This is a genomic window from Streptomyces sp. NPDC050658, from assembly GCF_044457025.1.
Lineage (GTDB): Bacteria > Actinomycetota > Actinomycetes > Streptomycetales > Streptomycetaceae > Streptomyces.
In genome coordinates this window covers 841,222-886,897 of sequence record NZ_JBITGM010000003.1, presented here as the reverse complement: position 1 = coordinate 886,897, position 45,676 = coordinate 841,222, and the positions used below count along the sequence as shown (strand labels likewise).

Sequence of the window (45,676 nt, the reverse complement as noted above, 5' to 3'; positions counted from 1 at the left end):
GCTGTCTTTGGAGGACGGGGCGCGGGTCGTTGCGCTCCGCAGCCGGGTGATCGGTGAGGAGTTGGCCGGTCTCGGTGGGATGGTGTCGGTGGCGGAGCCGCTGGAGCGGGTCCGGGAGCGGCTCGTCACCTGGGGTGAGCGGATTTCGGTGGCTGCGGTCAACGGGCCGTCCTCCGTGGTGGTTTCGGGTGAGCCTGGGGCGTTGGACGGGCTGGTGGCCGCCTGTGAGGCCGAGGAGGTGCGGGTCCGGCGTATCCCCGTGGACTACGCCTCGCACTCGGTGCAGGTGGAGCAGATAGCCGACCGTCTGGAGAGGGAACTCGACGGTCTCAGCCCTCGCGCCGGTCAAGTCCCGATGTTCTCGACGGTGGAGGCGGCCTGGCTGGAGGCGGGTCGGTTGGATGCCTCGTACTGGGTACGGAACCTGCGCCGGCAGGTGCGGTTCGACGAGGCCGTGCGCGGCCTGCTGGAGGACGGCTTCCGGTTCTTCGTCGAGTGCAGCGCCCACCCCGTCCTGACTGTCGGCGTCGAGGAGACTGCGACGGCCGTCGGCGCGGACGCGGTGGCCGGCGGAACGCTGCGCCGCGACGACGGAGGCCTGGAGCGGCTGTTCACCTCGGCCGCCGAGATGTTCGTACGCGGCCTGCCCGTCGACTGGAAGGGGGTCACGGGCACCACCCCGAACACCCCCGTGGACCTGCCCACTTACGCCTTCCAACGCCGACGCTACTGGTACGAACCGGAAGCGACGGGCGGTGTATCGGACCCGGCCGCCCTCGGCTTGAGCGACGTCGCCCACCCGCTGCTTGGCGCGGCGGTAGAGATGGCCGACGGTGATGGCGCGGTACTGACGGGGCGGTTGTCCGCCGCACGTCCCGGCTGGCTGGCGGAGCACCGGGTGGGCGGGACCGTGGTGGTGCCGGGGACGGCGCTGCTGGAGATGGCGGCTCGGGCGGGGGAGCAGGTGGGGTGTACGCGGGTCGAGGAGCTGGTCCTGCAGACCCCGTTGGTGATTCCCGCCGGCGAGGAGATCGACGTACAGATCCGGGTGGGCGCGCCGGACGAGAGCGGACGGCAGGAGCTGGACGTCTTCGCCCGCCGGGACGGTGTCGAGCAGCCCTGGACCCGGCACGCGGGTGCCACGGTGGTGCCCGAGCAGGCCGCCGCTCTGGAGCCCTCCACCACTTGGCCGCCGACCGGGGCCGTGCCGATCGCGCTGGATGGTCTGTACGAGCGGCTGGCTGACGGAGGCCTGGAGTACGGGCCGGCCTTCCGGGGACTTAAGGCCGTCTGGCGCGGGGAGCGGACCGACGAGATCTTCGCCGAGGTGCGGTTGCCGCAGCCGGTGGAAGGCCAGGCGGAGCGGTATCTGGTGCATCCGGCGCTGCTGGACACCGTGCTGCACTCGGTGGTCGTCGGGGATCTGTTGCCCGACGCGGAGACGTCCCGGCTGCCGTTCTCGTTCACCGGCGTGACCGTGCACGCCGTCGGTGCCTCCGTGCTGCGGGTGCGGCTGACGGCGGCCGGGCCCGACGGTGTGACGTTGGAAGCCCGCGACGTGGCCGGGAACCCGGTGCTGACCGCCGACGCGGTGGTGATGAGGCCGGTGTCGCAGAGCCGGCTGCGGGAAGCGGTGGCCACCCGGCCGGACTCCCTGCACCAGGTGATCTGGCAACCCGCCGCACCCCTCGCCGCCCTGCCGACGGCCTCCTCCGCCTGGCGCCTGCTGAGTACGCCGTACGAGGCGGCGTCCGACCTGTCCGAGGCATGCGCTGCCGCACTCCGGGACGCGGGTGTCTCCGTAAGACCGCTTGAATCGCTCGCGCTCGCCGCACCACTCATGGGTGCCGACCCGGACCCTGTGGTGCTGGCACCCTACGCAGCTGCTCCTGTCGACGACGACACCGACCTTCCCGAGCGTGTGCGTACGCACGTGGGCGCGATGCTCACGGACATCCAGGCCTGGCTCGCACTCGAACGAGGGCCGGGCGCGCGGCTGGTGGTCGTGACCAGGAACGCCGTGGCCACGGGCGCGGGCGAGGCCGGGGCAGATCCCGCGCAGGCAGCCCTCTGGGGGCTCGTGCGCTCCGCCCAGACCGAGCACCCGGACGCGCTCCAGCTGATCGACCTCGACACCGACCCTTCCTCGGCGGCGGCCCTGCCCGCGGCCGTGGCGTCGGGCCATCCGCAACTGGCCGTACGGGGAGGCGAGCCGCTCGTGCCCCGCCTGGTGCGGGCGGCGACCGCCGCCGAGAACCATGCCGCGGCGCCGCTGCCCGCCCCGGAGGACGCGGACTGGCGTCTGGAGAGCGTGGCCAAGGGCACCCTGGACGGACTCGCGCTCGTCCCCTGCACAGCCGACGTGAACCGGCCGCTCGCACCGCACGAGGTGCGCGTGGCGGTACGCGCGGCCGGGCTCAACTTCCGTGACGTCCTAATCGCCCTGGACATGTATCCGCTCGACGCGACGCTGGGCAGCGAGGCCGCGGGCGTGATCACCGAGGTGGGCGCCGAGGTACGCGAACTCGCCCCCGGCGAACGCGTGATGGGCATCATGCTCGACTCCTTCGGGCCGACCGCCGTCGCCGACAGCCGGCTCCTCACGCGCATCCCCGAGCCGTGGTCGTTCACCGACGCGGCGGCCTTCTCCATCGTGTTCCTCACCGCGCAGTACGCCCTCACCGACCTCGCGGCGCTGCAGCCCGGCGAGTCCGTGCTCGTGCACGCGGGAGCCGGTGGCGTCGGCATGGCCGCGGTGCAGTTGGCGCGGCTCGCGGGTGCGGAGGTGTTCGCCTCCGCCAGCCCCGGCAAGTGGGACACGCTGCGGTCACTCGGCCTGGACGACGCGCACATCGTGTCGTCGCGGGACCTCGGGTTCGAAGAGGCGGTACGGAAGACCACCGGGGGCCGGGGTCTGGACGTCGTACTGAACTCCCTCTCCGGGGAGTTCGTGGACGCCTCGCTCCGGCTGCTCGCTCCGGAGGGCCGGCTGATCGAGCTGGGCAAGACGGACGTACGCACTCAGGAGGAGATCACCGCCGGTCATCCCGGCGTGCGCTACCGGGCCTTCGAACTTCTTGAGGCCGGGCCCGAACGCATACGGACGATGTTCGCCGAACTGCTCGCCCACGTCGCGGCGGGGGAGCTGCGCACCCTGCCCACCACCGCCTGGGACGTACGCCGTGCCCCGGAAGCCTTCCGGTTCCTCAGCCAGGCACGCCATGTCGGCAAGCTGGTGCTGACGGTGCCGCGCCCCGTCGACCCCGAAGGCACCGTGCTGATCACCGGCGGCACCGGCACACTGGGCAGGGCACTCGCCCGGCATCTGGCCGCCGTGCACGGTGTACGCCATCTGCTGCTCACCGGGCGGCAGGGGCCGGCGGCGGCCGGCGTGGACGAACTGCGGGCCTCCTTGGCCGAGCACGGGGCGACGCTGACCGTCGCGGCCTGCGATGTGACCGACCGGGCGGCCTTGGCGGACATCGTCGCGGGCATCCCCTCTCGGCACCCGCTGCGGGCGGTCGTGCACGCGGCGGGCGTGCTCGACGACGCGGTGGTGACCTCGCTCGACGCGGGGCACCTGGACCGGGTGTTCGCGCCCAAGGTGGACGGCACGGTCCATCTCCACGCGCTCACCCGGCATCTCGACCTCGACGCCTTCGTGCTCTTCTCGTCCTTCGCGGGCACGGTCGGCAGCCCCGGGCAGGGCAACTACGCGGCGGCGAGTGCGTTCCTGGACGCCTTCGCGAGCCGCAGCGCCGCCGAGGGCGTCCGTGCCGTCTCGCTGGCCTGGGGATTCTGGGCGGACAGCAGCGGAATGACCGGCCACCTGGCGGACACGGACCTCGCCCGGATCTCCCGGGGCGGGCTCGCGCCGCTCACCGAGGAGGAGGGGCTCGCGCTCTTCGACGCGGCCATGGCCTCCGCCGAAGTCCAGCTGGCGCCGGTGCGGTTCGACACCGCGCGACTGTCGGCCGAGATCGCGGCCGGAACCGCGCCGCCCCTCCTGGAACGCCTTGCCCGCACACCCCGCCGACGCGGAGCGGTACCTGCGGCCGCCCGTTCCGAGCAGGGCGGTGAGCAGGGTACGGACACGCTGCGGGACCGCCTGGTCAGGACGGACCGCGCCGAGCGCGAGCGCATGGTTCTCGAACTGGTGCAGACCCAGGCCGCCCTGGTGCTCGGGCACTCCGGTGGCCGTCATCAACTCATCGACGTGGACCGGGCGTTCAAGGACCTCGGCTTCGACTCCCTCACGGGCGTGGAATTCCGCAACCGCCTCAACGCGGCGACGGGGCTGCGGCTGCCGGCGACGCTGGTCTTCGATCACCCGAGTCCACGCGTACTCACCGTCCATTTGTGCGGGGAACTCGGTGCCTTGCTGGGCCCCGACGAAATCGAGACCACTGATATCGGGACGGAGACCGAGGCCGTCGACATCGGGACGGAGACCGAGGCCGATATCGACCTCATCGACACGCTCGACGCCGAGAGCCTGATCAAGATGGCGTACGGCGATTCCGCGTCCTGACGATTGCCTGAGCGAGGGCCCGATGCATACAGACACGCCTGCCGACAGCAAACTCATCGACGCACTGCGGAACTCTCTGAAAGAGACCCGGCAGTTGAAGGAGGAGAACCGAAGGCTCGCCGAGAAGGCCCGTGAACCCATTGCGGTCGTGGGGATGGCCTGTCGCCTTCCGGGCGGTGTGGACTCCCCGGAAGGGCTGTGGCGGCTGGTCGCCGACGGCGTGGACGCGATAGGCGGGCTGCCTTCGGACCGGGGCTGGGACCTGGACGGACTGTTCGACGAGGATCCGGATCGACCGGGGACCAGCTACGCCCGGTCGGGCGGCTTCCTGGACGACGCGTCGGGATTCGATGCCGGGTTCTTCGGCATTTCGCCGCGTGAGGCGCTGGCGATGGACCCGCAGCAGCGGCTGCTCCTGGAGACCTCGTGGGAGGCGCTGGAGCGTTCGGGCATCGACCCCCGCTCGCTGAGGGGCACTCGGGCCGGCGTCTTCACGGGCGTGATGCATCAGTCGTACGTACCGGAGGCCGGCCCGTCTCTGGCCGATCTCGAAGGCTATCTCGGCAGTGGCAGCGCGGGGAGCGTGGCGTCGGGCCGGGTGGCGTACACGCTCGGCCTCGAAGGTCCTGCGGTTTCCGTCGACACGGCGTGCTCGTCGTCGCTGGTGGCCTTGCATCTGGCGGTACGTGCGTTGCGCGGCGGGGAGTGTTCGCTGGCTCTGGCGGGTGGCGTGACGGTCATGGCGACCCCTGCGACTTTCGTGGAGTTCAGCCGTCAGCGGGGGTTGGCGGCGGATGGCCGGTGCAAGGCGTTCGGGGCGGGTGCGGATGGCTTTGGTCCGGCCGAGGGCGTTGGTGTGCTGGTGGTGGAGCGGCTGTCGGATGCACGTCGCCATGGACATCGGGTGCTTGCGGTGGTGCGGGGTTCGGCGGTCAATCAGGACGGGGCCTCGAATGGGCTGACGGCACCGAACGGACCCGCCCAGCAGCGGGTGATCCAGCAGGCGTTGGCCGACGCGGGTGTGGCGGCAGCCGAGGTGGACGTGGTGGAGGCCCATGGGACGGGCACCGCGTTGGGCGATCCCATCGAGGCGCAGGCACTGCTGGCGACGTATGGGAAACGACGGTCGTCGGACCAACAGCCGTTGTGGCTCGGCTCGTTGAAGTCGAACATCGGTCACACCCAGGCGGCCGCGGGTGCGGCGGGTGTCATCAAGATGGTGATGGCGCTGCGAGAACGTGTTCTGCCGCGCACGCTGCACGTCGATGAGCCGTCACCTCACGTTGAGTGGTCCTCGGGTGGGGTGGAGTTGCTGGCCGAGGCCCGGAGCTGGCCGGAAGCGGGCCGACCCCGACGGGCGGCCGTGTCCTCCTTCGGGATCAGTGGCACCAATGCGCATGTCGTGCTGGAGCAGGCCCCGGATGACGCCCCGGACGACGAGGAGCGCCCCGCAGCGGCCGGTGCCGTTCCGTGGGTGATCAGCGGTCACACTCCTGAGGCTTTGAAGGCGCAGGCAGGACGGCTGTCGGCGAGGCTGAGGGAGGACGGGGGCAAGGGCAAGGGCAAGGACGAGGACGCGGACGCTGATGTCGGTGGCGTCGCCCGCGCGTTGGTGTCCTCGCGGTCGGTCTTCGAGCACCGCGCGGTGGTGCTGGGGGAGGACCGGGCGGCCCTGCTCGCCGGCCTGGACGCGGTCGAAAGGGGCACGCCGAACCCCGGCGTGATCTCAAGCCCGGCCTCCGCGGCCGAAAGGCCGACGGGCAGGGTGGCGTTCGTGTTTCCGGGACAGGGGACGCAATCGCCCGGAATGGGAAGGGAGTTGTACGCGGCGTACCCGGCCTTCACGCAGGCACTGGACGACGTGTGCGCGGCCATGGACGGCCTCCTCGACCGCCCGCTGCTGGACGTGATGTTCGCCGAGAAGGGCTCCGAGGCGGGGGATCTGCTGGCCCGCACGGATTTCGCCCAGCCCGCGCTCTTCGCCTTCGAAGTGGCGCTGTGGCGGCTGTGGCAGTCCTGGGGTGTGGCTCCTTCCTTTGTGGCCGGTCATTCGGTGGGGGAGTTCGCTGCCGGATACGTTGCCGGGCTGTGGGGGCTTCAGGATGCGGCGCGCCTCGTGGCCGCCCGCGGACGCTTGATGCAGCGGCTGCCGCAGGGCGGCTCAATGGCCGCGATAAGGGTGCCCGCGGGCGAGGACGCGGTGTCCTGGCTCGCCGAATTCGAGCTGTCCCCGGCCACTGGAGTGGAGATCGCAGCCGTCAACGGGCCGTCCTCTGCGGTGGTTTCGGGCGGTGTGGCAAGCATCGAGCGACTGGCGGAAGTGTGGCGGGAGCGGCATTGCAAGGTCACGCCGTTGGCGGTGACGCAGGCGTTTCACTCGGCGCTGATGGAGCCGATGCCGGATGAATTCCGGCGGGTTCTCGCGACGGTGGAGTTCCGGTCTCCCGCTGTCGGCTGGGCATCCACGGTCACCGGGAGTCTCGTGGAGCCGCACGAGGTATGCGACCCGGAGTACTGGGTTCGTCAGATACGTCAGCCGGTGCGCTTCGCCGAAGCGGTGCGGGCGTTGGCGGACGCCGGAGCCGACGTCTGCGTCGAGGCCGGCGGTGACGCTTCCCTGAGTTCCCTGGGGCCCGAGTGCGTGGCCGATCCGGGGGCCGTGCACTGGGTGCCTTCGCTGCGTCGGCGGTCGGCGGAACAGGGGGCGCTGATCCGTGCAGCAGCCGAGATGTTCGTACGCGGAGTGGATGTCGACTGGGTGACGGTGCAGGGCGCCGTGGGCTCACGGGCGCGCCATGTCGACCTCCCTACCTACGCCTTCCGGCGGAAGCGCTACTGGCTACGGGATCGAGTCGTCGCGACAGCCGGTGCCGCAGCCCCCGTGACCGTGACCGCTCCGCAGGAGGCGGCCCGGCCACTTCCCCCTGTCGAGGAGCGAACGCCCCACTGGCAGGATCCCCAACAGCCCGAAGAGCAACGGCGGCAGGCCCTGCTGGACTTCGTGCTTGCCGAGGCCGCCGCTGTCCTTGGTCACACCACCACCCAGGAGTTGACCCCGGAGGGACCCTTCCGGGACGCCGGGTTCGACTCGCTGAGCGCGGTGGCGATGCGGAATCGGCTCCATACGGCGACGGGACTCGACCTCTCCGCGGCCACGGTGTTCGAGCACCCGACGCCGCGCGACCTGGTGGAGCACCTTCTGTCCGTACTGCCGCTCCGATCGGCCGAGGAGATGGGACAAGCCACGCCCCAGCCGCCCGCCCCCGCAGCGCACCGGGCCGAGACCGGCGACCCTTTCGGCCGACTCTTCCAGCAGGCCCGCACGGACGGCAGGGGGACGGAGGCGAACGAGCTCGTCGCGGCCGCCCTGCGACTGCGTACCGATACGGATGACCCGACGGAGCTGCTGAAGGGGCTGACGCCGGTACCGCTGGCCTCGGGAGCTGACGGGCCCGCCCTGCTGTGTCTGCCCCCGCTCGTCCCCGTACCCGTCGGCCTGCAGTTCGGCGGCTTCGCCTCCGCGTACCAGGGGGCGCGGGAGGTCACCGCACTGCCCTTGCCCGGTTTCGCCGGCGGTGGTGAACTGCTGCCGCGCGACGTCGAGACGATGGTCGCGGTGCAGGCGGCGGCGGTGCGCGGGCACATGGGCGGCGAGCCCTGCGTGCTCGTCGGCTACTCGTCCGGCGGCATGATGGCTCACGCGGTGGCATCTCTCCTGGAGGCCGAGGGCAATCCGCCGGCCGCCCTGGTGCTGCTCGACGCCTACGTCCTGGGGGACATGCCGGAACGCCTGGTGCGCGCCATGAACTACGAGGTCCTCGACCGCCGGTCGCATTTCGCGGCCCTGGACGTCATGGGCCTCACCGCGATGCGCCGCTACATGGACGAGTTCACGCACTGGACGCCCGGTCCCGTGCACACTCCCACCCTGTTCGTACGCCCGAGCCAGTGCGTGCCCGGAGTACCCGGCGAGGTGCTGACGGAGGAGGAGTGGCGCTCCACGTGGAAGGGCGCCGACGCCTGTGTGGAGGTGTCCGGCGACCACTGCTCGATGATGACGGACGACATCGCGGGCACGGCTCGTGCGGTGCGGGACTGGCTGCGGGCGTAAAGCGCCCGGAATGCGCCGAAGAGGCGCGGAACAGCTCACCACCCTGTTCCGCGCCCCTCCCCGGCAGCCGCAGGCCCCTCAGCCCGGCGGCAGTGACCCGAGCCCCTCAGCCCCGGTCGTAGGTGTGGAACCCCCGGCCGCTCTTCCGGCCGAGCAGTCCCGCCTCCACCATCCGCTGGAGCAGCGGCGGCGGAGCGTACAACGGCTCCTTGAACTCTGCGTAGAGGGATTCCGCGATGGACGCGACGGTGTCCAGGCCGATCAGGTCGGCCAGTTTCAGCGGCCCCATCGGATGGGCGCAGCCCAGCTCCATGCCCGCGTCCACGTCGGCGGCGCTCGCGAAGCCGGACTCCGTCATCCGGATCGCCGAGAGGAGATAGGGCACGAGCAGGGCGTTGACGACGAAGCCCGCGCGGTCCTGGGAGCGTACGACCGTCTTGCCGAGGGTGTGCTCGGCGAAGTCCCGCACGGTGGCGACGGTCCGCGCCGCCGTGTGCAGCGAGGAGACGACCTCGACCAGTGGCAGCACGGGGACGGGGTTGAAGAAGTGCAGCCCGACGACGTGATCGGCACGCCGGGTGGCCATCCCGAGCCGCATGACGGGAAGGGACGAGGTGTTGGTGGCGAGGATCGCCTCGGGGTCCTCGACGACCTTGTCCAGCGTGGCGAACACCTCCGTCTTCGCCACCGTGTCCTCGACGACCGCCTCGATGACGAGCTGCCGGTCGGCCAGATCGTCGAGGCTGCCGGTGAACACCATGCGGGCCAGCGCGTCCTCGGCGGAGATGCGGTCCAACTTGCCGCGCTGCACGGCTCGTTCGAGGGAGACGGCGACCCGTTCGCGGGCCGCACGGGCAGCCGCGCCGTCCGCCTCGCAGACCACGGTGTCGAGGCCCGCGCGGGCGCACACCTCGGCGATCCCGGCGCCCATCTGGCCGCCGCCCACGATGCCGACCCGGCGGATGGCTGTGCTCCTCATGACTGTCCCTCCGAGCTCTTCATGACGCTCCCGCCGTGCCGCGCACGAGGTGGCGGGCGTAGGCGTCGGTGGTGAAGAAGGCGGGCAACTCCCGTGCCAGGGCGGTACGTTCGAAGAGCGCGCGGACCTCGTCGACGGCGGCCCAGGGATACTCCGCGCCCAGGGCGGCGATCTCCTCGTCCAGGACTTCCCGGACGGTCGCGTGGTCGACGGCCTGGTGCCGCAGCCACTGCCAGATCTGCACGCGGGCGATCTCGGCCGTCGCGGCGTCCTCCATCAGGCCGTCGAGGGCGACGGCGCCCCGGCCGCGCAGCCATGCGGCGAAGTAGCGCAGCGCGACGGCGATGTTGGTGCGGATGCCTTCGGGGGTGGGCGGTGCGCTGACGCGGCGGACGGACAGGAGTTGGGCCGCCGTCACCTCGACGTCGTCGCGCTTCCGGTCGAGCTGGTGCGGTCGGGCGCCGAGCACCCCGTCGAACACCTCGCGGCAGACGGGGACGAGCGCGGGATGGGCGACCCAGGAGCCGTCGAAGCCGTCCTCCGCCTCGCGTTCCTTGTCCAGCCGCACCTTCGCGAGCGCGGCCTGCCGGGCCTCCGGGTCCCTGACCGGCACCTGGGCCGCCATGCCGCCGATGGCGTGGGCGCCGCGCCGGTGGCAGGTGCGGACGAGGAGATCGGTGTACGCGCGCATGAACGGGGCCGTCATGGTGACCATCGCACGGTCGGGCAGCAGGAAGTCGGTGCGGTGCCCGAACGTCTTGATGACACTGAAGAGATAGTCCCAGCGCCCGGCGTTGAGCCCCGAGCTGTGCTCGCGCAGCTCGTAGAGGATCTCCTCCATGGCGAACGCCGCCGTGATCGTCTCGATCAGGACCGTGGCCCGGATCGTGCCGCGGGGGATGCCGATGAGTTCCTGGGCGAGGACGAAGACGTCGTTCCAGAGCCGTGCCTCGTCACGGTTCTCGAGCTTCGGCAGGTAGAAGTACGGGCCGTGTCCCGCGTCGATCTGCCGCCGGGCGCAGTGGAAGAAGTAGAGGCCGAAGTCGACGAGCGACGCGGGCGCCGGACAGCCGTCGAACTCCAGGTGTTCCTCCGTCAGATGCCAGCCGCGCGGCCGGACGACGATGGTCGCGAGCCGCTCGCCGAGCCGGTACCGCTTGCCCTCCGGAGTGGTGAAGTCGATCCTGCGCTCGATCGCGTCGAGCAGGCTGAGCTGACCGCCGACGATGTTCTCCCAGGTGGGGGAGGTGGCGTCCTCGAAGTCCGCCATCCACACCTGGGCGCCCGAGTTGAGTGCGTTGACCGCCATGGCGCGCTCCGGCGGTCCGGTGATCTCCACGCGGCGGTCGGTCAGACCGGGGGCCGGGGGCGCCACCCGCCAGTCGGCGTCGGCGCGGATGCGGGAAGTGGCGACGGAGAAGTCCAGCGGGGAGCCGGACGCGAGCCGGGCGCTCACCCGCGCCCGCTCCTTGAGGAGGTCGAGCCGGCGGTCCGCGAAGGCGTCGACGAGCCGGCCGATGAACTCCAGGGCTTCGGGGGTGAGTATCTCGTCGTGCCGGGCGGCCGGCGGGCCGAGCACCCGGACTCGGCTGCCGGCCGGTGCGGAGAGGGACATGCGGGTCTCCTGGGCGGGAGCGGGCCCCGTGGCCGGGGCCCGGCGGCGGATGGGCGGGGTCGGCGGACTAGTGGAACTGCTCCTCTTCGGTGGACCCGGCAAGCGCCGTCGTGGAGGAAGCGGGGTTGACGGCGGTCGAGACCAGGTCGAAGTAGCCGGTGCCGACCTCCCGCTGATGCCGCACCGCGGTGAATCCGTGCTCCTGCGCGGCGAACTCCCGCTCCTGGAGGTCCACATAGGCCGTCATCCCGTGCTCCGCGTAGCCGCGCGCCAGGTCGAACATGCCGTGGTTGAGGGAGTGGAACCCGGCCAGGGTGATGAACTGGAAGCGGTAGCCCATCGCACCCAGCTCCCGCTGGAACTTGGCGATCTGGTCGTCGTCGAGGGCGGCACGCCAGTTGAACGACGGCGAGCAGTTGTAGGCGAGCATCTGGTCGGGGTGCTCGGCGTGGATCGCCTCGGCGAACTCGCGGGCCTGCGCGAGGTCCGGGGTGCCGGTCTCGACCCAGATGAGATCCGCGTACGGGGCGTAGGCAAGGCCGCGGGCGATGACGGGCGCCATGCCGTTGTGCACCCGGTAGAAGCCCTCCGCCGTGCGCTCGCCGGTGACGAACCGGGCGTCGCGCTCGTCGACGTCGCTGGTCAGCAGGTTCGCGGCGAGCGCGTCCGTGCGGGCCACGATCAGCGTCGGTACGTCGGCGATGTCGGCGGCGAGCCGGGCCGCGTTGAGGGTACGGATGTGCTGGGCGGTCGGCACCAGGACCTTGCCGCCGAGGTGGCCGCACTTCTTCTCCGAGGCGAGCTGGTCCTCGTAGTGGATGCCCGCCGCGCCGGCGGCGATCATCGCCTTCGTCAGCTCGAAGGCGTTCAGCGGTCCGCCGAAGCCGGCTTCCGCGTCGGCGACGACGGGCGCGAGCCAGTCCACGGACGTGTCGCCCTCGCTCGTGGCGATCTGGTCCGCCCGCAGCAGCGCGTTGTTGATGCGGCGGACCACCTGGGGCACCGAGTTGGCCGGGTAGAGGGACTGGTCGGGGTAGGTGTGCCCGGCCTGGTTGGCGTCGGCGGCGACCTGCCAGCCGGAGAGGTAGATCGCCTGCAGGCCGGCCTTCACCTGCTGCACCGCCTGGCCGCCGGTGAGCGCGCCGAGCGCGTGGATGTAGTCCTGCTCGTGCAGTTGCCGCCACAGCCGCTCGGCGCCGCGCCGGGCCAGGGTGTGCTCCTCACGGACACTGCCGGAGAGCCGGACCACGTCCTCGGCGGAGTAGGTGCGCTCGATGCCGTGCCACCGGGCGTCGGTGGCCCACCGCCGGGCCAGTTCCTCGGCCGTCGCTGTTGCCGTTGCCGTAGTCGTCCCTGCCTGTGCCATGACTGTCGTCTCCCGGGGAGTCGTGAAGTATGCGAATGCCTGGCACGGAGTGCCGGACAGATCGTGAGGTGCGGCCCGCCGGCGCCTGAAGGGATCAGACTGAGCAATGTTGCCGGGCCGCGGTACGACTCTGACATCGGCACTCAGTGCCAACAAGCAGGCCAAGATGCCAACTTCTGCGAATCTTTCTCCGCCGTATTGCCAACTCTGTTAACCCCGGAGAGGGCGCAGAAGTCGCTACGATCGCCTCAGTGCCGAAGATCGTCACGGGAGGGGAGTCCGCGATGAGCAAGACGTACGCGGGAGCACGCCTGCGCCGGCTGCGGGAGGAACGGCGCATGAGCCAGGCGGACCTGGCGCGCACCCTCGCCATCTCGCCGAGCTATCTGAACCAGATGGAGCACGACTCCCGCCCGCTGACCGTGCCGGTCCTGCTGCGCCTGACCGAGGCGTTCGGCGTCGACCCCGGCTTCTTCTCCGAGCGCGACACCGGCAGGCTGGTCGCCGATCTGCGGGACGCGCTGACCGGAGAGGTCTCCGCAGGCCGGGTGTCGGCCTCCGACCTCTCGGACCTGGCCTCCCGCATGCCGGCCGTGGCGACACTCCTGGTGGACCTCGGCCGCCGCAACCAGCATCTGACCGAGCAGCTCTCGGAAGCGGCGGAGGGACGCGGTCCGGGCACGGCGGCACAGCCCCGCTCTGCGCACGAGGAGATCCGCGAGTTCTTCTACCGGCGCCAGAACTACCTGCACGACATCGACCTCGCCGCAGAGGAGTTCGCACGCGAGATCGGCGTACGCCCCGGTGAAGTCGTCCGCGCCCTGTCCGCCCGCCTGGCCGAGCGGCACGGCGTACGCATCACGACGGACTCCGACCGGCATCTGCACCACTACGACCCGACGGCGAGGGTGCTCCACCTGTCCGGCCGGCTCCGCCCCGGCCAGCAGGCGTTCCGGATGGCCACCCAGCTGGCACTCCTCGAATACGCCGACGACGTCTCCGCCCTGGCCTCGGAGGACTTCGACGAGGACTCGGCGGCCTGGCCGCTGGCCCGCATCGGCATCGCCAACTACTTCGCCGCCGCGCTGATCCTGCCCTACCGCCGCTTCCACGCGGCCGCCGAGGAGTTCCGGTACGACATCGAGCGCCTCACCGACCACTTCGGCCTCGGCTACGAGACGATCTGCCACCGACTCAGCACACTGCAGCGCCCCCGGCTGCGGGGCGTGCCCTTCTCGTTCGTCCGCGTCGACAGGGCGGGCAACATGTCCAAACGCCAGTCCGCGACGGCGTTCCACTTCTCCCGGGCGGGCGGCACCTGCCCACTGTGGAACGTGTACGAGGCGTTCGCCGCGCCCGGCCGCATCCACGTCCAGGTCGCCGCGATGCCGGACGGCCGACGCTACCTGTGGACCGCCCGCGCCGTCTCCCGGCACCGGGGCGGCTGGGGCGAACCCGGCAAGACCTTCGCGATCGGCCTCGGCTGCGAGATCCGCCACGCGGCCCGCCTCGTCTACTCCGACGGCCTGGACCTAGACAGCGAGTCGTCCGCCGTCCCCATCGGCATGGGCTGCCGCCTCTGCGAACGCACGGACTGCCCGCAACGGGCGGTACCCCCGTTGGACCGCCGCCTGGCGATCGACGAGAACACCAGCACGTTCGTGCCGTATCCCGTGGCGGGGAGGCAGCCGGGGCCCGACTGATGACGCGAGGCGCGGCCGGGGCCTGCCGGGGCGCGCCTCAGCGCGCGTCCAGGTCGACCTCCAGGTCGTCCGTCTCCGTCCAGAACCCGTCGTCCGCGTCCTGGAGGCGGGACGCCGCGTGCTTCAGGTGGCGGCGTACCGCGGCGCGGGCCGCTCCGGCGTCGCCGGATTCGATGGCTGCCAGGATCGCGTGGTGCTCAACCCGGACCGCCTCGATGAAGTCGTCGCGGCGGGCCTCGTTGGCACGGGTGACGCGGATGCCGCCGCGGAGGACCTCGCCCAGGTAGCGGACGGTGGAGACCATCACCGCGTTGCCGGTCGACTCCGCGATGGACTGGTGGAATGCCAGGTCCTCGTCCACGCCGTCGCCGCCGGACTCGACCGCCTCGTCGATCGCGGCCAGGGACTGCCGCATCCGTGAGACGTCCTGCGCAGTGGCGCGCGTCGCCGCCAGGGAGGCCGCCTCGCCCTCCATGGCGCGGCGGACCTCCACGATCTGCAGCACCTTGGCCTTCGTGTCGGCCTTGGTGCCCGCCGCCTCCGCCTCGAGGTCGAGCGGGCGGGTGCGCCGGGGCATGACGAACACGCCCCGGCCCTGCCGCGGTTCGACGAGGCCCGCGTTGCGCAGCCGCGACACGGCCTCGCGGATCACCGTGCGGCTGACGCCCAGTTGCTTCACCAACTCGACCTCGGTCGGCAGCTTGTCGCCCTCGGCGATGCGGCCGGACTCGATCTCCTCCGCGAGGATCGCGGCGACCCGGTCCGCGAGCCGTACGGGGCCACTCACCTTGGAGAACATGCTCGTCAGTCTATCCGTCAGGCCCCGCCCGCCCCGGCCGCGGGCAGCGCACCGGCGGCCACGGCCTCGGGGTGGTCCTCGGCGTACGCCCGTACGACCGACTCGAAGCTGTCGTCGGGCCGCAGGCCGAGCGCCGTGGCCCGCGTGTTGTCGAACGCGGCGGGCCACGAACCGACGATCGCCTCCACGGCGGGGTCGGGGTCGACCGTCACCAGATCGGCGACGGCGTCGCCGGCCACCCGGCGCAGCGTCTCCAGCATCTCGGCGACCGTGACCGTCAGCGCCGGCAGGTTCACCGGAAGCCCCCCGTCGAGCGCTCCGGGACCGCTGCCGCGCTCGGCCTCGGCGATGCGCAGGATGCCCTCGACGGTCCGCCGCGGCGATGCCAGGGCGACCCTCAGGTCGGGGCTGACCGGGCAGACCGCCGGAAGGCCCGCGAGCGGCTCGCGGATGATGCCGGACAGGAACCCGGACGCGGCCGCGTTCGGCTTGCCTGGCCGCACCGACACCGTCATCAGACGCGCCACGCGCCCGTCGATGAACCCGCGCCGGGTGTACTCGGCGACGAGCATCTCGCACACCCGCTTCTGCGTCCCGTAGCTCGACTGCGGCGTCGGCAGCGTCGACTCGCTGACCACGGGCGGCAGTTGCAGCGCGGCGTCGGAGCCGTAGACCGCGACGCTGCTGGAGAACACCACCCGGGGCAGCGGCCCGCCCGCCGCCGACTGCGCGCGGGCCGCGTCGAGCAGCGCGCGCGTGGTGTCCAGGTTGGCGCCCATACCGAGGTCGAAGTCGGCCTCGCACTCCGCCGAGACCGCGGACGCCAGATGGATCAGGACGTCCACCGGCCGCGCGAAGATCTCGTCCAGGTGCTCGCCCAGATCGCCTTGTACGACGTCGACCAACGGGTCGGCGGCCAGGGGCGACCCGTCCGGGACGAACCGGTCGGCGAGGACCAGACGGTCGATGGGCGCGCCGCACAGGGCCCGCCGTTCGAGCAGGGTTTCGGCGACCTGCCGCCCCAGGAAGCCGAAGCCACCCGTGATGACGATCCTCATGCGCTGTCTCCTCGATGGTTCAAGGGCTCTTGGTGGTTCATGCGTTCTCGGTGGTTCATGCGGTCTCGGCTCGGCCGGTCATGAGTTCTCGGTACTCCTTCAGCCAGCCGAGCCCCTCGCTCGTACCGGCGCGCGGCCGGTACTCGCAGCCGATCCACCCGTCGAAGCCCAGCTCGTCGATGACGTCGAACAGGTACTGGACGGCCAGTTCGCCCCGGTCGGGCTCGTGGCGGTCGGGCACGCCCGCGATCTGCAGATGTCCCACGCGGCGGGTGGGCAGGTCCCGGCGCAGGGTCGTGGTGAGGTCGCCCTCCACGATCTGGCAGTGGTACAGGTCCAGCTGCACCTTGAGATTGGGGGCGCCGACCTCCCGCAGGATCGCGTGCGCCTCGTCCTGCCGGTGCAGGAAGTAGCCCGGCATGTCACGGCCGTTGATCGGCTCGATCAGCAGGTCGACGCCCGTGGTGGCGGCCCGCGGCGCGGCCCAGGCGAGATTGGCCAGGTAGGTGTCGCGGTGGGAGGCCGTCGCGTCCTGCGGGACGAGACCGGCCATCACATGGACGCGGGGGCAGTCGAGCGCCGCCGCGTACTCCAGTGCCCGGTCGACGCCCGAGCGGAACTCGGCCTCGCGGCCCGGCAGCGAGGCGATGCCGCGCTCTCCGGCGTCCCAGTCGCCGGGCGGCGCGTTGAACAGCACCTGCCGCAGGCCGTGGTCGTCGAGCAGGCGCCGCAGCGCGGCGGGCTCATGGTCGTACGGGAAGAGGTATTCGACGGCCTCGAAGCCGTCCGCCGACGCCGCGGCGAAGCGGTCGGGGAAGTCGTGCTCGGTGTACATCATGGACAGGTTCGCGGCGAACCTCGGCATGCTTGCTCCTGTGGTGGGGCCGGGGCCGGGGTGGCCAGGTCCAGTCCCGGTCATCGGTTGACGACCTGCTTCTTCGTGGTGAGCACGGCGGCCGCGCCGACCACCAGGCTGAGGGCGAGGACGTACATCGGGATGGAGGTCGAGCCGGTGGAGTCCTTCAGCGCGCCGATCATGTACGGGCTGACGAAACCGGCCAGGTTGCCCACCGAGTTGATCACGGCGAGACCCGCCGCGGCGGCCGTGCCGCCGAGGAACGCCGTCGGCAGCGACCAGAACAGCGGGGCACAGGTCAGCACGCCGGCCGCGGCGAACGAGAGCGCGACCAGGGAGAGCACCGTGGAGCCGCTCCAGGCGGCGGCCAGAGAGAAGCCGAGCGCGCCCATCAGGCTCGGGATCACCAGGTGCCAGCGGCGCTCACGGCGCTTGTCCGCGGACCGGCCGAAGAGGTTCATCGCGATCAGCGCGGCCACGAACGGCACGGCGCTGAGCACACCGATGGTGAGGGTGTCGTCGATGCCGGTCGACTCGACGAAGGTGGGCATCCAGAACGTCAGCGCGTACTGGCCCATCACGAAGCAGAAGTAGATGAGGCACATCAGCCACACCTTGGGGTCCCGGAAGCCGTCCCAGACCTTGCCGTGCTTCTGGTGCGCGGTGTCCTTGGCGATCGCCGCCTCGACGACGTCCTTCTCCTCGTCGGTCAGCCACTTGGCGCTGCGCACGCCGTTGTCCAGGTAGAACAGCGTGGCGACACCGATGAGCAGCGCCGGGATCGCCTCGAGCAGGAACATCCACTGCCAGCCGTGCCAGCCGTTCGTCCCGTCGAAGGTGTCCATGATCCAGCCGGAGAGCGGGTTGCCGAAGATGCCGGCCACGGGGATCGCCGACATGAACATCGCGATGACGCGGGCCCGCCGGTGCGAGGGGAACCAGTACGTGCAGTAGAGGATCACGCCCGGATAGAACCCGGCCTCCGCGGCGCCGAGCAGGAAGCGCAGCACGTAGAACGTGGCCTCGTTGGTGACGAACATGAACGCCCCGGAGACCAGACCCCAGGTGATCATGATCCGGGCGATCCAGGTGCGGGCCCCGATGCGCTGCAGCATCAGGTTCGACGGCACCTCGAAGAGGAAGTAGCCGATGAAGAACAGACCGGCGCCGAGTCCGTAGGCCGCCTCACTCAGGCCCAGGTCGTCGGACATCTGCAGCTTGGCGAAGCCGACGTTGACGCGGTCCAGGTAGGAGAAGACGTAACAGAGGACCAAGAAGGGGACGATACGGAGGACGACCTTGCGGAACACGGCGTTCTCGCGGGCGAGGTCGGGGGCCTCGGCCGTCGTCGTGGACGTGGACATGCGGAATCCTTACTGCGGCTCAGGGGATTCTCCGACGGGCGGTGCGCGGTCACCAAGCGGCGCCGAACACGGCCTTCAGTTCGTCGAGAGCGGGGGAGGGGAGCGGCTCGGGGCGACGGTCGGTCAGGAGCCAGAGGCGCGCCGTTTCCTCGAGTTCTTCGAGGACGGCCAGAGCGGATGCGGCGTCGGGGCCCCAGACCACGGGACCGAGCCGGTCGAGCAGGACGGCCCTGATCGGGGTGCGGTGTGCCGCGCGATCAGCGATGTGGCCGGTCACCAGGTCGGCGACGCGCGGGTCGCCGGGCCGGTGGTAGGGGATGAGCGGGACGTGCCCGACCTTCATGACGTAGTACGGCGTGAGGGGCGGGAGCACGTCGTCCTGCTGCCACACGCCGGCCAGGGTGAGCGCGACCAGATGCGTGGAGTGGGTGTGCACGACGAACCGTGCCGTGGGGTCGGCGGCGTAGATGCGGCGGTGCAGCGTCAGGGTCTTGCTGGCGCGGTCCCCCGCGAGCTGCTCGCCGCCGGCGTCCACCAGGGCGAGGCGCGCGGGATCGAGGAAGCCGAGGGCCGCGTCGGTGGGCGTGATCAGGTGGGAGTCGGCGACCCGCGCGCTGATGTTGCCGGCGCTGGCATGGACGTACCCACGGGCGAACAGACTGGTCCCCACGCGGACGATCTCGGCGCGGGCCGCGTCCACGGCGGCGCTCGACGGCCCGGTCATGCGCGGTCTCCGTCGAGGTGGGCGAAGGCGGCGGTGAAGAACTCGGGCCCGCCGAAGTTGCCGGACTTCAGCGTGATGTGCAGCGTGTCCCCGCCGGGGAGCGGCGCCGCGCACCACGGCACTCCGGGGTCGATCTGCGGCCCGATGCGCAGCCCGGTGAGGCCGAGTGCCTGGACGACCGCGCCGGAGGTCTCGCCGCCGGCCACGACGAGCTGCCGCACCCCGAGGTCCACGAGCCCCTGCGCGACGCGGGCCAGGGTCCGCTCGACGAGCTCACCGGCCTCGGCGGCACCGAGCCTGCCCTGTACGTCGCGCACGGCGTCCGGTGCCTCGGTGGAGTAGACGAGGACCGGACCGTCGGCCAGCCGCGAGGCGGCGAAGGCCAGCGCCTGCCCCGCCACGTCCTCACCGGCCGCGATCCGCAGCGGATCCACGCTGAACGCGGGGCGCCCGGAACGCAGGAACTCCAGGACCTGACCGTTGGTGGCACTGGACACCGACCCGGACACGATGGCCCGGTGCCCGCCGGGCGCGGGCAGTCGGGCCGCCGCGGGCGACGGCTCGAACCCCCAGTTCGCGGGCAGGCCGATCGCCAGACCCGAACCTGCGGTCACCAGCGGCAGCCCCTTGACCGCCGCACCGAGCCGCACGAGATCGTTGTTGGACACCGCGTCCACGATCGCCGCGCCGACCCCCTCTTTGCGCAGCACCTCGACGCGCTCCCGGATCGCCTCCCGACCGGCGGCGACCACCGTGTGGTCGATGAGGCCGACGGGGCGCGTGCTCTGCGCGCCGAGTACGGACACCAGGTTGGAGTCGGTCATCGGAGTCAGCGGGTGATGCCGCATGCCGCTCTCGCCGAGCAGGACGTCGCCGACGAAGAGATGTCCCTTGAAGACGGTGCGCCCGTTGTCCGGGAACGCGGGCGTCGCCACGGTGAAGTCGGTGCCGAGCGCGTCCATCAGGGCCTCGGTGACGGGCCCGATGTTTCCTGCGGGCGTCGAGTCGAAGGTCGAGCAGTACTTGAAGTAGATCTGCTCCGCGCCCGCCGCCCGCAGCCAGTCGAGCGCGCGCAGCGACGCCGCGACGGCGTCGGCCGCCGGGGTGGTGCGCGACTTGAGCGCGATGACGACGGCGTCCGTGTCGAGGGGCCCTTCGGGATCGCCCGGTGGTACGTCGATGAGCTGGACCACGCGCATGCCCGCACGTACGAGGTTGTTGGCCAGGTCCGTGGCCCCGGTGAAGTCGTCGGCGATGCAGCCGAGCCGGATTCCCATCGGTCAGACCTCCTTCTGCTCGGGCTCGGGCAGGTCGATCCCCGGGAAGATCTTGATCACCGCGCTGTCGTCCTCGGCCCCCAGACCGGAGGCCGACGCCTGGAGGAACATCTGATGGGCGGTGGCCGCCAGCGGCAGCGGGAACCTCTGCGGACGGGCCGCGTCGAGCACGAGCCCCAGGTCCTTGACGAAGATGTCGACCGCGGACAGCGGCGTGTAGTCCCCGGCGAGTACGTGCGCCATACGGTTCTCGAACATCCACGAGTTCCCGGCGCTGTGCGTGATGACCTCGTACAGCGCGTCGGCGGGCACACCGGCCTTGATGCCCAGGGCCATCGCCTCGGCGGCTGCCGCGATGTGCACGCCCGCGAGCAGCTGATTGACGATCTTGACCTGGGAGCCGGTCCCGGCCGCGTCGCCCAGGCGGTACACCGTGCTGCTCATCGCCTCGAGCACCGGATCCGCGATCGCGTACGCCGCCGGGGCGCCCGAGGTCATCATGGTCAGCTCGCCCTTGGCGGCTCGCGCGGAGCCGCCGGAGATGGGCGCGTCCAGGTAGTGCACCCCGCGCTCCGCGAGCCGCTGCTCAAGACCGGCGGACCAGTCGGGGTCGGCGGTGGAGCACATGACGTAGACGGAGCCTTGCCGCAGCCGCTCGGCCGCGCCGTCGGCGCCGAACAGGACCGACTCGACCTGCGCCGCGTTGACCACGACACCGACCAGCACGTCGACCGAGGCGGCGAGTTCACCGGCCGAGGCGTAGGCCGTGCCGCCCTCCGCGGCGAAGTCGGCGGCCACCTCGGGGCGCAGATCGTGCACGCCCACGTCGAAGCCCGCGCTCCGCAGGCTGCGCGCCATGCCGAGCCCCATGGCCCCGAGCCCCACCACGCCGACGCGTGGCCGCGCCGGCCTGTCCTGGTCGTTCATGCCCGTCCTCGTCTCGCTGTGCTCCGTCTCGCCGGGACTCGGCGATCGGGTCATATGATGACCTGAGGATGTGAGCCGTCGCACTGTGATGTCAGTCACATGTGCCGGGGCGGGGTGAGGTGCACGACGTACGGAAGGCGCCTGGCCGGAGGTGGGTCTCGGTCGGCGCCTTGAGGCGGGGCTGTGGGCTCAAGTCCTGTGAGATGAGGACGTCATGACGCTACGTCAGGGAGTCTGCCGCCCGCGCGGGGAACGTCTCACGGCAGTCCTCCTCCACCGTCTCCGCGAAGGCCCTGGCCAGCGGCGACAGCGCGTCCCAGCGGCGTACCGCCCAGCCGGTCCACAACGTGGGGAGTTCGGGTATCGGGATCAGCCGCAGACCGGCGTGGGCGGGGCCGTGCCAGCCCGGCAGGTCCGGTACGACGGCGTGGCCGAGGCCGAGTTCCGCCAGCAGGATGGCCGTGTCCCAGTCGGCGACGCTCGTGTCGGACGTCGTACGGATGCCGCGCTGGGCCAGCCAGGTGTCAAGGCGGGAGCGCGAAGTGGCGTTCTCCGGAAGGCCGATGAGCCGGGCGCCCGCCAGATCGGCCACGCCGATACGGGACTTGGCGGCCAGCGGATCGTCGGCGGCGACGGCAAGCACCCAGGGCAGTTCGATGACGGGCCGCTGCTCGATGCCGCGCACCGGCTCGCCGAGGGTGATCCAGGCGAGGTCGAGACCGCCGGTGAGCAGGGCGTCGAAGCAGTCGCGGCTGGAGTGCGTGGTCCGGAACTCCAGGCTGACGTCGGGGAATCGGCGCCGGAACGCGACGACTGCGCCCGACATGAAGTGCCGCACGGTGGTGGCACCGGTGGTGACACGCACCGAACCCGACTCGCCGTGCACCAGCTCCCGCAGCCGGAGCAGGGCGTGGTCGATGTCGCCGAGACCGCCTGCCACCGCGGTGTGCAGGAGCTGACCGGCCGCGGTGGGCACGACACCGCGAGGGCGCCGTTCGAGGAGGGCGATGCCGGTCTCCCGCTCGAGCCGCTTGATGTGCTGGCTCACCGCCGACTGCGTACAGGCGAGTTCGCGGGCCACCGCGCTGAGGCTGCCGGTCCGGCAGACGGCGGCGAAGACGCGGAGGTCGTCGAGGGTCATGGAGGGTGAAGCTACAGCTTGGGTCAGCCCAAGGAAACCCGAGGATTGACTTGGTCATGGCCCGAGCGGGAAGATCTTTTCCGGGCCCAGGGCGGCAACTCGGGTGGCCCCGGGCGCAGTTCGCGACTGCGCCCGGGATCCGCCCGAGTGCCGACCCGTCCCTCAGCTCCTGAGGACCACGAGCCGCTGCGTCGCCCGCGTCATCGCGACGTACCGGTCGACCGCCCCTTCGATCCCTTCGCCGAACTCCTCCGGATCGACGAGGACGACCAGGTCGAACTCGAGCCCCTTCGACAGCGAAGGCGTCAGCGCACGGACGCGGGACGTCTCCGGAAGAGACATCTCGCGCAGTGCGGCATCTCCGCTGCCGCCGATCACGCAGGCGACACCCTCGGCGTGCGTGGCGAGCCATGTGCCGAGGACCGAGTCCAGCTCCGCGACGGAGCCGTGTACGACGGGGACGCCGCTGCTGCGGATCGAGGTCGGCACATTGGCGTCGGGGAGCGCGGCCCGGATGACCGGCTCGGCCTCCGCCATGACCTCTTCCGGCGTACGGTAGTTGACGCTCAGCGAAGCCATCGTGATGCGGTCGAGCCCGGCACGCGCGAGCCGCTCCTCCCACGACTCCGTGAACCCGTGCCGCGCCTGCGCGCGGTCCCCGACGACGGTGAAGCTCCGGGACGGGCAGCGCAGCAGCAGCATCTGCCACTCCGCGTCGGTCAGCTCCTGGGCCTCGTCCACGACGATGTGCGCGAACGGTCCCGCCAGACGGTCCGGGTCGGCGACGGCCAGCGCGTCCTCGTCGACGAGGGCGTCCCTGAAGTCCTCGCCGCGCAGCATCGTCACCAGTCCGGACCCGTACTCGTCGTCGGCGACCTCGATCAGGTCGTCGACGACGCGGGCCATGCGCTCGCGCTCGGCGGCGACGGCGGCCGCGTGCCGCCGCTGACGGCGTGCCGCCTCCGGGTCGCCGAGCCGCTGCCGGGCCGCGTCGAGCAGCGGCAGGTCGGACTCCGTCCAGGCCTGCGGAGCGTCCTTGCGCTGCAGCTTGCGTACGTCGTCGGGGCCGAGCCAGGGGGCGCACATCCGCAGGTAGGCGGAGACCGTCCACAGGTCGGAGACGAGATCGGCGGCCTCGATCATCGGCCACGCCCGGTTGAGGGCCGTGACCAGCTCCTTGTTCTGCCGAAGGGACCGCCGGAACAGTTCGGGCGAGACCTCGCCGTCCTCGTCGCCCGCGCCGGCCTTGTCCAGGAGGATCGTGCACAGCTCCGCCCAGATCTGTTCGCGCGCCTCGTTGTGCGCGGTGCCGGGCTCGACCGCGTCGAAGGCCTCGGCCCAGTCGGCGGCACTGAGCCAGACGTCGTCCCAGTGGGTCGAGACCGTCATACCTTCCGCGGGCGGCTCCTCGTAGAACCTGACCGCCTTCTCGATGGCCTTCACCAGGTCCGCGGAGGACTTCAGGCGGGCCACCTCGGGGTCGCTCTCGACCGTGGCCGTCGCTCCTTCGGCGACCAGGTCCCGCAGTACGCAGGTCTGTACGCCCTCCTCGCCGAGGCTCGGCAGGACGTCGGCCACGTAGTTCAGGTACGGCCGGTGCGGGCCGACGAACAGGACGCCGCCGCGCCGGTGGCCGAGGCGGGGGTCGGCGTAGAGCAGGTGGGCGGAGCGGTGCAGGGCGACGACGGTCTTTCCGGTGCCGGGACCGCCGTCGACGACGAGGGCGCCACGGGAACCCGCGCGGATGATGGCGTCCTGGTCGGCCTGGATGGTGCCGAGCACGTCACGCATCCGGGCGGAGCGGTTGGCGCCGAGGCTGGCGACGAACGCGGACTGGTCGTCGAGCGCGGCGTGCCCTTCGAGTCCTTCCGCGGTGAAGACCTCGTCCCAGTAGTCGCTGATCCGGCCGTCGGTCCAGCGGTACCTGCGGCGGCTCGCGAGGCCCATCGGGTTTGCATGGGTCGCGGCGAAGAACGGCTCCGCCGCGGGGGAGCGCCAGTCGATGAGCAGCCGCCGGCCCGTGTCGTCGGTCAGCCCGAGCCGTCCGACGTAGACGGGTTCGGAGTCGTCGTCCGCGCCGACGACGCGGCCGAGGCAGAGGTCGAGGCCGAAGCGGCGCAGGGTGCGAAGGCGGGCGCTCTGCCGGTGGATCTCCGCGTCCCGGTCCATCGCCTCCTGGCCGATGCCGCCGGGTGCCTTGCGCAATTCGGCGATACGGCCGGAGAGTTCGGCGATCGACTGCTCCAGGGTCTGTGCGATGGCCGCGAAGTGCTTTTCGTCGGCGGCGATCAATGCCGGGTCGGCCTTGGCGTCGAGAGCGGCAGGCAGGTCGAACGCGCTGGTGGGCGACATAAGAAAGGGCACTCCGTGAATCTCCCGATTCCTCAGGTTCTGGTTCAGGCGAGTGATTCTGCGGTATGACCGGGGCCTTGCCGCAAGCCCCCCACTGCGCTATAAATTAAGAGTGGCAAGGAGCGAGTATTCGCCCTTGCCCGTTTTGTTTGCGGGGGAACGCTGAAGGGGTGACGTCATTGGCCTCCTCAAGTACGCCGGACAAAGCGTCGCCGCCCACAGCGGAAAGCACCGCCGGCGCATCCGGCAGCGACCTGCCCGCCGGTATCGGCAAGCCGGCCACCCGCGCCCTGCACGGCGCGGGGATCACGACGCTCGACCAGGTGGCGCGGCGCACCCGGCGTGAACTGCTCGCCCTGCACGGAGTCGGCCCGAAGGCCGTGCGCCTGCTCGCCGAGGCGTTGGAGCGGCAAGGCAAGTCCCTGGCCTGACAACAGGATTGCGGCGCCGTGGCCCGCCCCCGTCACACGAACGGCGGCCCCCGTGTGGCGCAGCCGCGGACCGGACCGGAGGCTCGAAGCTCAGCCGGTGCTCCGACGGGGCACGTGAGCGAAGGCCGGTCGACGTCGCGCGAGGGGTGGTTGTCACATGAGCCAGGAACGGCGACGGCGGGTCTGGATCCGGCCGGTGGCAGGTCTGCTGGCCGTGGCGGCGCTCGCCACCGCGTGCGGTGACGACAGCAAGCCGGACCCGATGCGCGATCAGCAGTGGGCACTGGACGCGCTGAAGCTGCCGGGCGCGTGGGACGAGAGCAAGGGCGACGACACCGTCATCGCGGTCGTCGACACCGGCGCCGATCTGGACCACCCCGACCTGAAGGGCCGCCTGGTCGACGGCTACGACTTCGTCGACGGCGACGACGAGCCGCTCGACAAGAACGGTCACGGCACCCATGTCTCCGGGATCGCGGCGGCCCACACGGACAACGGTATCGGCGTCGCGGGCGGCGCCCCGGGGGCCAAGATCATGCCGGTCCGCGTGCTGGGCGCCAACGGCAGCGGCAGCAACGCCAACATCACCAAGGGCATCCTCTGGGCCGCCGACCACGGCGCCGACGTCATCAACCTGTCCCTGGGCGAAGGCCCGCTGATGTCGAACCTGCTCCAGGGCGGCATCCTGAACGCGGCCTTCAAGCACGCGCACGACAAGGGCGCCGTGGTGGTCGCCGCAGCGGGCAACGACGGGAAGGACACCCAGCCGTACAAGGTCAGCACCCCGGTCGTGGTGGTCGGCGCCAGCGACCAGGACGGCAGGCCCGCCGATTTCTCCAACTTCGGTGCGCAGAACGCCGTTTCGGCGCCGGGCGTCGGCATCCTGTCCACGCTGCCGACGTACAAGGTCAAGGAGACCCTGAAGAACGACTCGGGGTACGGCGAACTGGACGGCACCTCGATGGCCTCTCCGTACGTCGCCGCGGTCGCGGCGCTGCTGCACGCGCAGGACCGCGACCCCGACCAGATCATGTCCGCGCTGCGCTCCACCGCGAAGAACCCGGACGACGACACCAAGCTCGGCCTGGGCATCGTCGACGCCGAGGCGGCCGTGAAGTCGAAAAAGGACTGAGTCGCGCGAGGCTTCGGGCGCAGGCGGCCGGTCTTGCGCGTGAGGCCGTCGAGACCACGACCTTCTTGCGTCATGGGCAAGAATGTATGTGCCGTGGGCAAGATGTCGTACGGTCGGCCGCATGGCACAGAACGCACATCCCGCACCCCACGCACACGCCTCAGACCACCGGCAGGCGGACTCCGCACCGCACGCACACGCCTCAGACCACCGGCACGCGGACTCCGCACCGCACGACGCCGCACACCAGCACCGTCTCGCCGAGGTGCTCGACCTCGACGCCCGGCTCTTCGCCTCCTACCTGACCACCGTCACCGGACGGCTCGCCTGCCTCGCCGGGGGCGAGGTCAAGGACATCGTCGACATCGGCGCGGGTACCGGCGCCGGGACATTCGCACTCCTGGAGCAGTTCCCCACGGCCCGCGTGACCGCCGTCGACAGCTCGGCCGCGATGCTGGCCGGGCTCGCCGAGGCCGCGGCGGAAAGGGGCCTCGGCGATCGCGTCCGCACCCTGGAGGCGGACGCCGCCCACGGCCTGCCCGGCATCACGGACGCGGACCTCGTCTGGGCATCGGCCTCCCTGCACCACGTGGACGACCCCGCCGCGGCCCTCGCCGGCATCCACGCCGCCCTGCGCCCCGGCGGCCTCCTCGCCGTCGCCGAACTGGACGGGATGCCGCGCTTCCTGCCCGACGACGCCGTACCGGACCGCCCCGCACTGGAGGCCCGCTGCCGCGAGGCCCTGGACGCACTGCAGGCCGAACACGTACCGCATCTGGGCGCGGACTGGGGCGGGCGGCTCACAGCGGCCGGCTTCACGGTCGAGCAGGAGCGCACCGAGCGCCTGGAGCTGCGCGCACCGCTGCCCGACGGCGTCGGCCGTTACGCCTACCTCACGCTCAGCGGCATCCGCGGCAGGCTCGACGGGCTGGTCGAACCGGCGGACCTGGCCGCGCTGGACGCCCTGCTCGACGGCGGCCCGGCGGACGTACGCCGCCGGGACGACCTCGTGGTGCGCTCCACGCGTCAGCTCTGGGTGGCACGCCGCCCGGAGGCGGACAGCCGCTGACCCCGGGCGTCGCCGGTCAGTGCGCGATGGAGTCGATCAGTTCGCGCGCGCCCTGCCGCAGCAGCGTCACCGCCACCGACGTGCCGAGCGTCGCCGGGTCGAGCCTGCCCGCCCACTCGTGCGCGTTCAGGACCGTCTTGCCGTCCGGCGTGAACACACAGGCGCGCAGCGAGAGATCGCCGCTCGGCTCGCAGCGGGCGTACCCGGCGATGGGGGAGTTGCAGTGCCCCTGCAGGACGTGCAGGAACATCCGCTCGGCGGTCGCCTCGCGCCAGGCGTCGGGGTCGCCGAGGCCGGAGACGGCGTCGATGGTCGCCGTGTCGTCCTCGCGGCACTGCAGCGCCAGGATGCCCGCGCCGATCGGCGGGCACATCGTCTCCACCGACAGGACCTCCGTCGCCACGTCCATCCGGTCGATGCGCTCGAGCCCCGACACGGCGAGCAGCAGCGCGTCCGCGTCGCCCGCCGCGAGCTTCTCCATCCGGCGGCCGGCGTTCCCGCGCATCGGCACGCACTCCAAGTGCGGGTGGGAAGCGGCGAGTTGGGCGATGCGGCGGACCGAGGACGTGCCGATGCGGGTCCCCGCGGGCAGCCGGTCCAGGGTGAGTCCGCCGGGGTGGATGAGCGCGTCGCGGATGTCGTCCCGCTTGAGGAACGCGGCGAACGTCGTGCCCGCCGGCAGCGGCCGGTCCGCCGGTACGTCCTTGACGCAGTGCACCGCGAGATCCGCCTCGCCCGCGAGCAGCGCCGCGTCGACCTCCTTGGTGAACGCGCCCTTGCCGCCGAGCTTCGCGAGGTCGCCCATCCACTTGTCGCCGGACGTCGTGACGGGCACGACCTCGGTGCGCACGCCGGGGTGCAGCGCGGCCAGTTCGGAGCGGACGCGCTCCACTTGGGCGAGCGCCATGGGCGAGGAACGGGAGACGATGCGGATCAGCTCAGGAGCGGACATGCGCACCACGATAAGCGGTGCCCCCACACGCCGGGACGAGGGTCGGTCAACTCGGCGCCGGTTCGCGCCGGGCCGCTTCGCCTCCTAGCGTGAGACGTAGTCGGCGCCAGCCCCTGGGAGGTCCCATGTCAGCCCCCGCCGGTCACCAGCGCTCCCCGATCGTCCTGGAGCCCATGGCGCCCACCCATCTGGCCGACGTCCTCACCCTCGGCCGGGAGCTGTACGACACCTCGGTGAAGCCCTATACGTCCTGGTCGCTGTCGGCGATCGCCGGGCACATGGACGCCGAAGCGCCCGCCTGCTGGGTGGCCCTGGACGGTGACCGGATCGCCGGGTTCGTGCTCGGCTCCATGGGCTTCGACCAGCGTACGGACTGGGGCAATCTGGAGTGGATCGCCAGCGCCCCGGACTATCAGGGGCAGGGCGTCGCCAGCCATCTGGTGCAGGCCTGTTGTGCGACGCTGACCGCCGCCGGTGCGACCGCCGTCGTGACGGACGTCGAATCCCGCAACACCGCGTCCGCCGCGCTGATGCGCCGCAACGGTTTCACGGAGGGCGTGACGGTCACGCTGTTCGTCCGTGAGGTCGAAGCGGTCCTCTGACGGAGACGGTCATCTGGCGGAGGCGTTCCGCTGACGGACATGCTCTCTTCTGACCGACCGTCACACCGCTGATCGACCGTCACCCCGCGCAGTCCTTCCCCGGCTCCAACGGCGGTGCGCCGACGCCGAGATGGGACTTGCACCGCGGCTTGTTCCCCGGATCCTCGTGCCAGGCGTCGGGGCTTGGCCGGATGAACGCCGCCGCTGCCGCCGCCGCGAGGACGAACAGGCCCGCGCAGCCCACGACCGCCTTGCCGAACGCCGTGTCCAGCGCGTCCGGATCCGCGTACGCCGTGCCGGACAGGCCGACCGCGAGCGGCAGCGCGGCGACCACCAGCATCTGGGCGACGCGCGCTGCGGTGTTGTTGACGCCGCTGGCGAGCCCCGCGTGCCCGGCGTCCACCGAGGCGAGGACGGTCGCGGTGAGCGGCGCCACGAACACGCTCATCCCGAGGCCGAGGACGACGACCGCGGGCAGCACCGACGTCACGTACGACGCCCCCGGCGAGATCCGCAGCATCAGGAGCGCCCCGGCCGCCGCGATGAGCGGCCCCGCGACCAGCGGCAGCGTGGGTCCGACCCGGCGGGACAGATCACCGGCGGCGGCCGAGAGCAGCAGCATCAGTACGGTGATCGGCAGCGTCGCCGTGCCCGCCTGCAACGCGTCGTACCCGAGCGTCGTCTGCAACTGCACCGGCAGCATGAACAGGAGCCCGCCGATCGCCGCGTACAGGCAGAGCGTCATGATGTTGGCCGCGCTGAACAGCCGGGAGCGGAACAGGGAGAGCGGCAGCATCGGGTCCGCGCGGCGCCGCTCGACCAGGACGAAGACGACGCCCGCCGCGAGGCCGAGCAGCCCCGGCAGGACGGCCGCGGCCGAGGAGTCGCCCGACGCCCCGATCAGGGAGAAGCTGATGCCCGCGAGGAACAGCGCGGCCAGACACGCCCCCGTCACGTCGAACGGCTTGTCCGCGGCGCCCTCCAGCCGGCTCTCCGGCACATGGCGTGCCGCGAGGAGCACCAGCGCGGCCAGCGGCACGTTGATGAGGAAGATCCACCGCCAGCCGGGACCGTCGATCAGCCAGCCGCCGAGGAACGGCCCGATCGCACCGGCGACCCCGCCGAGCCCCGACCAGGCGCCCACCGCCCGCGCCTGGTCCTGCGGCCGGAACGACGTACGCACCAAGGCCAGCGAACCGGGCGTGAGGAGCGCGCCGCCGATGCCCTGCAGCGCGCGGGCCGCGATGAGCATCCCCGCGTTCTGCGCGAGGCCGCACAGCGCGGAGGCGAGGGCGAACCACACGATGCCGATGACCAGCGTGCGCCGCCGCCCGATGCGGTCGCCGAGCGCGCCGCCCAGGAGCAGCAGCGCGGAGAGCGTGAGCATATAGGCGTTGATCACCCACTGCAGCGAGCCGATCGAGGCGTCCAGATCCCGGCCGAGGGTCGGCAGCGCGACATTGACCACCGTGCCGTCCAGCATCGCCATGCCTGACGCGAGCACGGCGCAGGCGAGCACCCAGCGGCCCCGCGCCGACGCGAGCGCGACGCCGCCGTCGGCGCTGTCCGTGGCCGCGGCCTCGGTGGATGCCATCGCCCCGCCTTCCTACATGTGCACTGCTTCCTACATGTGCACCGCGCCGCCACCCGCGTCCGAGTGGACGGGCGCCCCGCGCCGATACAGGACGACCGTAACGACGAGCCCGACGGCGAAGAAGAGCGCCGACCACCAGTACGCGGTCGAGTAACTCTCCATCGCCGACTGGGCCCGCACCTGCGGAGTGGGTTCCTTGCCCACCAGGTAGTTGGCCGCGGCGCTCGTCGCCAGGGAGTTGAGCAGGGCCGTGCCGATCGAACCGCCCACCTGCTGGCTGGTGTTGACCATCGCGGACGCGACGCCCGCGTCGTGCGCGGCGACGCCCGCGGTCGCCATGCTCATCGCCGGGGCGAAGACCAGACCGAGGCCGAGACCGGCGACGAGCAGCGGCGGCAGGACGTGCGCCGCGTAGCCGCTGTTCACGCCGAGGGAGGTGAACCAGGCCATGGAGGCCGCCGCGAGTCCCATGCCGAGCGGCACGATCGGCTTCGCGCCGAAGCGCGGCACGAGCCAGTTGGTCGTGACGACCGAGACCACCACCATCACCGCGACCATCGGCAGGAAGGCGAGGCCGGTCTTGACGGGGGTGTAGCCGAGGATCTGCTGGAGGTAGTACGTCAGGAACAGGAAGACGCCGAACATCCCGGCGCCCGAGATGAACATCGCCAGGAACGACGCCGCGCGGTCCCGGTCGAGCACCACCCGCAGCGGCAGCAGCGGATGCTCGGCCCGCGTCTGCCACCAGGCGAACGCGGCCACGAGGACGGCGCCGACGACCAGGAACCCCCAGGTGTCGACGTCGCTCCAGGCGTGCGTCTCGGCGTTCGAGAAGCCGTAGACGACGCAGAACAGGCCCGCGGAGACCAGCAGTGTGCCCGGCACGTCCAGCTTCGGCCGGTCGTCGGGCCTGCCGCCGTGCAGCAGCCGGGCGCCGCCCAGCATCGCGAACACCGCGAAGATCAGGTTCACGTAGAGGCACCAGCGCCAGTCCAGATACTCGGTCAGTACGCCGCCGAGCAGCAGGCCGACCGCGCCGCCGGCGCCCGCGATGGCGCCGTAGATGCCGAACGCCTTCGCGCGCTCCCTGGGGTCCGTGAACGTCGTCGTGAGCAGGGACAGCGCGGCGGGCGCCAGGAGCGCGCCGAACACGCCCTGGAGGGCGCGGGCCACCACCAGCATGGAGAAGCTCGTCGCCGCGCCGCCGAGGGCCGAGGCGAGCGCGAACCCGCCGAGACCGGCGAGGAAGACGGCCTTGCGGCCCACCAGGTCGGCGATGCGCCCGCCCAGGAGCAGCAGACTCCCGAAGGCGAGCGCGTACGCCGTGACGATCCACTGGCGGTTGCCGTCGCTGAATCCCAGGTCCTGCTGGGCCGAGGGCAGCGCGATGTTCACGATCGTCGCGTCCAGGACCACCATGAGCTGGGCGATCCCGACGACCCCGAGGATCAGCCAGCGGTGCTCGTGCCGTCCACCGCTCAGCTGTGGGGCGGAGGGCGGCGGCGAACCCGCCGACTGCGCGGTCTCGAAGGGTTCCGGCATGGGTGAGCGATCCATCGGTGGCCTCCAGACGCCCCCGTCACACAGCACACCCCCGTCACACCGTAGGCGTGCTGCTCAGCGGCCGCGACCCGGGAGGATTCTCAGCCCTGCGGCTCGCTGATGTTCACCATCCAGGGGATGCCGAAGCGGTCCGTGCACATGCCGAAGACGTCGCCCCACATCTGCTTCTCCAGCGGGACCGACACCGTGCCGCCGGCGGAGAGCTTCTCCCAGTAGCCGCGCAGCTCGGCGTCGTCGTCGCCGCTCAGACTCACCGAGAAGTTGCTGCCCTGGGTGGTCTCCATGCCGGGCGGGGTGTCGGCGCCCATCAGGGTGAAGCCGGAGCGGGTCTCCAGCATGCCGTGCATGATCTTGTCGGCCTCCGGCGAGTCCTGCTGCCCGAAATCGCCGTAGGAGTTGAGCGTCAGCGTGCCGCCGAAGACCTGCTCGTAGAACTCCATCGCCTGTCGGGCGTCGCCGCCGAAGCTGATGTACGGATTGAGTCGCGATGCCATGGAAACCTCCCAGATCGGGGTAAAACGGTCGGTTGCGCGGAGAGTAGCGCGGCCCACTGGCAACGGCCCGTCGAGCGGTCCTGCCGCCGGGCCCGCCAGTGCCGCCCCGATGCCCGTCCCACTGTCGAACGGCGGTTCTGGTGAAGGTGATTCGGGAGGGTGACGCCCGCGTCGCGCCCGCGCGGCCAGCGGGGTGAGCCCTGCCGGCATCCGGCGCGTCGTGCCGTCGACGGACGAAAAGGCCGCTCATCCTCTGAGCGCACGAATGGCGAACTCTGAGACGGAGGCGGTGCTGGTGAGGAAGAACGCGCGGCGAATGGTGGCGGGGGCGGTCCCCGCCCTGATCGTGTGGGGCTGTTGGACGACGGCGGCAGCGGCCTCCAGCGACACGACGCGGGAACCGGCTCACGCGGCCGAGGGGGTGGACGCCGGGTACGGGAACGGGGACGACACCGGCTACGGGCAGGACGAGCCTTCGGGCGCGGCGTCATCGGGGAGCGGTGCCATGCGGCCGTCCGGGAGCGGTGACACGCGGCCGTCCGGAAGTGGTGACGCGCAGTCGTCCGGTGACGGTCACTCGCGACCGTCCGGGTACGGAGACGAGGACTCGCCGCCCGCCGCCACGCCCAGCGCGAGCTGGTCCGTGGGCGCACCGGTGCCCAACACGCCGCCGCCGTCCCCGACTTCACCCGCGCCCTCGACGTCCACGTCGGCGCTTCCCGCCGCCCCGGCGCCGAGCGACCGCGCGGAAGTGCCGCCCTCGCCCGCCGAGTCGGCTGCCTCGCCCCCCGCGACTCCCGCGACCCCCGTGACTCCCGCACGCCCCCGATCCCCCCAACTCGCCGAGACGGGCGACGAGCGAAGCCTCTACTACCTCGGCGGAGTCGCGGTGGCCGCGGTCGCGGCAGGCGTGGCCTGCGTCCGACTGGCGGCCCGCAGCCGCAGGACCTGACGGCGGGCGGCGCCCGTCCCGCCGGCCGGGTCGCGAGGGCGACCGGAAGTGGCTGCTCAGCGGGGCGGGCGCGCCTTGCGTTCCGTTTGTCGCGCTCGGTTATTCAATCTTCATCAAATCCAGCCAGGCATCCGTACCGACCTCTTGTGTGCGGACTGTATGCGAAATACGTTCTGCGGTATTCCTTGATCGTCCGCGATCAGCCCGGAACCACCCTGGCGGAGGTATCCACCCGTGCGCCGAAAAGCGGTTGCCCCAGCGGCAGTTGCCCTGGTGATGTCCCTGACGGCGGGCTGCGGCTCCCTGCAGTCCTCGGCCACCGAGGTCGGCGGTGAGCGCATGACCGACGACCGTCCCGTACGTGACGGGGGCACGCTCACCGTCGCCCTCAACGCCGATCCGGACAAGCTCGATCCGACCCTCGCGCAGACGCTCGTGGGCCGCACCGTCTTCGCCGGAATGTGCGAGAAGCTCTACGACATCGACGAGCGCGGGACCGTGATCCCGCAGCTCGCCACCGCCCTGCCCAAGACCTCGAAGGACGGCCGCACCGTCACCTTCGGCCTGCGCAAGGGCCTGAGGTTCAGCGACGGCACCAGGCTCGACGCGGCCGCCGCCGTCACCTCCCTGCTCCGGCACCGCGACCTCCCGGGATCGGCGCGCGCCACCGAACTCGCCCCGCTCGCAGGGGCGGAGGCGACAGGTACGTACACGGTGAGGCTGAAGCTCAAGCAGCCCTACGTCCCGCTCACCGCCGTCCTCGCGGACCGTTCGGGCATGGTGATGTCGCCGACCGCCCTCAAGAAGTACGGCAAGAACTTCACCAACCACCCTTCCTGCGTCGGCCCCTTCAAGTACGTCGAACGCGTCGGCGGCGACCGCATCGTGCTCGCCAAGGACCCGCACTACTACGCGGCCGACCGCGTCCACCTCGACAAGGTGGTCTACCGGCCGATACCCGACGGCAACGTCCGCCTCGCCAATCTGCGCTCCGGAGACGTCCAGGTCGGCGACCAGATGACGCCCGTCGACGTGCGCAGCGCGCTGACCGAGCCCGGCCTCCAGCTCTTCAACTCGCCCTCGCTCGGCTACCAGGGCATCGGCCTCAATGTCGGCAACGTCAAGGGGCTCGGGGAGAAGCCGGGGCGCATCGACACGCCGCTCGCGCGCGACGCGCGGGTCCGTGAGGCGTTCGAGCTCGCCATCGACCGCGAACTCATCAACAAGGTCGTCTTCCAGGGCATGTTCGAGCCCGCCTGCGGCCCCGTCTCGCCCGAATCCGCCATCGCGCCCGGCGTCAAGGCATCCGAATGTCCCAGGCGCGACGTGGCGAAGGCCAAACGGCTGCTGGAGGAGGCCGGAGTGAAGACTCCGGTCCGTATCGAGCTGAAGGTGTCCACCACGCCCGAGCACAGCCGCCTCGGACAGGTCATCCAGGCCATGACCAAGGAAGCCGGGTTCGCCGTCACGCTGCGCCCCACCGAGTACGCCACCATGCTCGAAGAGACCGACTCCGGGCAGTACGACGCCTTCACCAGCGGCTGGTCGGGGCGGCTCGACCCGGACGGCAACATCGCCAGCTTCCTGCAGACGCGCGGCGCGATGAACGCCTACGGACTCTCCGACCCGGCGATCGACCGCCTCGTCGAACGCGGCCGTGCCGAGGCCGATCCGGACGAACGCGCCGAGATCTACGAGGAGTTGACCCGCCGCGCCACCGAGCGGCGCGGGCTCATCTACCTCTACCGGCAGAAGAACTACGTCGTGGCGGGCAAGGACGTCGCGGGAGTCCGTGTCTACGGAGACGGCCTGGTCCGCGTCACGACTGCGGGGTACACGCGATGAGCCTGACCTCCTCGCGGCTGCCCTCCGCCGCGCGCCGGGTCTCCTGGCGCCCGAGCCCCATGACGTCGTATCTGCTCACCCGGCTGAGGCAGTCGCTCATCACGCTCGTCCTGGTCAGCATGGTCGTCTTCGCGGGCATCCGCGCGCTGCCCGGCGACCCGGCGCTCGCCCTCGCCGGCGAGGAACGCAGCCCTGAGGCGCTCGCCGCGATCCGCGAGAGCTATGGCCTGGACGACAACATCCTCGTCCAGTACGGGCGGTTCATCGGGCACGCCGTCACCGGCGACCTCGGTACGTCATCGCGGACGGGCCTGCCCGTCGCCGACGCGATCACCGAAGCGCTGCCCATCACCCTCGAACTGGCCGCGCTCTCCCTCCTGTTCGCGGTCGTGCTCGGCATCGGCGCGGGCATCGTCGCCGCCGTTCGGCGCGGAAAGCCCGAGGAGTGGCTCGCCAACGCCCTTGCCCTGCTCGGGCTTTCGATCCCGACCTTCTGGCTGGGCATCGTCCTCGTCCTCGGGCTCGCCATCGCCGTGCCGGTCTTCTCGGCCTCCGGATACGTCCCGTTCGGCACCGACCCGCTCGACAACCTGCGCCGCATGGTCCTCCCCGCGATCGTCCTCGGCTCCGGTCTCGCGGCCGTCGTGATGCGCCAGACGCGGGCGGCGATGCTCGACTCGCTCTCCGCCGACTACGTACGCACCGCACGCGCCAAGGGCCTGTCCCGGCGCGAGGTCATCGGCGGGCACGCGCTGCGGAACTCCCTGGTCACGGTCGTCACCGTGCTCGGACTCCAGCTCGGCCACCTCATCTCGGGCGCCGTCGTCACCGAGCAGATCTTCGTCCTGCCCGGCTTCGGCAAACTCACCATCGACGCCGTCTTCACCCGTGACTACGCAACCCTGCAAGGCGTCGTGCTCTGCACGTCCGCCGCGTACATCCTCATCAATCTGCTGGTCGACGTGGCGTACTCGGTCATCGACCCGCGCATCCGGCTCGGAGGTGCCCGGTGACGACAGCGGTGTTCACGACAGCGCTCGGGCGGATACGTTCCGCGGGCGCGGGAAGCGGCAAGCTCCGTGCCCTGCGCAAGAACCGGCTCGCCATGACCGGCGGCATCATCGCCGCCGTGTTCGTCCTCGCGGCGCTCTTCGCGCCCCTGGTCGCGCCCTACGACCCCGCGCGGCCTGATTTCGCCAATGCCCTTGCCGCGCCCGGCTGGTCGCACTGGCTCGGCACCGACGACCTCGGCCGCGACCAGCTCTCCCGCGTCGTGTACGGGGCACGGGCGTCCATGCAGGTCGGCGTGTTGGCGGTGGCCCTCGCCTTTGTGATCGGCGTACCGCTCGGGCTGCTCGCCGGCTATTACGGCAGGTTCGCCGACAGCGTCGTCTCCCGGCTCACCGACACGATGCTCGCCTTCCCCTTCCTGGTGCTCGCCGTGGGACTCGCGGCCGTGCTCGGTCCCTCGCTCACCAACGCCACGATCGCGATCGGGATCTCGCAGATCCCGGCCGTCATCCGCATCACCCGCGCCGAGACCCTGCGGCTGCGGCACGTCGACTATGTGGCCGCCGCCGTCGCCAACGGAGGCGGCGACGCGACCGTCCTCTTCCGGCACATCCTGCCCAACGCCACCTCCGCGCTGACCGTCCAGGCGACCGTCGGCATCCCCGCCGCGATCATCGGCGAGGCGCTGCTCAGCTTCCTGGGCCTCGGCGTACAGCCGCCGGACGCCTCGCTCGGCGTGATGCTCTCCGGCGCCCAGTCCTTCCTCGCGCCCGCGCCGTGGATGGCCGTCTTCCCCGGACTCGCCGTCGTCGCGGCCACCCTGGCGTTCAACCTGCTCGGCGACGGCCTGCGGGACGTCCTCGACCCCCGAGGAGCCACCCGATGACCCGGCCCGTACTGAGCGTCCGCGATCTGTCCGTCTCCTTCCGCTCGGACACCCGCACCGTGCACGCCGTCGACCGTCTCTCGTACGATGTCGCGGCGGGCGAAGTGCTCGCGGTGGTCGGCGAGTCGGGGTGCGGCAAGTCCGTCACGGCGATGGCCGTGATGGGACTCCTGCCGCCCACCGCGCACATCGACGGGTCGGTCAGGCTCGGCGGGCGCGAGATCGCCGGGGCGAGCGAGAAGGAACTCGGGAAGGTCCGCGGCAAGGACATCGCGATGATCTTCCAGGAGCCGATGACCTCGCTGAACCCGGTCCTGACGATCGGCCGCCAGATAGGCGAGGTGCTCCGGCGCCACCAGGGCCTGTCGAAGAAGGAGGCACGCGCGCATGCCGTCGAACTCCTCGACCTGGTCGGCATCCCGGCCCCCGCACAGCGCGTCGACGAGTACCCGCACCAGCTCTCCGGAGGCATGCGGCAACGCGTCATGATCGCCATCGCGGTCGCCTGCGACCCGTCCGTGCTGATCGCCGACGAGCCGACCACCGCCCTCGACGTCACCGTGCAGGCCGGCATCCTCGAAGTCCTGCAGTCCTTGCGGGAACGGCTCGGCACCGCGATCGTCCTGATCACCCACGACCTGGGCGTGGTGGCCGACACCGCCGACCGTGTCCTGGTCATGTACGCGGGCCGCCCCGTCGAACAGGCCCCGGTGGACGAGCTGTTCGCCGAACCACGCCACCCGTACACCCGTGGCCTCCTGAGCGCCGTGCTCCGCCCCGGCGGCGAGGGCAAGCGGCGCCTCCCCGAGATCCCCGGCCTGGTGCCGAGCCTCGACGTCCAGCCGGACGCGTGCACCTTCGCCCCGCGCTGCGCGTACGCCGACGACCAGTGCACGGGCGGGCGGCCCGGCTTCAAGGCGGTCTCCCCGAACGCGGGGGCCGACGCCACGCACCGCGCCGCCTGCTGGCACCCGCAGGACGCCCCCGCGCTCGCGCCCACCATCCAGGAGGCCGGACAGTGACCACGACCCAGCAGCCCGTGCTCGAACTGACCGGCCTGGAAAGGCACTTCGCCGGATCGGGCGGCACCGTACGCGCCGCCGACGGCGTCACTCTCACCGTCGGCAAGGGCGAAGTCGTGGGCCTCGTGGGGGAGTCGGGGAGCGGCAAGTCGACGGTGGGGCGGTGTGCCGTGCGGCTCGACGAACCCACCGGCGGCAGCGTCCGCATCAACGGCAGGGACGTGACCCGCCTTTCGCGGCGCGCCCTGCGCCCCCTGCGCAAGGACTTCCACCTCGTCTTCCAGGACCCCTCCTCCTCGCTCGACCCGCGCATGACCGTCGGGCAGATCATCGCCGAGCCGCTGCGGCTGCACGGCATGGCCAAGGGGGATGCGGCACGGGCCCGCGTCGCGGAACTCCTCGGCCAGGTCGGGCTGCGCCCCGAGCACGCGGAGCGGCATCCGCACGAACTCTCCGGCGGGCAGCGGCAACGTATCTCCATGGCCCGCGCGCTCTCCGTCGACCCGGATCTGCTCGTGGCCGACGAACCGACGTCGGCCCTCGACGTGTCCGTGCAGGCCTCCGTCCTCAATCTGCTCGCCGACCTCCAGCGCGACCGCGGCTTCGGCTGTCTGTTCATCACGCACGACCTGGCCGCCGTGGAGTTCCTCGCCGACCGCATCGCGGTCATGTATCTCGGCCAGATCGTCGAACAGGCCCCGACCGCCGAGCTGTTCGCCGACCCCAAGCACCCGTACACCCAGGCGCTGCTGTCGGCGGCGCCCGTTCCCGACCCGGCCCTGCAGCGCACCCGGCGGCGCATCGTCCTCAGCGGCGAACTGCCCAGCCCGCTCGCCCCGCCACCGGGCTGCCGCTTCCACACCCGCTGCCCGCTGGCCGTCGACCGCTGCCGCACCGAGGTCCCCGGGCTGCGCGAGCTGCCCGGAGACGGCCCACGGCGCGAGGTCTCCTGCCACCTCGTCGGCGACGACGGCACCGCACCGGACGCCGCCGCCCCGGCCCTTCGTACGATCCCCGGTACCCGCACCGCACGCTAGGAGCAGTCCACTTGTTCACCACCCGGCCGACCCTCCAAGGCACCTTCGGCATGGTGTCCTCCACCCATTGGCTCGCCTCGCAGTCCGCGATGGCCGTCCTGGAGGACGGCGGCAACGCCTACGACGCCGCCGTCGCCGCGGGCTTCGTCCTGCACGTCGTCGAGCCGCACCTGAACGGCCCGGCGGGCGAGGTGCCGATCATCCTCGCGCCCGCCGGGGGAGAGGTGCGCGTCCTGTGCGGACAGGGCGTCGCGCCCGCCGGCGCGACCGTCGCCCACTACCGTTCCCTCGGCCTCGAACTCGTCCCCGGTACCGGCCCGCTCGCCGCCGCCGTACCGGGAGCCTTCGACGCGTGGATGCTGCTCCTGCGGGACCACGGCACCAAGTCCCTCGCCGACGTCCTCAAATACGCCATCGGGTATGCCGAGGACGGCCACGCACCCGTGGAGCGCGTCGGCGAGACCGTCGAGACGGTCCGCGAACTCTTCGAGACCGAATGGCCCTCGTCCGCCGAGATCTATCTGCCCGACGGCCAGTCCCCGCAGCCCGGCGAACTGCTGCGGAACCCGGCGCTCGCCGCGACCTGGCGCCGACTGATCGAGGAGGCGGGCGACGGCTCCCGCGTCGAGCAGATCGACGCCGCGCGGAAGATCTGGAGCGAGGGCTTCATCGCCGAGGCCCTGATCCGCCAGGCCGCCCGCCCCACGATGGACACCAGCGGAACCCGGCACACCGGGATGCTGACCGCCGCCGACCTCGCCGGCTGGGAGGCAAGCTACGAGGCGCCCGCGACGTACGACTGGAACGGCTGGACGCTGTGCAAGGCGGGCGCCTGGAGCCAGGGGCCCGCCTTCCTCCAGCAGCTGGCGCTGCTGCCCTCCGAGCGCGCGGAGCTGCCCGCGTACGGCTGTGCCGAGTACGTCCATCTCCTGATCGAGGGCTGCAAGCTCGCCATGGCGGACCGCGAGGCCTGGTACGGCGACGCCGCAGGACCCGGCACGGCACCCGTCGCCGATCTCCTCTCCGAGGCGTACAACACGGAACGCCGGGCGCTCATCGGCGACAAGGCCTCGTACGAGCTGCGCCCCGGAAGCCCCGGCGGACGCACCGCCCGGCTGAGCGCCCACGCCCGCGCCGTCGCGGCCGGCGAACCCGGCTTCGACGCGCTCGGCCTGTCCGGAGCGGGCGCCGGTGAGCCGACCGTCGCCAAGGGCGGCACCAGCGCGGGCAGCTCACCCGTGCCCGGCGAACCGGATGTCTCGGCGGACGGCGCCACCCGTGGCGACACCTGCCACCTGGACATCGTCGACCGCTGGGGCAACATGGTCGCGGCCACGCCGAGCGGTGGCTGGCTGCAGTCCAACCCGGTCGTCCCGGAGCTGGGCTTCCCGCTCGGCACCCGGCTCCAGATGGCCTGGCTGGAGGAGGACCTGCCCAACTCCCTGACACCGGGCCGCCGTCCGCGCACCACCCTGACCCCGTCCCTCGCCCTCAAGGACGGCGTACCGGTGCTGGCGTTCGGCACACCGGGCGGCGACCAGCAGGACCAGTGGCAGGTGCACTTCTTCCTGGCGGTGGCCCTGCGAGAATCCGTGCGCGGCGGCCTCGACCTCCAGGGCGCCGTCGACGCCCCCAACTGGCACAACGACAGCTTCCCCGGCTCCTTCTACCCGCGCGGCATGCGCCCCGGCAGCGTCACGGTCGAGTCCCGCATGGACGCGGACGTCATCGAGGAGCTGCGGCGGCGCGGCCACGACGTGACGGTCGGCGAGCCCTGGTCGGAGGGGCGGCTCTGCGCGGTGGCACGCGATCCGCGCACCGGAGTGCTCTCGGCGGCGGCCAATCCGCGCGGGATGCAGGGGTATGCCGTGGGGCGGTGACCACCCCGGGACACGCGCAGGCTCCGGCCGAGTCCGGCCGGAGCCCGCACGCGTCGCCTGTTGCGCCGTCAGGCCGCCGCGCGTGTGGGGCGGCGCACCAGCTCTCCGCCGCAGTTCGGGCAGACATGGAGCATGCTCTCGGCGCAGGGCTCGCAGAACGTGCACTCGTAGGAGCAGATACGCGCCTGCGCGTCGAGCGGCAGGGCCGCCTTCTCGCAGCGCTCGCAACGGTCCCGCATCTCCAACGCCATCGCTTCTCCTTGATTCGAGTCGGCTCGACCGCTCCGGCCGACCGGCGCTCCATCTTCGGTCAGGAACGGCCGCCCGTGCCCTGCCCGTCGAGCGAATCCCGAGTGGTCGGCTCCGGCTCCGGCTCCCGAGGAGAGGGCAGGGCCACCGAGGCCGCGGCCGTGGCTTCACGGCGGCGCGCCAGGACGCCGCCCACCCGCGCGGCCACCGGCTCCGCGAACCGTGCGGTCAGCGGGCCGACGATCACGAGGATCAGGACGTACGCCGTGGCAAGCGGGCCCAGGGACGGCTCGATGCCCGCCGTGACCGCGAGCCCCGCGATGACGATGGAGAACTCGCCGCGCGCCACGAGCGCACCGCCCGCCCGCCAGCGGCCCTTGACGGAGATCTTGGCGCGCCGGGCCGCCCAGTACCCGGTGGCGATCTTCGTGCACGCCGTGACGACCGCGAGGGCGAGCGCCGGAAGCAGCACCGGCGGGATGCTCGCCGGATCGGTGTGCAGACCGAAGAAGACGAAGAACACGGCGGCGAACAGGTCCCGGAGCGGCGCCAGCAGACTGTGCGCGCCCTCGGCCACCTCGCCCGACAGCGCGATGCCCACGAGGAACGCGCCCACGGCCGCCGAGACCTGGAGCTGCTGGGCGATCCCGGCGACCAGGATGGTCAGACCGAGGACGACGAGCAGCAGCTTCTCCGGGTCGTCGCTCGAAACGAAGCGCGAGATGAGCCGGCCGTAGCGCACCGCGAGGAACAGCACCAGGCCCGCAGCGCCGAGCGCGATGCCCAGGGTGAGGCTGCCCGCAGCCCAGCCGACACCGGCCAACAGGGCGGTGATGATGGGCAGATAGATCGCCATGGCCAGGTCTTCGAGGACCAGGATGCTGAGGATGACCGGCGTCTCGCGGTTGCCGAGGCGGCCCAGGTCGCCGAGGACCTTCGCGATGACGCCGGACGAGGAGATCCAGGTGACGCCCGCGAGGACGACGGCGGCCACCGGACCCCAGCCCATGAGGAGCGCGGCCAGAGCGCCCGGCACGGCATTGAGCCCCATGTCGACCAGACCGGCCGGGTACTGGGTCTTCAGATTGCTGACCAGATCGCTCGCCGTGTACTCGAGCCCCAGCATCAGCAGGAGCAGGATGACGCCGATCTCGGCGCCGATCGCGACGAACTCCTCACTGGCGCCGAGCGGAAGCAGCCCGCCCTCGCCGAACGCCAGCCCGGCCAGGAGGTAGAGCGGAATGGGGGAGAAGCGGAACCGCCCGGCGAATCTGCCGAGCAGTCCCAACGCGAGGATGATCGCGCCGAATTCGATCAGGAAGACAGCCGAATGCATCGAATCACTCCCGCCCGAGTATCGCGGCGGCGCTCTCCACACCCTCACGGGTGCCGATCACGATGAGGGTGTCGCCGCCCGCGAGACGGAAGTCGGGCGCGGGGGACGGGATGGCATCGGCCCGGCGCAGCACCGCCACGATGGACGCGCCGGTCTCGGTCCGCATCTGGGTCTCGCCCAGCAGCCGCCCGTTCCAGTGCGAGGTGGCCGCCACCTCGATCCGCTCGGCGACCAGGCCCAGATCGGTGGTGTGCAGCAGGTTCGGGCTGTGGTGCGAGGGCATCAACGCGTCGATCAGGGCGGCCGCTTCGCCGGAACTCAGCCGCAGCGACAGCGCGCACGCGTCGGGGTCGTCCGCGCGGTAGGCGCTGAGCGTGCGGGCACCGTCCCGGTGCGCGACCACCGAGATCTGCCGCTGTTCTCGGGTGGTCAGGTCGTACCGGATGCCGATGCCAGGAAGTGGCGTCTGGCTCAGGCGTGAAGCGGGCACAGCTCTCCCCAATTCATGCTGATCGTGTGGATGGGCGTCAACAAAGCGTTAAGGTCACCCTATCGGTCTGATCTTTGCCAGAACTTGGTGGTAGGGGAACCGGTCCGGGGCTAGGCCGCCGAAGCGGGTCGGCCCGCAGCCAGATCTCGTGGTCGATAGTGTGCGGACATGACAAGAAGCGAGCGGCTCGCGGAGCAGTTGGACTGGTACTGGCGCAAGAACCTGCGGCCGCGGCTGGACGGTCTCGCCGACGAGGAGTACTTCTGGGAGCCGGTGCGCGGCTGCTGGAGCATCCGCCCGCGTGGCACCTCGGCCGCACCGATGCCGGTGGGTTCGGGGGAGTGGACGATGGACTTCGCGTCCCCTGACCCGGTGCCGGCGCCGGTCACCACGATTGCCTGGCGGCTGTCGCACATCATCGTCTCGTGCCTGGGCTATCGGGTCGGCTGGCACTTCGGCGGCCAGGACGTCGACTCCGAGACCTTCGCCTACGCGGGGACCGCCGACGAGGCGCTGCAACAGCTCGACGAGATGTACGGGCGATGGAACGCGGGGGTCCGCGAACTCTCGGACGCCGAGCTGGAGAATCCGCCCGCGGTGGGTCCCGAGCGGCTTCCCATGGAGGTCATCGTCCAGCACGTCAACAAGGAGCTGATCCATCACGGCGCCGAGATCTCCCTGCTGCGCGACCTCTACCGCTGGCAGGACCCAACGGACTCCCCCTAGGGCTCGGGCCGCTGCTCGGCCAGCACCGTTTCGACGGAATCGGCCTCGGCTGCCGTCTTGTCCTCGCGGTAGCGCACGACCCGCGCGAAGCGCAGCGTGACGCCCGCCGGATAGCGCGTGGACTTCTGCAGCCCGTCGTAGACGATCTCGACGACCAGCTCCGGACGCACCGTCACCAGGAAACCGTCGTCGCTGACGGCCAGTTCGCGCAGCCGCCCGGTCTGCCAGGCCAGCATCGCGTCCGTCATGCCCTTGAAGGTCTTGCCGAGCATGGCGTACGTCCCGTCCGCCTGCCGCGCGCCGAGATGCAGGTTGGAGAGCTTGCCGGTGCGCCGCCCGTGCCCCCACTCGGCGGCGAGCACCACGAGGTCCAGCGTGTGCACGGGCTTCACCTTCACCCAGGACGCGCCGCGCCGCCCCGCACTGTAGGGCGCGTCGAGCGCCTTCAGTACGACGCCTTCGTGGCCGCGCCGCAAGGTGTCCGCGAAGAAGCCCTCGGCGGACCGGCGTTGGGCCTCGTCCGCCGGATCGTCCACGAGCGTGCGGCGCACCCGCATCGGCTCCGGCACGAGCCGGGACAGCTGAGCGTGCCGCTCGGCGAACGGCAGATCGAGCAGATCCCGACCATCGGCGTACAGGGCGTCGAAGAAGACGGGGGACAGGGGCAGTTCGGCCGCCGCCTTGGCCACGTCGACGCGCGAGCCGACCCGCCCGGCGATCTCCTGGAAGGGCCGGGGCCTGCCGTCGGAGCCCAGAGCGATCAACTCGCCGTCCAGGATGAAGGACGTACTGCCCGCCAAACCCCTCGCTGCGTCGACGAGTTCGGGAAGTCGATCGGTGATGTCGTCGAGCGTACGGGTGTAGACGTGTACGTCGGCTCCGCTGCGATGCACCTGGACGCGGATGCCGTCCAGTTTCTCCTCGACCGCGCACGGCCCCAGCTTGTCGAGGCCTTCACCCACGGAGGCGGCGCCCTGCGCGAGCATCGGCAGGACGGGCCGCCCGAGACTGAGCCGGAACTCGTCCAGTGCCTCGGGGCCATGGGCGAGCAGCGCCTCGGCGACGGGACTCACCGCTCCGGCGAGCATCACGGCACGGCGCACCGCCGTGGCCGGCACCGCCGTGGCCGGCACCTCCGTGGCCCGCGCGAGCCCCTCCACGGCGATCGCGTCGAGCGCGCCCTGCCTGACCTCACCGGTCAGCAGCCCGAACAGGAACTTCTGCTCCTCGCCGGTGGCCGCACCCAGCAACTCCCGCACGAGACGACTGCGTTCGGCCTGGGACCCGGAACCGGTGACGGCGCCGATGGCGGTGAGCGCGGCATCCGTGCCATGTACCGTCAGGGTGGGTTCGGCGGCGGGCTCGACGGGGTCCTTCAAGAGATTCCAGCCGATGCCCATGCGGCCCTGGGGGAGCCGTCCGGACAGATACGGGATAACGATCGGTACGTCGTCCGGACGCGCCGCCCGGAACAGGTCGGCCAGTAGCCCGATCTTCCCGGAGCGGGCGGAAGTGGCGGCGACGGCGTGGGAGACGTGGGCGAGCCGGGCAAGGAGCATGCGGGTTTCCTTCCCTGGACCCGTCGATTCCTGACAGGCGTTG

General features: G+C 71.5%; 35 protein-coding genes. 15 read left to right on the top strand and 20 right to left on the bottom strand.

What is annotated here, in order from left to right; translation table 11 throughout:
* The first annotated feature begins 7 nt into the window (after window positions 1–7).
* Both ACIBKX_RS15555 and ACIBKX_RS15550 read left to right on the top strand, forming a co-directional pair.
* Entirely contained in the window at window positions 8–4,531 is a 4,524-nt protein-coding gene (locus ACIBKX_RS15555) for an SDR family NAD(P)-dependent oxidoreductase (RefSeq protein ID WP_399375790.1), read from the top strand.
* A gap of 22 nt (window positions 4,532–4,553) precedes the next feature.
* Window positions 4,554–8,642: a beta-ketoacyl synthase N-terminal-like domain-containing protein gene (locus ACIBKX_RS15550; RefSeq protein ID WP_363276180.1), complete on the top strand. Its 4,089-nt coding sequence runs from the start codon at window positions 4,554–4,556 to the stop codon at window positions 8,640–8,642.
* 106 nt (window positions 8,643–8,748) lie between these two features.
* Here ACIBKX_RS15550 and ACIBKX_RS15545 read toward each other — a convergent pair whose 3' ends face one another.
* The 3 genes from ACIBKX_RS15545 to aceA all read right to left on the bottom strand — a co-directional run bounded on the left by ACIBKX_RS15545 (window position 8,749) and on the right by aceA (window position 12,602).
* Window positions 8,749–9,621: a 3-hydroxybutyryl-CoA dehydrogenase gene (locus ACIBKX_RS15545; protein WP_363276179.1), complete on the bottom strand. Its 873-nt coding sequence runs from the start codon at window positions 9,619–9,621 to the stop codon at window positions 8,749–8,751.
* A 19-nt stretch (window positions 9,622–9,640) separates the two neighbouring features.
* The gene (gene aceB, locus ACIBKX_RS15540) at window positions 9,641–11,236 is read right to left on the bottom strand and encodes a malate synthase A (protein ID WP_363276178.1); all 1,596 of its coding nucleotides are present in this window, start codon (window positions 11,234–11,236) and stop codon (window positions 9,641–9,643) included.
* Between the two features lie 67 nt (window positions 11,237–11,303).
* Entirely contained in the window at window positions 11,304–12,602 is a 1,299-nt protein-coding gene (gene aceA / locus ACIBKX_RS15535) for an isocitrate lyase (protein ID WP_363276177.1), read from the bottom strand.
* A 284-nt stretch (window positions 12,603–12,886) separates the two neighbouring features.
* Between aceA and ACIBKX_RS15530 the strand changes: the two genes are divergently transcribed.
* The gene (locus ACIBKX_RS15530; RefSeq protein WP_363276189.1) at window positions 12,887–14,305 is read left to right on the top strand and encodes a short-chain fatty acyl-CoA regulator family protein; all 1,419 of its coding nucleotides are present in this window, start codon (window positions 12,887–12,889) and stop codon (window positions 14,303–14,305) included.
* Between the two features lie 37 nt (window positions 14,306–14,342).
* Here ACIBKX_RS15530 and ACIBKX_RS15525 read toward each other — a convergent pair whose 3' ends face one another.
* From ACIBKX_RS15525 to helR, 9 genes are all read right to left on the bottom strand, one after another.
* Entirely contained in the window at window positions 14,343–15,104 is a 762-nt protein-coding gene (locus ACIBKX_RS15525) for a FadR/GntR family transcriptional regulator (RefSeq protein WP_363276176.1), read from the bottom strand.
* A 17-nt stretch (window positions 15,105–15,121) separates the two neighbouring features.
* Complete coding sequence (gene denD / locus ACIBKX_RS15520) at window positions 15,122–16,162, bottom strand: D-erythronate dehydrogenase (protein ID WP_363276175.1); 1,041 nt, start codon at window positions 16,160–16,162, stop codon at window positions 15,122–15,124.
* Window positions 16,163–16,217: 55 nt separating this feature from the next.
* Window positions 16,218–17,027, bottom strand: coding sequence for a 2-oxo-tetronate isomerase (otnI, locus tag ACIBKX_RS15515; protein WP_363276174.1), 810 nt, complete (start codon window positions 17,025–17,027; stop codon window positions 16,218–16,220).
* Between the two features lie 50 nt (window positions 17,028–17,077).
* On the bottom strand, window positions 17,078–18,382 hold the full coding sequence (locus ACIBKX_RS15510; protein ID WP_363276173.1) for an MFS transporter: 1,305 nt from the start codon (window positions 18,380–18,382) through the stop codon (window positions 17,078–17,080).
* Window positions 18,383–18,431: 49 nt separating this feature from the next.
* The gene (locus ACIBKX_RS15505) at window positions 18,432–19,106 is read right to left on the bottom strand and encodes an aldolase (RefSeq protein WP_363276172.1); all 675 of its coding nucleotides are present in this window, start codon (window positions 19,104–19,106) and stop codon (window positions 18,432–18,434) included.
* Window positions 19,103–20,383, bottom strand: a complete 1,281-nt coding sequence (gene otnK / locus ACIBKX_RS15500; RefSeq protein WP_363276171.1) for a 3-oxo-tetronate kinase — start codon at window positions 20,381–20,383, stop codon at window positions 19,103–19,105. Before otnK ends, ACIBKX_RS15505 begins: the two co-directional genes overlap by 4 nt.
* Before the next feature lie 3 nt (window positions 20,384–20,386).
* On the bottom strand, window positions 20,387–21,310 hold the full coding sequence (ltnD, locus tag ACIBKX_RS15495; protein WP_363276170.1) for an L-threonate dehydrogenase: 924 nt from the start codon (window positions 21,308–21,310) through the stop codon (window positions 20,387–20,389).
* 220 nt (window positions 21,311–21,530) lie between these two features.
* A complete protein-coding gene (locus tag ACIBKX_RS15490) occupies window positions 21,531–22,451 on the bottom strand; it encodes a LysR family transcriptional regulator (protein ID WP_363276169.1) in 921 nt (306 codons plus the stop codon).
* A gap of 162 nt (window positions 22,452–22,613) precedes the next feature.
* Window positions 22,614–24,803, bottom strand: a complete 2,190-nt coding sequence (gene helR / locus ACIBKX_RS15485) for an RNA polymerase recycling motor ATPase HelR (RefSeq protein WP_363276168.1) — start codon at window positions 24,801–24,803, stop codon at window positions 22,614–22,616.
* 170 nt (window positions 24,804–24,973) lie between these two features.
* Between helR and ACIBKX_RS15480 the strand changes: the two genes are divergently transcribed.
* The 3 genes from ACIBKX_RS15480 (at window position 24,974) to ACIBKX_RS15470 (ending at window position 27,435) form a co-directional block, all read left to right on the top strand.
* Window positions 24,974–25,234 carry a helix-hairpin-helix domain-containing protein gene (locus tag ACIBKX_RS15480; RefSeq protein ID WP_363276167.1) on the top strand — a complete coding sequence of 87 codons (261 nt, stop codon included), beginning with the start codon at window positions 24,974–24,976 and terminating at the stop codon, window positions 25,232–25,234.
* 157 nt (window positions 25,235–25,391) lie between these two features.
* Window positions 25,392–26,366: a S8 family peptidase gene (locus ACIBKX_RS15475; protein ID WP_363276166.1), complete on the top strand. Its 975-nt coding sequence runs from the start codon at window positions 25,392–25,394 to the stop codon at window positions 26,364–26,366.
* Window positions 26,367–26,487: 121 nt separating this feature from the next.
* Window positions 26,488–27,435 carry a class I SAM-dependent methyltransferase gene (locus ACIBKX_RS15470; protein ID WP_363276165.1) on the top strand — a complete coding sequence of 316 codons (948 nt, stop codon included), beginning with the start codon at window positions 26,488–26,490 and terminating at the stop codon, window positions 27,433–27,435.
* 16 nt (window positions 27,436–27,451) lie between these two features.
* Here ACIBKX_RS15470 and hemC read toward each other — a convergent pair whose 3' ends face one another.
* The gene (gene hemC, locus ACIBKX_RS15465) at window positions 27,452–28,387 is read right to left on the bottom strand and encodes a hydroxymethylbilane synthase (protein ID WP_363276164.1); all 936 of its coding nucleotides are present in this window, start codon (window positions 28,385–28,387) and stop codon (window positions 27,452–27,454) included.
* Window positions 28,388–28,512: 125 nt separating this feature from the next.
* Here hemC and ACIBKX_RS15460 point away from each other — a divergent pair, with 125 nt between their 5' ends.
* Window positions 28,513–28,989, top strand: a complete 477-nt coding sequence (locus tag ACIBKX_RS15460) for a GNAT family N-acetyltransferase (protein WP_363276163.1) — start codon at window positions 28,513–28,515, stop codon at window positions 28,987–28,989.
* Between the two features lie 79 nt (window positions 28,990–29,068).
* Here the strand turns inward: ACIBKX_RS15460 and ACIBKX_RS15455 are convergent, their stop codons facing one another.
* From ACIBKX_RS15455 to ACIBKX_RS15445, 3 genes are all read right to left on the bottom strand, one after another.
* Window positions 29,069–30,583, bottom strand: a complete 1,515-nt coding sequence (locus ACIBKX_RS15455) for an MFS transporter (protein ID WP_363276162.1) — start codon at window positions 30,581–30,583, stop codon at window positions 29,069–29,071.
* A 30-nt stretch (window positions 30,584–30,613) separates the two neighbouring features.
* Window positions 30,614–32,140, bottom strand: coding sequence for an MFS transporter (locus ACIBKX_RS15450; protein WP_363276161.1), 1,527 nt, complete (start codon window positions 32,138–32,140; stop codon window positions 30,614–30,616).
* Between the two features lie 86 nt (window positions 32,141–32,226).
* On the bottom strand, window positions 32,227–32,640 hold the full coding sequence (locus ACIBKX_RS15445) for a VOC family protein (RefSeq protein WP_363276160.1): 414 nt from the start codon (window positions 32,638–32,640) through the stop codon (window positions 32,227–32,229).
* Window positions 32,641–32,935: 295 nt separating this feature from the next.
* Between ACIBKX_RS15445 and ACIBKX_RS15440 the strand changes: the two genes are divergently transcribed.
* The 7 genes from ACIBKX_RS15440 (at window position 32,936) to ACIBKX_RS15410 (ending at window position 41,273) form a co-directional block, all read left to right on the top strand.
* On the top strand, window positions 32,936–33,592 hold the full coding sequence (locus ACIBKX_RS15440) for a hypothetical protein (RefSeq protein ID WP_363276159.1): 657 nt from the start codon (window positions 32,936–32,938) through the stop codon (window positions 33,590–33,592).
* A gap of 276 nt (window positions 33,593–33,868) precedes the next feature.
* Window positions 33,869–35,437: an ABC transporter substrate-binding protein gene (locus ACIBKX_RS15435; protein ID WP_363276188.1), complete on the top strand. Its 1,569-nt coding sequence runs from the start codon at window positions 33,869–33,871 to the stop codon at window positions 35,435–35,437.
* Window positions 35,438–35,496: 59 nt separating this feature from the next.
* On the top strand, window positions 35,497–36,450 hold the full coding sequence (locus ACIBKX_RS15430) for an ABC transporter permease (protein WP_363276187.1): 954 nt from the start codon (window positions 35,497–35,499) through the stop codon (window positions 36,448–36,450).
* A complete protein-coding gene (locus ACIBKX_RS15425) occupies window positions 36,447–37,334 on the top strand; it encodes an ABC transporter permease (RefSeq protein WP_399375780.1) in 888 nt (295 codons plus the stop codon). Before ACIBKX_RS15430 ends, ACIBKX_RS15425 begins: the two co-directional genes overlap by 4 nt.
* Window positions 37,331–38,356 carry an ABC transporter ATP-binding protein gene (locus ACIBKX_RS15420; RefSeq protein ID WP_363276158.1) on the top strand — a complete coding sequence of 342 codons (1,026 nt, stop codon included), beginning with the start codon at window positions 37,331–37,333 and terminating at the stop codon, window positions 38,354–38,356. Before ACIBKX_RS15425 ends, ACIBKX_RS15420 begins: the two co-directional genes overlap by 4 nt.
* Window positions 38,353–39,393, top strand: a complete 1,041-nt coding sequence (locus ACIBKX_RS15415) for an oligopeptide/dipeptide ABC transporter ATP-binding protein (protein ID WP_363276157.1) — start codon at window positions 38,353–38,355, stop codon at window positions 39,391–39,393. The genes ACIBKX_RS15420 and ACIBKX_RS15415 overlap by 4 nt, the downstream gene beginning before the upstream one ends.
* An 11-nt stretch (window positions 39,394–39,404) precedes the next feature.
* Window positions 39,405–41,273, top strand: a complete 1,869-nt coding sequence (locus ACIBKX_RS15410; RefSeq protein ID WP_363276156.1) for a gamma-glutamyltransferase — start codon at window positions 39,405–39,407, stop codon at window positions 41,271–41,273.
* Between the two features lie 68 nt (window positions 41,274–41,341).
* On the opposite strand, the gene ACIBKX_RS15405 is transcribed toward ACIBKX_RS15410, so the two are convergent.
* From ACIBKX_RS15405 to ACIBKX_RS15395, 3 genes are read right to left on the bottom strand one after another with little or no spacing between them, the layout of a single operon-like run.
* Complete coding sequence (locus ACIBKX_RS15405) at window positions 41,342–41,524, bottom strand: DUF1272 domain-containing protein (RefSeq protein WP_363276155.1); 183 nt, start codon at window positions 41,522–41,524, stop codon at window positions 41,342–41,344.
* 59 nt (window positions 41,525–41,583) lie between these two features.
* Window positions 41,584–42,858, bottom strand: a complete 1,275-nt coding sequence (locus ACIBKX_RS15400) for a cation:proton antiporter (protein WP_363276154.1) — start codon at window positions 42,856–42,858, stop codon at window positions 41,584–41,586.
* Between the two features lie 4 nt (window positions 42,859–42,862).
* On the bottom strand, window positions 42,863–43,333 hold the full coding sequence (locus ACIBKX_RS15395) for a TrkA C-terminal domain-containing protein (protein ID WP_363276185.1): 471 nt from the start codon (window positions 43,331–43,333) through the stop codon (window positions 42,863–42,865).
* 183 nt (window positions 43,334–43,516) lie between these two features.
* Here ACIBKX_RS15395 and ACIBKX_RS15390 point away from each other — a divergent pair, with 183 nt between their 5' ends.
* Window positions 43,517–44,074: a DinB family protein gene (locus ACIBKX_RS15390; RefSeq protein WP_363276153.1), complete on the top strand. Its 558-nt coding sequence runs from the start codon at window positions 43,517–43,519 to the stop codon at window positions 44,072–44,074.
* Here ACIBKX_RS15390 and ACIBKX_RS15385 read toward each other — a convergent pair.
* Entirely contained in the window at window positions 44,071–45,633 is a 1,563-nt protein-coding gene (locus tag ACIBKX_RS15385) for an ATP-dependent DNA ligase (protein WP_363276152.1), read from the bottom strand. The genes ACIBKX_RS15390 and ACIBKX_RS15385 overlap by 4 nt on opposite strands.
* Between the last annotated feature and the right edge of the window lie 43 nt (window positions 45,634–45,676).

What these genes read in the sequence shown, in the direction of transcription:
- ACIBKX_RS15550 (WP_363276180.1), top strand. Translation starts at nt 4,554, where the DNA reads ATGCATACAGACACGCCTGCCGACAGCAAACTCATCGACGCACTGCGG.
- ACIBKX_RS15545 (WP_363276179.1), bottom strand. Translation starts at nt 9,621, where the DNA reads ATGAGGAGCACAGCCATCCGCCGGGTCGGCATCGTGGGCGGCGGCCAG.
- aceB (WP_363276178.1), bottom strand. Translation starts at nt 11,236, where the DNA reads ATGTCCCTCTCCGCACCGGCCGGCAGCCGAGTCCGGGTGCTCGGCCCG.
- aceA (WP_363276177.1), bottom strand. Translation starts at nt 12,602, where the DNA reads ATGGCACAGGCAGGGACGACTACGGCAACGGCAACAGCGACGGCCGAG.
- ACIBKX_RS15530 (WP_363276189.1), top strand. Translation starts at nt 12,887, where the DNA reads ATGAGCAAGACGTACGCGGGAGCACGCCTGCGCCGGCTGCGGGAGGAA.
- ACIBKX_RS15525 (WP_363276176.1), bottom strand. Translation starts at nt 15,104, where the DNA reads ATGTTCTCCAAGGTGAGTGGCCCCGTACGGCTCGCGGACCGGGTCGCC.
- denD (WP_363276175.1), bottom strand. Translation starts at nt 16,162, where the DNA reads ATGAGGATCGTCATCACGGGTGGCTTCGGCTTCCTGGGGCGGCAGGTC.
- otnI (WP_363276174.1), bottom strand. Translation starts at nt 17,027, where the DNA reads ATGCCGAGGTTCGCCGCGAACCTGTCCATGATGTACACCGAGCACGAC.
- ACIBKX_RS15510 (WP_363276173.1), bottom strand. Translation starts at nt 18,382, where the DNA reads ATGTCCACGTCCACGACGACGGCCGAGGCCCCCGACCTCGCCCGCGAG.
- ACIBKX_RS15505 (WP_363276172.1), bottom strand. Translation starts at nt 19,106, where the DNA reads ATGACCGGGCCGTCGAGCGCCGCCGTGGACGCGGCCCGCGCCGAGATC.
- otnK (WP_363276171.1), bottom strand. Translation starts at nt 20,383, where the DNA reads ATGGGAATCCGGCTCGGCTGCATCGCCGACGACTTCACCGGGGCCACG.
- ltnD (WP_363276170.1), bottom strand. Translation starts at nt 21,310, where the DNA reads ATGAACGACCAGGACAGGCCGGCGCGGCCACGCGTCGGCGTGGTGGGG.
- ACIBKX_RS15490 (WP_363276169.1), bottom strand. Translation starts at nt 22,451, where the DNA reads ATGACCCTCGACGACCTCCGCGTCTTCGCCGCCGTCTGCCGGACCGGC.
- helR (WP_363276168.1), bottom strand. Translation starts at nt 24,803, where the DNA reads ATGTCGCCCACCAGCGCGTTCGACCTGCCTGCCGCTCTCGACGCCAAG.
- ACIBKX_RS15475 (WP_363276166.1), top strand. Translation starts at nt 25,392, where the DNA reads ATGAGCCAGGAACGGCGACGGCGGGTCTGGATCCGGCCGGTGGCAGGT.
- ACIBKX_RS15470 (WP_363276165.1), top strand. Translation starts at nt 26,488, where the DNA reads ATGGCACAGAACGCACATCCCGCACCCCACGCACACGCCTCAGACCAC.
- hemC (WP_363276164.1), bottom strand. Translation starts at nt 28,387, where the DNA reads ATGTCCGCTCCTGAGCTGATCCGCATCGTCTCCCGTTCCTCGCCCATG.
- ACIBKX_RS15460 (WP_363276163.1), top strand. Translation starts at nt 28,513, where the DNA reads ATGTCAGCCCCCGCCGGTCACCAGCGCTCCCCGATCGTCCTGGAGCCC.
- ACIBKX_RS15455 (WP_363276162.1), bottom strand. Translation starts at nt 30,583, where the DNA reads ATGGCATCCACCGAGGCCGCGGCCACGGACAGCGCCGACGGCGGCGTC.
- ACIBKX_RS15450 (WP_363276161.1), bottom strand. Translation starts at nt 32,140, where the DNA reads ATGGATCGCTCACCCATGCCGGAACCCTTCGAGACCGCGCAGTCGGCG.
- ACIBKX_RS15445 (WP_363276160.1), bottom strand. Translation starts at nt 32,640, where the DNA reads ATGGCATCGCGACTCAATCCGTACATCAGCTTCGGCGGCGACGCCCGA.
- ACIBKX_RS15435 (WP_363276188.1), top strand. Translation starts at nt 33,869, where the DNA reads ATGTCCCTGACGGCGGGCTGCGGCTCCCTGCAGTCCTCGGCCACCGAG.
- ACIBKX_RS15430 (WP_363276187.1), top strand. Translation starts at nt 35,497, where the DNA reads ATGACGTCGTATCTGCTCACCCGGCTGAGGCAGTCGCTCATCACGCTC.
- ACIBKX_RS15420 (WP_363276158.1), top strand. Translation starts at nt 37,331, where the DNA reads ATGACCCGGCCCGTACTGAGCGTCCGCGATCTGTCCGTCTCCTTCCGC.
- ACIBKX_RS15405 (WP_363276155.1), bottom strand. Translation starts at nt 41,524, where the DNA reads ATGGCGTTGGAGATGCGGGACCGTTGCGAGCGCTGCGAGAAGGCGGCC.
- ACIBKX_RS15400 (WP_363276154.1), bottom strand. Translation starts at nt 42,858, where the DNA reads ATGCATTCGGCTGTCTTCCTGATCGAATTCGGCGCGATCATCCTCGCG.
- ACIBKX_RS15390 (WP_363276153.1), top strand. Translation starts at nt 43,517, where the DNA reads ATGACAAGAAGCGAGCGGCTCGCGGAGCAGTTGGACTGGTACTGGCGC.
- ACIBKX_RS15385 (WP_363276152.1), bottom strand. Translation starts at nt 45,633, where the DNA reads ATGCTCCTTGCCCGGCTCGCCCACGTCTCCCACGCCGTCGCCGCCACT.